The organism is Thiorhodococcus minor (assembly GCF_010820565.1).
Classification (GTDB): domain Bacteria; phylum Pseudomonadota; class Gammaproteobacteria; order Chromatiales; family Chromatiaceae; genus Thiorhodococcus; species Thiorhodococcus minor.
The window spans coordinates 1-56,417 of record NZ_JAAIJQ010000021.1; the positions used below are offsets into that span (position 1 = coordinate 1).

50 protein-coding genes, 2 tRNA genes and 1 riboswitch are annotated in these 56,417 nt (G+C 64.8%); of the genes, 23 read left to right on the forward strand and 29 right to left on the reverse strand.

Annotated features, from left to right (window positions below; translation table 11 throughout):
- The first annotated feature begins 152 nt into the window (after nt 1–152).
- From G3446_RS08965 to G3446_RS08995, 9 genes are all read left to right on the forward strand, one after another.
- The gene (locus G3446_RS08965) at nt 153–4,625 is read left to right on the forward strand and encodes an Lhr family helicase (RefSeq protein WP_164452551.1); all 4,473 of its coding nucleotides are present in this window, start codon (nt 153–155) and stop codon (nt 4,623–4,625) included.
- Nucleotides 4,626–5,209: 584 nt separating this feature from the next.
- On the forward strand, nt 5,210–6,046 hold the full coding sequence (rpoH, locus tag G3446_RS08970) for an RNA polymerase sigma factor RpoH (protein ID WP_164452495.1): 837 nt from the start codon (nt 5,210–5,212) through the stop codon (nt 6,044–6,046).
- Nucleotides 6,047–6,429: 383 nt separating this feature from the next.
- The gene (locus G3446_RS28655) at nt 6,430–6,558 is read left to right on the forward strand and encodes a hypothetical protein (protein ID WP_280818795.1); all 129 of its coding nucleotides are present in this window, start codon (nt 6,430–6,432) and stop codon (nt 6,556–6,558) included.
- A gap of 38 nt (nt 6,559–6,596) precedes the next feature.
- On the forward strand, nt 6,597–7,139 hold the full coding sequence (locus tag G3446_RS27590) for an integrase arm-type DNA-binding domain-containing protein (protein ID WP_342450075.1): 543 nt from the start codon (nt 6,597–6,599) through the stop codon (nt 7,137–7,139).
- A 27-nt stretch (nt 7,140–7,166) separates the two neighbouring features.
- Nucleotides 7,167–7,619, forward strand: coding sequence for a tyrosine-type recombinase/integrase (locus G3446_RS27595; RefSeq protein ID WP_425338386.1), 453 nt, complete (start codon nt 7,167–7,169; stop codon nt 7,617–7,619).
- A 171-nt stretch (nt 7,620–7,790) separates the two neighbouring features.
- On the forward strand, nt 7,791–8,102 hold the full coding sequence (locus tag G3446_RS08980; protein WP_164452496.1) for a type II toxin-antitoxin system RelE/ParE family toxin: 312 nt from the start codon (nt 7,791–7,793) through the stop codon (nt 8,100–8,102).
- A complete protein-coding gene (locus tag G3446_RS08985; protein ID WP_164452497.1) occupies nt 8,095–8,376 on the forward strand; it encodes a helix-turn-helix domain-containing protein in 282 nt (93 codons plus the stop codon). The genes G3446_RS08980 and G3446_RS08985 overlap by 8 nt, the downstream gene beginning before the upstream one ends.
- A gap of 179 nt (nt 8,377–8,555) precedes the next feature.
- Nucleotides 8,556–8,750 carry a hypothetical protein gene (locus tag G3446_RS08990; protein ID WP_164452498.1) on the forward strand — a complete coding sequence of 65 codons (195 nt, stop codon included), beginning with the start codon at nt 8,556–8,558 and terminating at the stop codon, nt 8,748–8,750.
- Nucleotides 8,751–8,869: 119 nt separating this feature from the next.
- Nucleotides 8,870–9,133, forward strand: a complete 264-nt coding sequence (locus G3446_RS08995) for a hypothetical protein (RefSeq protein WP_164452499.1) — start codon at nt 8,870–8,872, stop codon at nt 9,131–9,133.
- 250 nt (nt 9,134–9,383) lie between these two features.
- On the opposite strand, the gene G3446_RS09000 is transcribed toward G3446_RS08995, so the two are convergent.
- The 6 genes from G3446_RS09000 to G3446_RS09025 all read right to left on the reverse strand — a co-directional run bounded on the left by G3446_RS09000 (nt 9,384) and on the right by G3446_RS09025 (nt 13,187).
- Nucleotides 9,384–9,459: transfer RNA gene (locus G3446_RS09000), tRNA-Phe, on the reverse strand.
- A 113-nt stretch (nt 9,460–9,572) separates the two neighbouring features.
- Nucleotides 9,573–9,845 (reverse strand): oxidative damage protection protein, encoded by a 273-nt coding sequence (locus G3446_RS09005; protein ID WP_164452500.1) that lies wholly within the window; start codon nt 9,843–9,845, stop codon nt 9,573–9,575.
- Nucleotides 9,846–9,858: 13 nt separating this feature from the next.
- Nucleotides 9,859–10,920: an A/G-specific adenine glycosylase gene (gene mutY / locus G3446_RS09010; RefSeq protein ID WP_164452501.1), complete on the reverse strand. Its 1,062-nt coding sequence runs from the start codon at nt 10,918–10,920 to the stop codon at nt 9,859–9,861.
- Nucleotides 10,917–11,279, reverse strand: a complete 363-nt coding sequence (locus G3446_RS09015; protein WP_342450076.1) for a putative signal transducing protein — start codon at nt 11,277–11,279, stop codon at nt 10,917–10,919. The genes mutY and G3446_RS09015 overlap by 4 nt, the downstream gene beginning before the upstream one ends.
- Nucleotides 11,252–11,325, reverse strand: a tRNA-Gly gene (locus G3446_RS09020). The genes G3446_RS09015 and G3446_RS09020 overlap by 28 nt, the downstream gene beginning before the upstream one ends.
- Before the next feature lie 44 nt (nt 11,326–11,369).
- The gene (locus tag G3446_RS09025; protein WP_164452502.1) at nt 11,370–13,187 is read right to left on the reverse strand and encodes an AMP-binding protein; all 1,818 of its coding nucleotides are present in this window, start codon (nt 13,185–13,187) and stop codon (nt 11,370–11,372) included.
- Between the two features lie 247 nt (nt 13,188–13,434).
- Here G3446_RS09025 and G3446_RS09030 point away from each other — a divergent pair, with 247 nt between their 5' ends.
- Together G3446_RS09030 and G3446_RS09035 are read left to right on the forward strand one after the other, a co-directional pair.
- Nucleotides 13,435–14,526 (forward strand): efflux RND transporter periplasmic adaptor subunit, encoded by a 1,092-nt coding sequence (locus tag G3446_RS09030; RefSeq protein WP_164452503.1) that lies wholly within the window; start codon nt 13,435–13,437, stop codon nt 14,524–14,526.
- Nucleotides 14,519–17,791: an efflux RND transporter permease subunit gene (locus G3446_RS09035; RefSeq protein ID WP_164452504.1), complete on the forward strand. Its 3,273-nt coding sequence runs from the start codon at nt 14,519–14,521 to the stop codon at nt 17,789–17,791. Before G3446_RS09030 ends, G3446_RS09035 begins: the two co-directional genes overlap by 8 nt.
- Before the next feature lie 43 nt (nt 17,792–17,834).
- Here G3446_RS09035 and G3446_RS09040 read toward each other — a convergent pair whose 3' ends face one another.
- From G3446_RS09040 to G3446_RS09095, 12 genes are all read right to left on the reverse strand, one after another.
- A complete protein-coding gene (locus G3446_RS09040; protein WP_164452505.1) occupies nt 17,835–18,125 on the reverse strand; it encodes a type II toxin-antitoxin system RelE/ParE family toxin in 291 nt (96 codons plus the stop codon).
- Entirely contained in the window at nt 18,110–18,361 is a 252-nt protein-coding gene (locus G3446_RS09045) for a hypothetical protein (protein ID WP_245232393.1), read from the reverse strand. Before G3446_RS09045 ends, G3446_RS09040 begins: the two co-directional genes overlap by 16 nt.
- Before the next feature lie 7 nt (nt 18,362–18,368).
- Nucleotides 18,369–18,623 (reverse strand): molybdopterin converting factor subunit 1, encoded by a 255-nt coding sequence (gene moaD / locus G3446_RS09050; RefSeq protein WP_164452506.1) that lies wholly within the window; start codon nt 18,621–18,623, stop codon nt 18,369–18,371.
- 14 nt (nt 18,624–18,637) lie between these two features.
- Nucleotides 18,638–19,891 (reverse strand): molybdopterin molybdotransferase MoeA, encoded by a 1,254-nt coding sequence (locus tag G3446_RS09055; RefSeq protein WP_164452507.1) that lies wholly within the window; start codon nt 19,889–19,891, stop codon nt 18,638–18,640.
- Nucleotides 19,892–19,902: 11 nt separating this feature from the next.
- Nucleotides 19,903–20,433 (reverse strand): molybdenum cofactor biosynthesis protein B, encoded by a 531-nt coding sequence (gene moaB, locus G3446_RS09060; protein WP_164452508.1) that lies wholly within the window; start codon nt 20,431–20,433, stop codon nt 19,903–19,905.
- Nucleotides 20,434–20,525: 92 nt separating this feature from the next.
- Complete coding sequence (locus tag G3446_RS09065) at nt 20,526–20,897, reverse strand: diacylglycerol kinase (protein ID WP_164452509.1); 372 nt, start codon at nt 20,895–20,897, stop codon at nt 20,526–20,528.
- Nucleotides 20,890–22,359 carry an aminomethyl-transferring glycine dehydrogenase subunit GcvPB gene (gcvPB, locus tag G3446_RS09070; RefSeq protein WP_164452510.1) on the reverse strand — a complete coding sequence of 490 codons (1,470 nt, stop codon included), beginning with the start codon at nt 22,357–22,359 and terminating at the stop codon, nt 20,890–20,892. The genes G3446_RS09065 and gcvPB overlap by 8 nt, the downstream gene beginning before the upstream one ends.
- Nucleotides 22,360–22,432: 73 nt before the next feature.
- Entirely contained in the window at nt 22,433–22,930 is a 498-nt protein-coding gene (gene tpx / locus G3446_RS09075) for a thiol peroxidase (protein ID WP_164452511.1), read from the reverse strand.
- Between the two features lie 194 nt (nt 22,931–23,124).
- The gene (gene gcvPA / locus G3446_RS09080; RefSeq protein ID WP_164452512.1) at nt 23,125–24,495 is read right to left on the reverse strand and encodes an aminomethyl-transferring glycine dehydrogenase subunit GcvPA; all 1,371 of its coding nucleotides are present in this window, start codon (nt 24,493–24,495) and stop codon (nt 23,125–23,127) included.
- 68 nt (nt 24,496–24,563) lie between these two features.
- Nucleotides 24,564–24,959: a glycine cleavage system protein GcvH gene (gene gcvH, locus G3446_RS09085; RefSeq protein ID WP_164452513.1), complete on the reverse strand. Its 396-nt coding sequence runs from the start codon at nt 24,957–24,959 to the stop codon at nt 24,564–24,566.
- Nucleotides 24,960–25,089: 130 nt separating this feature from the next.
- The gene (gene gcvT, locus G3446_RS09090) at nt 25,090–26,181 is read right to left on the reverse strand and encodes a glycine cleavage system aminomethyltransferase GcvT (RefSeq protein ID WP_164452514.1); all 1,092 of its coding nucleotides are present in this window, start codon (nt 26,179–26,181) and stop codon (nt 25,090–25,092) included.
- A 216-nt stretch (nt 26,182–26,397) separates the two neighbouring features.
- Nucleotides 26,398–26,487: riboswitch (glycine riboswitch) on the reverse strand.
- 78 nt (nt 26,488–26,565) lie between these two features.
- Nucleotides 26,566–27,105, reverse strand: a complete 540-nt coding sequence (locus G3446_RS09095) for a zinc ribbon-containing protein (RefSeq protein WP_164452515.1) — start codon at nt 27,103–27,105, stop codon at nt 26,566–26,568.
- Between the two features lie 201 nt (nt 27,106–27,306).
- On the opposite strand from G3446_RS09095, the gene leuS reads away from it, so the two are divergent.
- The 9 genes from leuS to G3446_RS09135 all read left to right on the forward strand — a co-directional run bounded on the left by leuS (nt 27,307) and on the right by G3446_RS09135 (nt 36,924).
- Nucleotides 27,307–29,871, forward strand: coding sequence for a leucine--tRNA ligase (gene leuS / locus G3446_RS09100; protein WP_164452516.1), 2,565 nt, complete (start codon nt 27,307–27,309; stop codon nt 29,869–29,871).
- Between the two features lie 109 nt (nt 29,872–29,980).
- Complete coding sequence (locus G3446_RS09105) at nt 29,981–30,457, forward strand: LPS-assembly lipoprotein LptE (protein WP_164452517.1); 477 nt, start codon at nt 29,981–29,983, stop codon at nt 30,455–30,457.
- Between the two features lie 69 nt (nt 30,458–30,526).
- Nucleotides 30,527–31,558: a DNA polymerase III subunit delta gene (gene holA, locus G3446_RS09110; protein WP_164452518.1), complete on the forward strand. Its 1,032-nt coding sequence runs from the start codon at nt 30,527–30,529 to the stop codon at nt 31,556–31,558.
- 182 nt (nt 31,559–31,740) lie between these two features.
- The gene (locus tag G3446_RS09115; RefSeq protein ID WP_164452519.1) at nt 31,741–33,015 is read left to right on the forward strand and encodes a glutamate-5-semialdehyde dehydrogenase; all 1,275 of its coding nucleotides are present in this window, start codon (nt 31,741–31,743) and stop codon (nt 33,013–33,015) included.
- A 163-nt stretch (nt 33,016–33,178) separates the two neighbouring features.
- The gene (locus G3446_RS09120; RefSeq protein WP_164452520.1) at nt 33,179–34,636 is read left to right on the forward strand and encodes an NAD(P)/FAD-dependent oxidoreductase; all 1,458 of its coding nucleotides are present in this window, start codon (nt 33,179–33,181) and stop codon (nt 34,634–34,636) included.
- Between the two features lie 38 nt (nt 34,637–34,674).
- Nucleotides 34,675–34,833: a hypothetical protein gene (locus G3446_RS27455; RefSeq protein ID WP_167757077.1), complete on the forward strand. Its 159-nt coding sequence runs from the start codon at nt 34,675–34,677 to the stop codon at nt 34,831–34,833.
- A gap of 397 nt (nt 34,834–35,230) precedes the next feature.
- The gene (gene nadD / locus G3446_RS09125) at nt 35,231–35,878 is read left to right on the forward strand and encodes a nicotinate-nucleotide adenylyltransferase (RefSeq protein WP_164452554.1); all 648 of its coding nucleotides are present in this window, start codon (nt 35,231–35,233) and stop codon (nt 35,876–35,878) included.
- A gap of 149 nt (nt 35,879–36,027) precedes the next feature.
- Complete coding sequence (gene rsfS / locus G3446_RS09130) at nt 36,028–36,384, forward strand: ribosome silencing factor (RefSeq protein WP_164452521.1); 357 nt, start codon at nt 36,028–36,030, stop codon at nt 36,382–36,384.
- 15 nt (nt 36,385–36,399) lie between these two features.
- A complete protein-coding gene (locus tag G3446_RS09135) occupies nt 36,400–36,924 on the forward strand; it encodes a dihydrofolate reductase (protein ID WP_164452522.1) in 525 nt (174 codons plus the stop codon).
- A gap of 26 nt (nt 36,925–36,950) precedes the next feature.
- On the opposite strand, the gene G3446_RS09140 is transcribed toward G3446_RS09135, so the two are convergent.
- Both G3446_RS09140 and apaG read right to left on the reverse strand, forming a co-directional pair.
- Nucleotides 36,951–37,787 (reverse strand): symmetrical bis(5'-nucleosyl)-tetraphosphatase, encoded by an 837-nt coding sequence (locus tag G3446_RS09140; protein ID WP_164452523.1) that lies wholly within the window; start codon nt 37,785–37,787, stop codon nt 36,951–36,953.
- A 68-nt stretch (nt 37,788–37,855) separates the two neighbouring features.
- Nucleotides 37,856–38,227 carry a Co2+/Mg2+ efflux protein ApaG gene (apaG, locus tag G3446_RS09145; RefSeq protein ID WP_164452524.1) on the reverse strand — a complete coding sequence of 124 codons (372 nt, stop codon included), beginning with the start codon at nt 38,225–38,227 and terminating at the stop codon, nt 37,856–37,858.
- Between the two features lie 413 nt (nt 38,228–38,640).
- Between apaG and G3446_RS09150 the strand changes: the two genes are divergently transcribed.
- A complete protein-coding gene (locus G3446_RS09150) occupies nt 38,641–39,627 on the forward strand; it encodes a Gfo/Idh/MocA family protein (protein WP_164452525.1) in 987 nt (328 codons plus the stop codon).
- A gap of 18 nt (nt 39,628–39,645) precedes the next feature.
- On the opposite strand, the gene pdxA is transcribed toward G3446_RS09150, so the two are convergent.
- Genes pdxA through G3446_RS09165 form a run of 3 tightly spaced genes read right to left on the reverse strand, consistent with a single transcriptional unit; the run spans nt 39,646 to nt 44,528 of the window.
- Nucleotides 39,646–40,659, reverse strand: coding sequence for a 4-hydroxythreonine-4-phosphate dehydrogenase PdxA (pdxA, locus tag G3446_RS09155; RefSeq protein WP_164452526.1), 1,014 nt, complete (start codon nt 40,657–40,659; stop codon nt 39,646–39,648).
- A 52-nt stretch (nt 40,660–40,711) separates the two neighbouring features.
- A complete protein-coding gene (locus G3446_RS09160; protein WP_164452527.1) occupies nt 40,712–42,046 on the reverse strand; it encodes a peptidylprolyl isomerase in 1,335 nt (444 codons plus the stop codon).
- Complete coding sequence (locus G3446_RS09165) at nt 42,027–44,528, reverse strand: LPS-assembly protein LptD (RefSeq protein ID WP_342450077.1); 2,502 nt, start codon at nt 44,526–44,528, stop codon at nt 42,027–42,029. The genes G3446_RS09160 and G3446_RS09165 overlap by 20 nt, the downstream gene beginning before the upstream one ends.
- A gap of 185 nt (nt 44,529–44,713) precedes the next feature.
- On the opposite strand from G3446_RS09165, the gene G3446_RS09170 reads away from it, so the two are divergent.
- Both G3446_RS09170 and G3446_RS09175 read left to right on the forward strand, forming a co-directional pair.
- Nucleotides 44,714–45,718 carry an aminoglycoside phosphotransferase family protein gene (locus G3446_RS09170; RefSeq protein WP_245232394.1) on the forward strand — a complete coding sequence of 335 codons (1,005 nt, stop codon included), beginning with the start codon at nt 44,714–44,716 and terminating at the stop codon, nt 45,716–45,718.
- A gap of 199 nt (nt 45,719–45,917) precedes the next feature.
- On the forward strand, nt 45,918–47,756 hold the full coding sequence (locus G3446_RS09175) for a PhoX family protein (RefSeq protein ID WP_164452529.1): 1,839 nt from the start codon (nt 45,918–45,920) through the stop codon (nt 47,754–47,756).
- Between the two features lie 648 nt (nt 47,757–48,404).
- Here G3446_RS09175 and G3446_RS09180 read toward each other — a convergent pair.
- The 6 genes from G3446_RS09180 to lpxA all read right to left on the reverse strand — a co-directional run bounded on the left by G3446_RS09180 (nt 48,405) and on the right by lpxA (nt 56,350).
- Nucleotides 48,405–49,418, reverse strand: a complete 1,014-nt coding sequence (locus G3446_RS09180) for a hypothetical protein (RefSeq protein WP_164452530.1) — start codon at nt 49,416–49,418, stop codon at nt 48,405–48,407.
- Nucleotides 49,415–51,349: a VWA domain-containing protein gene (locus G3446_RS09185; RefSeq protein ID WP_245232395.1), complete on the reverse strand. Its 1,935-nt coding sequence runs from the start codon at nt 51,347–51,349 to the stop codon at nt 49,415–49,417. Before G3446_RS09185 ends, G3446_RS09180 begins: the two co-directional genes overlap by 4 nt.
- A gap of 12 nt (nt 51,350–51,361) precedes the next feature.
- A complete protein-coding gene (locus G3446_RS09190; RefSeq protein ID WP_164452531.1) occupies nt 51,362–52,036 on the reverse strand; it encodes a sensor histidine kinase in 675 nt (224 codons plus the stop codon).
- Between the two features lie 17 nt (nt 52,037–52,053).
- Nucleotides 52,054–53,673, reverse strand: coding sequence for a tetratricopeptide repeat-containing response regulator (locus G3446_RS09195; RefSeq protein WP_164452532.1), 1,620 nt, complete (start codon nt 53,671–53,673; stop codon nt 52,054–52,056).
- A gap of 225 nt (nt 53,674–53,898) precedes the next feature.
- Complete coding sequence (gene purD, locus G3446_RS09200) at nt 53,899–55,182, reverse strand: phosphoribosylamine--glycine ligase (protein ID WP_164452533.1); 1,284 nt, start codon at nt 55,180–55,182, stop codon at nt 53,899–53,901.
- Between the two features lie 391 nt (nt 55,183–55,573).
- A complete protein-coding gene (lpxA, locus tag G3446_RS09205; protein ID WP_164452534.1) occupies nt 55,574–56,350 on the reverse strand; it encodes an acyl-ACP--UDP-N-acetylglucosamine O-acyltransferase in 777 nt (258 codons plus the stop codon).
- Between the last annotated feature and the right edge of the window lie 67 nt (nt 56,351–56,417).

Here is a 56,417-nt window from a genome sequence, read left to right on the forward strand (position 1 = left end):
CCATGCGAAAGTAGGTCACCGCCAGGGCCTTATCCCAAAACCCCCGCCACTCAGTGACGGGGGTTTTTTCTTGCGCGTGCGAGAAAATGCCGCCCCGGTCAACGCTCCAGGCGGACTAGATGCCACGCCGCTCTGGCCCCATTTGGGCGGGAATGGAAGGGTTCGGTGCGGCAACAATCCAATGGTTCAGGCAGAGCTTCGATGAGCCGACTGAGGCTCAGCGCCGTGGCTGGCCGCTGATCGCCTCGGGTGCCCATGTTCTGATTACGGCACCTACAGGCAGCGGCAAGACGCTTGCCGCCTTTCTTTCGGCGATCGATCGTCTGATGCGTCCCGCGTCCGGGGCGTGCGAGCCTAGAGAAGGCTCGCCTGCTGGTGTCAAGGTTCTCTATATCTCTCCTCTGAAGGCGCTAGTCTACGATATTGAGCGCAACCTACGCGCTCCGCTGGCAGGCATCGCTCGCTTTCATGAAGGGCTTGAGCAAGCTCCGTCGATGCCGCATGTCGGTGTCCGAACCGGAGACACCTCTTCGAAAGAGCGCTCTCGTCAGCTGAAAGACCCACCAGACATTCTGGTGACGACGCCGGAATCGCTCTATCTCCTGCTCGGCTCCCGCGCTGCGGAGAATCTCAAGACGGTGAGCACGGTCATCGTCGATGAGGTTCATGCGCTTGCCGCGACCAAGCGAGGCGTACATCTGGCCCTGTCTCTGGAGCGTCTGACCGCGCTTTGCGATCGGGAGCCACAGCGCATCGGTCTGTCGGCGACGATTCGGCCGCTCGATGAGGCGGCCCGCTTCCTCGCAGGCCGCCGTAAGGTCGAGATCCTCGACTGTAGTGCAGCGCCCAGCCTGGACCTCCAAATCAAGGTGCCGGTCGCAGACATGGAGCGCCCCCCTGCGCCTCGGGAGTCGGAGCCGTCTAGCGGATCGATACTTGGGGAGCTCTATCGCCGCCCGCTGGACCGCGTCTCCGAGGATCGTGGAATCTGGTCTGCGATCTACCCGTCACTCCTGAAAGAGATCCAAGAGCACCGCTCGACCATCGTCTTCGTCAACAGTCGCGGACTTTGCGAGCGGCTTTGCCACCGGCTGAACGAGATGGCTCAGGGAGACGGGGGCGGCGAAGAGATCGCATTGGCGCACCACGGCAGTGTGAGTCACGAGCAACGGGTCCAGATCGAAGATGGACTGAAGCGGGGGGCCATCAAGGCGATTGTCGCGACCAGCTCGTTGGAGATGGGCATCGACATGGGGGGCGTTGACCAGGTGCTACTGGTCGAGTCGCCGGGCTCCGTCGCGCGGGGGTTGCAGCGTGTTGGGCGTGCTGGCCATGGTGTCGGTGAGATCAGCAATGCCCGCATCTACCCCAAGTTTCGCGGTGACCTGCTCGAGTCTGCTGTCATTGCGGGGCGAATGCTGATTGGCGAGCTGGAGCCGACGCGGATGCCGCGCAACGTCCTCGACGTGCTGGCCCAGCAGGTGGCCGCCTACTGCTGCGGAGCGGATCGCTCCGTTGAGGAAGTCTACGCCCTGATCACCCGTGCGGGTCCCTATCTGGACCTCTCGCGCGCAGCCTTGGAGGCTGTCCTCGATATGCTGTCGGGGCGCTTTCCCTCCACTGACTTTGCGGATATCAAGCCGCTTCTGAGCTGGGACCGCGCCAAGGATGTCTTGAGTCCTCGCAAGGCCGCGGCGATGGCGGCGCGTTTGAATGGTGGCACTATCCCTGATCGCGGTAATTACGCCGTCTACGTCGGCGCTGACGGACCCAGGATCGGGGAGCTGGATGAGGAGATGGTCTTCGAGACCAAGGCGGGCGACTGCATCTTGCTCGGATCATCCACTTGGCGCGTCGAGGAGATCACGCGTGACCGTGTTTCGGTCTCGCCGGCACCAGGCGAGCCAGGTCGATTGCCATTTTGGCGGGGAGAAGGACCAGGTCGACCGCTCGAGCTGGGCCATGCCCTTGGTGCTTTCTGTCGCCGGCTGTCGCAGCTGCGTGGCACGAAGGCCCAAGATTGGATTATGGGGCAGGCGCCGCTCGACGATATGGCCGCCGGGAATCTCGCGGCCTATATCGCCGAGCAGCGTCAGGCGACCGGCGAAGTGCCGAGCGATCGTGTGATCGTCGTGGAGCGCTTCAGGGACGAGCTCGGTGATTGGCGTCTCTGCATCCTCACGCCATTCGGCTCCCGCATTCATGCCCCCTGGGCAATGGCCATTCAATGGGGGCTTGAGCGCCGCGAAGGCTTCGAGATCCAGGTGATGTACACGGACGATGGCATCGTTCTGCGGATCGCCGACGGGGACGCGCTGCCCGAGCTGTCCGACTTGCTGCCTCCGGTCGAGGAGCTCGAGGAGCGCGTGACACAACAGCTGGCAAACAGCGCCCTGTTCGCCTCTTTGTTCCGGGAGAATGCGGCGCGTGCCCTCTTGATGCCGCGACGCTCCGCCAAGGGGCGGCGGCCTCTGTGGGCGCAGCGGCTCAAGGCGCAGAGCTTGCTCGCCGCGGTCAAGCGATACCCGTCGTTCCCTATCGTGCTCGAGACCTATCGACAGGCGCTGAGCGACATCTTCGATCTCGCTGGTCTCGAGACCATCCTGCGCGCGCTCAGCTCAAGATCGATCCGCCTCCACGAGGTCGAGACGCGCAGCGCCTCGCCCTTCGCGCGGTCTTTGGTCTTTGCCTATGTCGCCGCCTACATCTATGAGCAGGACGCCCCCATCGCCGAGCGGCGCGCACAGGCGCTCGCCTTGGACCGGAGCCTATTGGCCGAGCTCTTGGGTCAAGCCGAGCTCAGGGACCTGATCGACTCCGAGGTGCTCGATCAGGTCGAGGACGAGCTTCAGCATCGCACGCCCGGTCGGAAGGCACGCGACGCAGACGAGCTGCAAGACCTCTTGCGTCGGCTGGGCGATCTGACGGTAGAGGAGAGCAAGCGTCGCTGTGACGACGACCCGGCGCCTTGGCTGGAGGTGCTGGAGGAGCAGCGCCGCGCGGTTTCCGTCAGGATGGCCGGCGAAGCACGCTGGATCGCGGCGGAAGACGCCGGTCTCTATCGCGACGCCCTTGGCTGTGTGCCGCCACCAGGGCTTCCGGACGCCTTCTTGGCCGGGGGCGGGGATTCCTTGGAGCGGCTTCTGCTGCGCTACGCGCGGACGCATGGCCCATTTTCGACCCTGGAGGCGGCTCGGCGCTTCGGGCTGAGGGCTGGGCAGGTCGAGCCTGTGCTCCGCCTGCTCGAGCTGCGAGGTGATGTTGTACAGGGCGAGATTCGCCCCTTTGGCAGTACGCCCGAATGGTGCGATCAGGAAATCATGCGCCAGATCCGGCGGCGGACGCTCGCGAAGGCGCGCGACGCTGTCGCTCCCGTCGACGGATCGGCGCTGGGGCGCTTCCTGCCGGCCTGGCAAGGCGTCGGGGAGGAGACGCAGGGTACGGCAGATGCGCTGCTGCGGGCGCTGCTCCCGCTCGAGGGGTTGACGCTGTCCTGGGGCTTGCTCAACCAGGCCATCCTGCCTGCGAGAGTCGCGAAGCTTAGGCCCGAAGCGCTCGATATGCTTGCCGCGACTGGGCGGATCGTCTGGGTCGGCTGTGCGGCGGCCGGACCCAAGGACGGACGCATCGCTATCTATCGCCGTGCGGCAATCCCGCAGCTCCTCGAGGCGCTAGCGCTGACTCAACAGCGTGACGCAATCGACCCTGACTCGGCTCAGGCTGTGATGCTGCGCTACCTCGAAGAGCGGGGTGCCTGCTTCTTGTCCGAGCTCATACAGGCATTGGAGAAGGCTGGTTTCGAGGGGCAGGATGTCGTCACATCGGCGCTTTGGGATCTGGTTTGGGCCGGGCTCATCACCAACGACACCTTTGCGCCCTTGCGCGCCCTCGGCGCCGGGCCGTCGAAACGCCAACGGGGCAGGTCGGCGATCTTGGCGGGTGGGCGTTGGTCCTTGGTTGCCGGTCTCTTGGCTCCCTGCTCGGATACCGAGCGCGCCCTCGCACGCGCACGGATGCTGCTCGAGCGTTACGGCGTGGTCAGCCGAGAAGCTGTGCAGGCTGAAGGATTGCCTGGCGGCTTCGGCCCTTTGTATCAGGTGCTCAAGCAAATGGAGGAGTCTGGTGCCGTGCGTCGCGGCTACTTCGTAGAGGGCTTGTCGGGGGCGCAGTTCGCGCTGGCAGCCGCTGTCGAGCGGCTGCGGGCGGCCAGGGAGGATGAGCGTCCTCTCGACGGCTACGGGCAGGATGCGGTGTCCATTCTCGCGGCTGCGGATCCGGCGAGCCCCTTTGGCACCCTGCTGCCCTGGCCGGAGACTGCTGCCGGCCAGATCCCGAAGCGCAGCGTCGGGGCCTATGTCGTCCTTGTGGCGGGGAGACCGCTGCTCTACATCGCATCTGGTGGAAGGCAGGTGATGACCTTCGCCTACCTCGACGACGACCAAGGCGCCGACTTGCGGCTTGCGATCGTCAGCCTGAATCGGCTTTTCGCTCTTGGCCGCAAGCCCTTGCGGATCCGGTCGATCGATGGGGTTTCGGTGATCGAGTCGCCGTTGAGAGCATCCTTTCTGTCCGCGGGCTTCGAGGCGGACTACGACCTGCTCACGCGGAGCAGAAATCTTCCCTAGTGACGAGTCCGAGGCGCGCGCCTGTGGGCCTCTGATCGCCTGGGCCGCTCGATGGCAGACGGTATCCTTGTCGCGCCGAGGCTGGGCCGGCGATCGTACGCGCCTGTCGTTTTGGACTAGACCCTGGTGTATCGCGCGGTTGTCGTCCGTCTCATCGCCGCATCTCGCCCATTGCACAATTTCACTTTGCTTGAAAAATGTCCTAGATTCCCAGTGGAGCTTCGTTGCCACCGCTGTTCGTCGTGGGCCTTTTGTTCGCTTTTTGAACGTTTTTACTGCCTGCAACCTGGACAGTGCGTTAGCGGTACTCCTTAGGCCGCAAAGGTCGGCGTTTGTGATGTCGTGTTTTTAAAAAATTGATAATAAAGGGAATTTTTATTGTATAAGCCTTGGCTATCGCTCTCATCGGAACATACGATCTAGGTATCCGCTGAAAGAGCATTGTGCAAACCTGGTTTCTCGCCTAGAGTCGGATGAAACTTGAGACGAGAGATTCGCTCCAATACCTCGTTGAAAGTGCTGGTAAATAACACACTGCAGTGCTAGGATTTTTATCCGAACTTAACGCTCAGGTATTCACGACTATGGCCAAAGACTTCACCATGCCGACAGGCACGATCGAGGCTTACATCAGCAGCGCCTATCAGATCCCAGTGCTGACCCCTGAGGAAGAGAAGTCGCTTGCAGTCCAGCTGCGAGACCATGGCGACCAGGAGGCTGCGCGACGGCTGGTTACTTCGCATCTCAGGTTCGTCATTCGGATCGCGCGCGGCTACCTTGGCTACGGTCTTCCGCTGCCCGATCTCATTCAAGAAGGAACCGTGGGCCTGATGAAGGCGGTGCGTCGTTTCGAGCCCGATATGGGGGTGCGGCTCGTCTCCTTCGCAGTCCATTGGATCCGCGCCGAGATTCACGAGTACATCCTGCGGAATTGGCGGATCGTCAAGGTCGCAACGACGAAGGCCCAGCGTAAGCTGTTCTTCAACCTGCGCAGCTCGAAGAAGCGGCTGGGGTGGTTCACCAAGCAAGAAGTCGAAGATGTTGCGGCTGACCTCGGGGTCAAGCCAGAGACCGTGCTCCAGATGGAGTCGCGCTTAGCGAATCAAGACCTGTCCTTCGACGGCCTGGAAGACGACGATGACGACGCGCCGAGCGCGCCGTCGACCTACTTGCCGGATATCAGCATGGAGCCGGCGCGCCTGCTCGAGAGGGAGGATACGGATCGCGACCAAAAGCAGCGTCTCTATGCCGCCCTGCAAGGCCTGGATGATCGCAGCAAGACGATCCTTTACGAGCGTTGGCTGCGCGAGAAGAAACAGACGCTGCACGAGCTGGCCGAGCAGTTCGGTGTATCGGCGGAGCGCATTCGGCAGATCGAAAAGAACGCGATGAAGAAGGTTCGACTGCAGCTAGAAGTCTGATGTCGCCGCTGCTCCTTCGATTGCACAATCTCGATGAACCTACAGACCCGCGCTCAGCGGGTCTTTTTTTTGCTCGAGTGCTCAAGGGGCGTGCGGTCGGTAGGGCGTCCAGACCCCTGGATGGAGCCCCTGCAGCCACTTGTTCGGCGGAAGGCCTGCCGAGGTCCATTGAGGTGCCTAATCTTCCGCGGTCAGGGTGGGGGGTTGTGGGGCGGCGAGAGGGTGTCACGCCTTGGGTCTAAAGCCTCAAGATACACAGAGTCCGATCTGTATTTATGAATCAGCAGGTTACGCTTCCTTCCGGATCTACCGAGATTCACCGGGTTTCACGGTTGCGGTAGCACCGGGATTCAGGCTCGTCTGGGGGCGGGAGGCGTGCAGGCATGGCCGAGCGACTGGGTTTCACGAAGAAGGCCCTTGGGGATCTGCCAAAGCCGGAGGCGGGAAAGCGCGCCTACTTCCACGACACCAAGGTGAATGGGCTCCTGATCGCCGTCACTAGCGCGGAGTGAAGAGCTTCCAGGCGTACCGTAAGGTTGGCGGGAAGCCAGTGCGCGTCACGCTTGGACGGTTCCCCGACATGGCGATCGAGCAGGCTCGCAGGAATGCGCAGGCGGCGCCCTCCAAGCTGGCCGATGGGATCAATCCGAACCTCGAGAAGAAGGCCGCCAGGGCGCGTGGTTTGACGCTTGGTGAAGTGTTCGCGGATTATCTCAAGGATCGGAAGACGCTTAAGCTGCGCACCATCGCCGACTATCGCCAGCTCATGGACAAGGCGTTCCAGGATTGGCAGCGCAAGCCGGTCGCCGACATCACCCGCGACATGGTTGCCAACCGGCACTGCCAGCTTGGAAAGCACTCGGAGGCCCGCGCCAACCTCGCCATGCGCTTTCTGCGCGCCCTGCTCAACTTCGCCGCGGGCGAGTACGAGGACGAGCAGGGGGCACCCCTGTTCCCCGGTAACCCGGTGACGCGGATCTCGCACAAGCGGGCTTGGTACGCGGTCGAGCGGCGCCGGACCTTCATCAAGGAGCACCAGTTCCGACCCTGGAGTGAAGCCGTCATGGGTCTGACGAGCGAGCACCCGGGCTAGCAGGCCGAGACCGCCCGCGACTACCTGTTGCTGTTCACCGGACTGCGCCGAGGGGGCGCACGTATGGAGTTGGCGCACGTCGACCTGTACGGCCGGACCCTGACCGTCCCGGACACCAAGAACCACGCCCCTCATACCTTGCCCCTGTCCGACTTTCTGCATGACCTGCTGTCGCGGCGGCGGGAAGCCCATGCGGAGCTCATCCGCGACTGGGGCGAGCAGATCGTGCTCGCCGCGCGGTTGGTCTTCCCGAGCCAGACCAGCAAGACCGGATACTTGAGCACGGTTCACAAGCAGATGCAGAAGGTTGCAGCCTGCTCAGGCGTCGCCTTCACGCTCCACGACCTGCCCCGGACCTTCGTCGCCACGGCCGAGCGGCTGGACATCTCCGCCTACGCCATCAAGCGCCTGGTCAATCACCGGATGCGCAACGACGTGACGGCTGGCTACATCGGGTATGACGTGGAGCGACTGCGCTAGCCGATGCAGGCGGTGACCGACTTCTATCTCAGCGCCATGGGCTTGAAGCCGAGCGCGGCCCTGGTGCCCTTGCCTCTGCCATCCAAGAGCCAGGCTGGCGCCTGACACCGGGCCGCAGCGGCCAGGAGCCGGTGCGGGTCGATACTACGTCTTTGGCGTATCATTGGCCGTATGGTCTTCATCGAAACCTCCCTCTTCAGTCGCCTGGTTGCGCGGTATCTCACAGACGACCAGTACGCCGCCCTGCAAGCCGCCTTGATGCTTCATCCGGATGCTGGCGACCTGGTGCCAGGTAGCGGAGGCGTCCGCAAGCTGCGCTGGTCGGGCTCCGGCCGCGGCAAGCGGGGAGGGCTGAGGATCATCTACTACTGGCGCAATAGGTCCGGTCAAGTCTGGCTGCTGACCCTCTACGCCAAGAACGACCAATCGAACATTCCGCCCCACGTGCTACGGGCGATCGCGGAGGAAATCAGTGATGAATGATGAGCGTGACATCGGGCGCGAGATCCTCGCCGGGATCCGCGAGATCAAGGCGCACCAGCGCGGTGAGGTCGAGCTGCGCACCCATGAGGTGTCAGAGCCCGACGCCCGTGCGATCCGCGAGCGGATGGGGCTCACGCAAGACGCCTTCGCCGCCCTGCTGGGAGTGAGTCGCCGAACCCTGGAAGGTTGGGAGCAAGGCCGGCGTCAGCCCCGCGGCCCTGCCCTGGCGCTGCTGAGGGTCGCATCGCGCCACCCGGAGGCCCTGCGCCCCTGAGCCGGCTACGCCAAGCCTAGAGGTCCCGTATGGAAGTCCTGATACCGTTTCGTAGCGATGACGGGCATCCTACTCATCTGACTTGAGTTTCGCAGTTGAGCGGTTGACGCGATGCCACGTTGTGCCCCGATCCCGATTTCCCTGGCCGACTGGATACCACCATCTCGAGCACTGGCGACTTGCTCGGCGGCCTGTTCGACAACTTCACCCAGGCCGATAGCTTGCGCGATAAGTTCGCGATCGAGGACCAGATCGACCTTGAAAACAAGCGGCGCCAGGAATCGCTCGACCTGCAGAAGAAGCTCGCCGAGGCCGAGATCGAGCGCGTGCAGGCACAGGCGGAGGCGTTGCAGCGCGGTGACGCATTGATTTAGATCGACGGCGCCGGCCTCGAGCCAGAGCTTGAGGTCTTCATGTGGAAGATCCTCCAGACGATCCGAGTCAGAGCCAACGCCGAGTTCTCGGGTTTCCTCCTCGGAATGGGCGTGACGTCATGAGCGACACCGTCAAATGCATCTGGTGCGGCATCAGGCCATGCGTCGTTGAGAGGGCGTGCCAGAGCTGCCTTGATGTCTTCGTCCGGGTTGAGCGAGTGCTCGGCCACACGAAGGCCCAGCGCGCAGCGAAGGGCGACTTGGCGATCGCGGTGATCAGGAATCCAGGTGGCGCCGAAGAAAAGGCGCTCGAGGTCATGGAGGAGTACGCGGAGGCCTGTGCAACCGATCCGGCCAAAGCGACGATGATCGACGCGAAATGAATGCCTTCAGGAGGCGCCAGGGGCAAGAGGTCCCGGGGCTGCAGTGAGGTGGCCTTGGGCTGGCGTGGCTTGATGCGCTGTCGCCTGGCTCAGATTGGAGTGGAGCCAGGCCGCCGCATCACCGCTCAGCCTGCAACGGTGCGCGGGATCAGGCGGGATTAGGTGGGATATTTCGAGCCTGAGGTAGCACCCAGGTAGCACCAAGAAAAAAGGCCTATCGCAGATGCAGCGATAAGCCTTTGTTTTTATTTGGTGCCCAGGGGCGGAATCGAACCACCGACACGCGGATTTTCAGTCCGCTGCTCTACCAACTGAGCTACCTGGGCAATGCTCGACTTGATTCGGATCCGATCAAGTTGAGCTGCGTATTAAAGCGACCTTGAGCCTGCCCGTCAAGGAGTTTTCTTCGCTATCTGGTGTCGAAGTCGTGCACTTTGGTCTACTCCTTTGGGGGTACATAGCCGGTGGGCCTCTCGACCCCGTCGCCGAAAAAGAACTGCTCCATCTGACCCTCCAGGAACTTGCGGGCCTTCGGGTCCATGGGGCTCAAGCGATTCTCGTTGATGAGCATCGTCTGGTGGCGGAGCCACTCTTGCCAGGCTTGGCGGGACACTTGCTCGAAAATGCGTTTTCCTAGATCGCCGGGGTAGGGCGGGCGATCAAGTCCTTCGGCTTCCTGTCCGAGCTTGATGCACTGGACCATTCTGGACATGAGATTCTCCAAGCTAGGCTGATTTGTTCAGGATTTCCAAGAGTATCCGACTGACCGGAGCCGGAAGGCCGAGCTGCTGCGCATTGGCGATGGGCTCCCAGCGCAGATCCGATCGCTCGCCGATCGCGTTTGGCGTCGTCTCGACCCGGAGCGCGGCAACCTGGATGATGAGTCGGTAATGGCTGAATGTGTGACGCCGCTGGGGCAGCATTTCAACCTGGCTCGGCTTGGCGCCGAAGTGCGTCAGACACCATTGCTCCGGTGTCGTTTCGGCGGCGACCTCGGGCAGGCTCCAGAGTCCACCCCAGATGCCTGTCGGAGGCCGCTGCTCCATGAGGATCTCGCCGTCCGCGTTTCTAACCGCGAGCATCAATGTCGCGCGCGTGGGTAGGGCCTTGGGTGGCTTCGGGGCTGGCAGCTCGGATTGCCGGCCTTGTGCGCGGGCGAGACAGCTCTTGCCGACGGGGCAGTCTTGGCACGCTGGACGGTGTCGCGTGCAAATGGTCGCGCCCAGATCCATCATGCCCTGGTTGTAGTCCCCGACGCGCTCGGCCGGTGTGCAGCCCTCCGCAAGCCCCCACAGCCTAGCCAAGACATCGCTCTTGCCGGGCCATCCCTCGATGCCGAAGTGGCGTGTCAGCACACGCTTCACATTGCCGTCCAGGATCGGGTGGCGCTGGCCGCAGGCGAGAGAAAGAATCGCGCCCGCCGTGGAGCGGCCGATTCCCGGTAGGGCTTGAACGGCTGCGAGATCGGTCGGAAAGCATCCGCCATGCTGATCGCGGATCTCGCGGGCGGCGCGGTGAAGGTTGCGTGCGCGGGCGTAGTAGCCAAGCCCTGACCAATGGGCCAGCACCCCTTCCAAGTCGGCCTCGGCGAGTTCGATCAGGCCCGGGAAGCGGGCCATGAAGCGCTCGAAGTAGGGAATGACGACGGCGACCTGAGTCTGCTGCAGCATGATCTCGGAGACCCAGACGCGGTAAGGCGTGCGGTCTCGCTGCCACGGCAGATCGGTCCGGCCATGGCGGTCGCGCCAGTGCAGGAGGCGCTGTGCAAAGTCTCCTGGGGGGGTCATGCTGGCGCGGGTCGCTCTTGGCCGCAGCGCCAGCAGAGATCGAAGCCCTCGCTGACGGTTTCGCCGCAGCTCTCGCAGGTCCAGGAGCCCAGCTCGCCGCGATGCTCGGATCCGCGAAGGAAGCGGGCGACCAGCTCTCGCGCCCGGTCGAGATCGCCGTCGTAGATGACCCAGAGTGTGGGGTAGATATCCGCCGGCAGCTCGCCGATGGCACCTGAGAGGTAGTCCCCGAGGATGGTAGTCTCGATCAGGTGGCGATCCAGGAAGTCGTGCAGGATCTGCGCTTCGATCCGGTCTCGGGCTTGGTAGAGCTGCTGCATGTGAGGGAGCTTGGAGCGGGTGATGGGAATCGAACCCACGTCATCAGCTTGGGAAGCTGAGGTTCTACCATTGAACTACACCCGCACTAGGCGGCTAAGTGTAAGCAGAGCGATACTGGATGGCAAGCATCATCCCTCAAAGGCGTACATGGCCTCGATGTGCTCCTGGTAACGCTCTACGACCTTGTTTCGCTTCACCTTCAATGTCGGTGTCAGTAGTCCGTTCTCGATCGACCAGGGCTCGAGCGTCAGGGTGACGCGCCGAACCTTGGCGTAGCCAGGGAAATCTTTGAGCGCGAGTCGAATGCGCTTGACGATGTCCTTGTGCAGCTGAGCGTCTTCCAGGCTCTCCGGGCGGTCCGGGTCCAGGCCATACTCTCTGGCCAGTCCACTCCAAAGATCGGCGTTGAGCACCAGCAAGGCGGAGAGGTGCGACTGTCCTTCGCCGAGCACGACGACTTGCTCGAAGAGCGGGTCCATGGCGATCGCCGTCTCCAGGTCCCCAGGCGGTACCTTTTCTCCGTTGGAAAGCGCCAGAATGTCCTTGATGCGGCCGGTGATGTAGATGTGGCCGTTCTCGATGTGCGCTTGATCCCCGGTGTGCAGCCAGCCGTCATGGCTCAGGACCTTGGTCGTCGCGGCGTGATTGTTCCAGTAGCCTTGCATGACGTTGTCCCCTTTCACCAGGAGCTCGTCATCCGCCCCGATGCGTGTCTGGATGCCCCGGATGGGGACGCCGACACTCTCTGGGATGTTGTCTTCCAGCGGGTTGAAGCTCACTACGGGGCTGGTTTCCGTGAGCCCATAGCCTTGGATGAGCGGCAGCCCGAGACCGATGAAGGTGTGGGCAACGCCCGTCGGGAGCGATGCCCCGCCGCTGACGGCTGCCCTGAGGCGGCCGCCGAGCTTGTCGATCACGGGCTGGCCGACCTTGCGTTTGAGGATCGGCCAAAGCAGCAGCAGCGGATGCCAGCCGCCACGTCCTTGCGCGTGCAGGAAGGCGCGCCAGCCTGATGCGACCGCCAAGCGGAACAGCCAGCGCACCGGTGTGGGGCCAGTTTCGAGCTGGTCGGCGATCTTCTGGTAGACGCGCTCGAAGACACGAGGCACCGCAATCATGACAGTCGGCCGGATGCTCTGCATGTCTTCCGCCAATTGCCCGATGGAGCGCGCATAGGCGACAGTGGAGCCGGCCATGAGCGGCAAGTAATAGCCGCCCGTCCGCTCCAGCATGTGAGAGAGCGGCAGAAAGGAGAGGAAGAGGTCTTCGCCGTAGACGTTGATCAGGGTCAGGACGGAGTGGGCGTTGGTCAGGATGTTGCGGTGACTCAGCATCACGCCCTTGGGGCGACCTGTGGTGCCGGAGGTGTAGACGATGGTCGCCAGCGAGCGGGGGTCGTCGTTGCGCTGGGTCAGGGGCGGTGCCGTCTCGGGGAGCCAGTCCTCGGCCACCACCACCCTGGGGTCCGACTCCGCCAGGGCGCGGGCGGCCGGGCTGGCTTCCAGGATGACGACGCGCAGTGGCCAGGGGGCATCTCCAACGGCTTCGGCAAGACGCCGCCAGCGCCCGGCATCCTGAACCAAGAGCACCTTTACCGCCGCGTCCTGCAGGATATAGGCGGCGTTCTCCGCGCGGTCGTCCGTGTAGAGGGGAACGGTCACGAGACCCAGCGCATAGGCGGCTTGGTCGAACATCACCCACTCCGGGCAGTTGCGCAGCAGCATGGCGACGCGATCACCGGCATCGAGCGGCTCACCTGCCAGTGCGTGATTCCAGCGCGCCACCCATTGACCCATTTCCCGCCAAGTGAGCTGTTGCCAGCCAGTGCCTTTCTGGAAATACCGATAGGCGACCCGGTCGGGTGATCGCGAGACGCGTTGAACGAACAGACCGTCTAGGGTCTTGGCGCGGTCTACCGCGATCAAATCCTCGGACCATTGGCTCACTAGAGTCGTCCTCACGCTGTCGTTTGTCACCTTCGGGGCGCCGGTGCCTCCCCTGTGATTCCCGCCGGGCAGTGGCTCGGTCGCATTCATCGCCGTCTCCGGGAGGGATGCAAACGGTATAAAGGGAGTCATCTTTTTGCAATCCTGTCGGCGCCCTTCGTTGTTTGGCTATATTGATAATTTCACTTGCATTTTCGCCTGTGAATAGAATATTAGTAAAAGCTAATATTTAAGGACCGAGGAAGCCATGGTGAATTTCAAGATGATTGCAGCCGCACCTTTGCTGCTGCTTCTCGCGGCTCAGGCCCTAGCTGCGAGCACACTGGAAACGGCGCGCGTCCAGTCTCAGCCTCTGCCGCGTGAATACAAGCTGGACGGCGTGATCGAGGCAGTGAACCGGACGACCGTCTCTGCACAGACGCAAGGCCAGGTCGAGGCCCTCTTCTACGACGTCGACGACGTCGTCGAGAAAGGAGCGGTGCTCGCGCGTCTCAAGGATACCGAGCACCGTGCCCGCGTCGGCCAGGCCGCGGCCGATCTGAAGTCCGCGGCGGCACGGCTGCAGCAGGCCAAGGACGAATACGAGCGGGTCGCCGGCCTCTATCGCAAGCGGAACGTCTCCGAGTCCGCGATGGACAAGGCAGAGGCCGATCTGGCGAGCGCTCAGGCAGACCTGGATGCCGCAACGGCTCGCTTGGAGCAGGCGCAGGAGCAGCTCGCCTACACCAAGATTCGCGCGCCCTATTCCGGGATCGTGACCCATCGTCATGTCGAGCTCGGCGAGATCGCGAGCCCCGGCTCCCCAGTGATGAGCGGCATCTCGCTCGACGAGCTGCGCGTCATCGTCGACGTCCCGCAGAGCGTCATCCCTTCCGTGCGCACGCCGGAAGATTCGGATGCGCGCGTGCGCGTCTATCTGCCGGACGGGGAGGTCGTCGAGAGCGGGAAGATCACCGTGTTTCCCTTTGCCGATCTTGGCTCCAATACCTTCAAGGTGCGTATCGACCTTCCGCCGACCAACGGCGATCAGCGTCAGGCTCTCTTTCCCGGGATGCTGGTCAAGACGGGCTTCGTGATCGGCGAGAAGTCCGCCCTGACGGTCCCGCGCGAGGCCGTGGTGCATCGCTCCGAGGTGACGGGGGTCTATGTCGTCGGTCCCGACGGCCGCATTGCGTTCCGGCTGGTTCGCCTCGGCAAGCTGCTGCCGGATGCCTACGTCGTCCTCGCCGGGCTGAGTGCGGGCGAGCAGATCGCGCTCGACCCCATCGCCGCGGGCGTCGCGCTCAAGTCGCAGCTCGAGGAGCTGCGTCAGGACAGGGCGGAGCAGACGCATGGCTGAGCGATTGGGCATTTCAGGCCGGATCGCTCAGCGGTTCCAGGCCACTGAGATCACGCCGCTGCTCGCCCTCGTCGGGCTGCTGGCGGGCCTCTTCGCCGTCATGGTGACGCCACGCGAGGAAGAGCCCCAGATCGACGTGACCTTTGCCGATGTCTTCATCCCCTATCCGGGGGCCTCGGCCACCGAGATCGAGCACCTGGTGGCGGGACCGGCCGAGCAGGTGCTCTCGGAGATCAAGGGCATCAAGCACGTCTACTCCGTCTCGCGCCCTGGCATGGCCGTGGTGACGGTCCAATACAAGGTCGGCGAGGACAACACCGACGCCGTCGTTCGCCTCTTCAGCAAGGTGCAGTCGAATCAGGACTGGCTGCCGCCGAATCTCGGCGTGGGCACGCCCATCGTCAAGCCCAAGGGTATCGATGACGTCCCCATTCTCACGGCGACGCTGTGGTCGAGAGATCCCGCGCTCGGAGCCTATGGACTGGGGAAGGTGGCGCACGCCATCGAGCAGGAGCTCAAGCGGGTGCCAGGTACGCGGGACGTCTACACGGTCGGCGTGCCGGATCAGGTTGTGCGCGTGCTCCTGAAGCCCGAGACGCTCGCCGGCTACAACATCGACCTGTCGAATCTCCGCAACGCCCTGCAGGCGGCGAACCTCTCGCGCGACAATCTGCCCGTGACGGCCGACAACGCGGAGATCCTGGTGCAGGCCGGCACCTTCCTCGCCTCCCCCGAGGAGATCGGGGATCTGGTCGTCGGGCTGCATGGCGGCCGGCCGGTCTACCTGCGCGACGTCGCCACCATCGAGCGCGGCCCTCAGCAGCCGGAGACCTATGTGCGCATGGGGGCCGGCGCAGGCGCCGAGCAGGTGGGTGTCGACCTGATCGGCACGACCCCGGCGGTGACCATCGCGGTCGCCAAGCAGGCGGGCGTCAACGCGGTCGAGGTCGCCCAGGATGTCATCGATCGTTTCGATCAGCTCCAGGGCATCTTCATTCCGGAGAACGTCGAGGTCACGGTGACGCGCAACTATGGCGCGACGGCGGACGCCAAGGCCAAGAAGCTGATCAGCAAGCTCGCCTTCGCGACCGCCTCCGTGGTGCTGCTGGTGCTCTTTGCGATCGGCTGGCGCGAGGCCGTGATCGTGGGCGCGGCGGTCATCGTGACCCTGGCCCTGACGCTCTTCGCCTCCTGGGCCTATGGCTTCACACTCAATCGGGTGTCGCTGTTCGCGCTGATATTCTCCATCGGTATCCTGGTGGACGACGCCATCGTGGTCGTCGAGAACATCCACAGGCACATGGCGATGTCACGCGCCAAGGCGGGCCAGAGCCGCGCCGCTTGGCTGCTCGAGCTGATGCCGCGTGCCGTGGACGAGGTTGGCGGACCGACCATCCTCGCGACCTTCACCGTCATCGCGGCCCTGCTGCCGATGGCCTTCGTGAGCGGTCTCATGGGGCCTTACATGAGCCCCATCCCCATCAATGCCTCCATGGGGATGCTGATCTCGCTCATGGTGGCCTTCGTCTTCACACCCTGGATGACGCGCTTCATGCTGGGGGGCGCCAATGCGGCGGGTCATGGTGGGCATGAGCATGCGGACGAGGGGCAGGGGCCTGCGCCCAAGGCCGGTCCGCTCGACGCCCTCTTTCGCCGGCTCATCGGGCCTTTCCTGGCCGGACGCAAGGGCATCCTGAATCGCTGGCTTTTGCTCGCTAGCGTCTTGTTGCTGATCGGCGGCTCCGTCTTCCTGGCGGTCAACCGCACCGTGGTGCTCAAGATGCTGCCGTTCGACAACAAGAGCGAATTCCAGGTCGTCCTGGACATGCCGGAAGGGGCCAGTTTGGAGCAGACGGCGCGCGTCCTCGCCGAGATGGGCGACTACCTCGCGACTGTGCCCGAGGTTACGGATTTTCAGTCCTACGCCGGTGTCGCGGCGCCAATCAATTTCAACGGCCTGGTACGTCAATACTACCTGCGCGAGGGTGCCCACCTCGGCGATCTCCAAGTGAATCTGGTCGACAAGCATCATCGCGACAAGAAGAGCCATCGCATCGCCCTCGACCTGCGCGGGCCCTTGCAGGAGATCGCGCGCGCCCATGACGGCAATGCCAAGATCGTCGAGATCCCGCCCGGTCCGCCGGTGCTGTCGCCCTTGGTGGCCGAGGTCTACGGGCTGGATTACGCCGGGCAGATCCGCATCGCCAAGGCGGTCCGGGAGGTGCTCGAGGGCACGCCGGACATCGTCGACGTCGACGATTCGGTGGAGCACCCGGCCAAGAAGCTGACCCTGTTGGTGGATCGTGCTAAGGCGGCACGTCTGGGTGTGCAGCAGTCGAGTATCGCGACCGCCCTAGCTACTGTGCTGGACGGCGAGGACGTGAGCTTCCTGCACGGCGCCAATGTGAAGTACGCCGTGCCGATCCGGGTCGAGTACAGCGAGGCGGACAAGGCCGACCTTGAGCAGGTGCTCGCGCTGCGGGTGCGATCGGCCTCCGGCGATCTGGTGCCCATCTCGGAAATCGTGCAGGTGGTCGACGGGAGCCGTGAGCACAGCATCTACCACAAAGATTTGCTGCCGGTCGTCTACGTGACTGGGGACATGGCGGGCGACCTGGACAGTCCACTCTACGGCCTCTTCGAGATCGCCGGGACGCTGAGCGACGAAAAGGGATTGGAGCAATGGTATCGGCAGGCGCCGACCAACCCCTACGAGTACAGCCTCAAGTGGGACGGCGAGTGGCAGGTGACCTATGACACCTTCCGTGACATGGGTATCGCCTATGGGGTCGGGCTCGTCCTGATCTACCTGCTGGTGGTCGCACAGTTTCGCAGCTATTTGGTGCCGCTGGTCATCATGGCGCCGATCCCGCTGACGCTCATCGGCATCCTGCCCGGGCACGCCATCCTCGGCGCCCAGTTCACCGCGACCTCGATGATCGGCATGATTGCCCTGGCAGGCATCATCGTCCGCAACTCCATCCTGCTCGTGGACTTCATCAATCAGCAGGTGCGCGAGGGCGCCGAATTCGCGGAGGCCGTCATCCGTTCCGCTATCGTGCGCGCCAAGCCCATTGCCTTGACCGCTGTCGCGGCCATGGCCGGTGCCGTGTTCATCCTCGACGACCCTATATTCTCGGGTCTCGCGGTCTCCCTCCTCTTCGGCCTCTTCGTGTCGACCGTGCTGACACTGGTCGTGATCCCCGTGGTCTACTATGGTGTGATGCGCAAGCGGGTGGAGTGGATTCGGAGCGCAACGGGCTGATGGGCATGGTCGGTCGAGCGGCGCGCGCGGGAGGCGCAATGGACTAGCGGCTCTGCTCGACCGGGTCTCCATGGATGATCGCCAGGACATGGAAGTCCTCTCCCTGGCGCTCGTAGATGAGGTGAAAGGCGCCGGCCGGCTGGGCGAAGATCCGAGTGCCGTCCAGCTCGAGCAGCAGCCTGGCCGTGCTCGGCGTTTGGAGCAGGGCCTCGCCGCTTTCCAGCATGCGCTCGACCAGTGCGCACGCGTGAATGTTGGAATCGCGGGCGATCCAGGCGGCGATCGCCTCGATGTCGTCCAGTGCGGTGCGCGACCAGATCAGCTCTCCAGCCATCGATCCAGCCGCTGCTTGGCTTCGGTATTGAGATAGGCGCGTCCGCGGGCGGTGTCCTCGCGTCCTTTTCGCGTCTTCGAGATCAGATAGATCCGATGCTGAATCTCTTCCAGTGTCGCGTCGTCAGGGAGCTGACGGAGCACTTCCATGACCGCCTGCTTGGCATTCTGCATGAGATTGGAGCCCAGTCGATTGGCCGTGTCGAGAACACTATGCCGGCGGCTGTGCCAGATCAAGCTGGCCTCAACCGCCTGTCACCGGCGGGAAGAAGGCGACCTCGTCGCCATCGCTGAGCGGGGTATCCAGGCGGGCTATCGATTGGTTGACGGCCGCCATCACGGTTGCGGTCTCGTCCAAGGTCGTGGACCAGAGGTCCCCTCTGCACCTCAGCTCTGCGAGCAGGTCTCCGACCGTCTGCATGCCGACTGGGAGGATGAAATCCTCGGCGTCGGTGCCGAGTGCCTCGCGAAGCCTGGCGAAGTAGAGGATTCGGATCATGGTGCCTTCTTGGGTTAGTGGAACAGTTCTGCGAAGGGGATGAAATCGATCGGGTCGCCGCGCGCGATGACCTCGCCGGGATGGAGCTGGGCGAAGCCGTCGGCCCAAGCCACGGATGAGAGCGCGGCGGAGGAGCGGCTCGGGTAGACCGCGACGGCGAGCGTGCCGGCGTCGCCGGGCTCGAGCCGCGCGCGATGAAATTCCATGCGCTTGTCCGGGCGCGGCCAGTCGAAGCCGGCGGGCAGGCGCAGGCTGTGCGGCTCCCGGTCCTGCTCGATGCCTTGCATGCGCCTCACCAAGGGGCGGGCGAAGAGGCAGAGGGTGACGAAGAGAGACACGGGATTGCCCGGACTGCCGAAGAAGGGGGTGCCCTCCACCCAGCCGAAGGCGACGGGCTTGCCTGGTCGAATCGCGACCTGACAGAGATCCAGTGTCCCCAATCGCTCGACCGCCGGCTTGATGTGGTCTTCCTCGCCGACGGAGACCCCGCCGCTCGCGATGATGAGGTCAGCCTGCGCCGCGCCGCGACTCAATGCTTCGACCGTGGCCTCCAGGCTGTCCTCGACGATGCCCAGGTCGATCACTTCGCAGCCCCAGCCCCGGAGCAGGCCCATTAGGCTGAAGCGGTTGGAGTTGTAGATCTGGCCGTCCGCGAGCGGCTGGCCTGGCATCACCAGCTCGTCGCCGCTGGAGAAGATGGCGACCTTCAGGCGTTGGTAGACCCTCAGCGCGTCGACACCGACGGACGCGGCCAGCCCGAGGTGCTGAGGCCTGAGCTTGACGCCCGAGGCGATGACCGTGGCACCGGTCTGGATGTCCTCGCCAGCGCGTCGGATGTTTGCGCCAGGCTTGCAGTCCAAGGGAATGGCAACCTCGCCCGCGCTGGGCTCGCAAATCTCTTGAATGACGACGGTATCGGCGCCTTGCGGAACAGGCGCGCCGGTGAAGATACGCGCGGCGGTTTTCGGCTCGAGTGGTTGGCCCGTCGAGCCGGCCGGGATACGCTGGGCAACCCTTAGTCTCCCCTTGCAGGCAGCCAGATCCGCGTGCCGGACGGCATAACCGTCCATGGCGCTGTTGTCCCAGCCGGGCACCTGGATGCGGCTGGTGACGGGCTCCGCCAGCACGCGCCCCAGGGCCTGCTCGGTCGCCACCTGCTGCGTGTCCCTGAGCGGCTCGACACGCGACCTGAGAAAGGCGATGGCCTCGTCCTTCGAGAAGGATTTGCGATGCTGTGGCGGTGGGGCGCAGTCGTGGGCGTCTTTCATGCGGTCTGGTCTCAGCGCTCGAGCAGGCGCGGGATGAGCTGGGCGAAATTACAGGGTCGGGTGCGACTGTCGAGCTGTGGCAGCAGGATCCGCTCCCAAGCGGTTCGGCACGCGCCGGTCGAGCCGGGCAGGCAGAAGATGAAGGTCCCGTTGGCTAGGCCGGCGAAGGCGCGGGATTGCAGGGTCGAGGCGCCGATCTCATCGAAGGAGACCTGACGAAACAGCTCTCCGAAACCTTCAATCCGCTTGTCCAGCAAGGGGGTCACGGCCTCTGGCGTGCTGTCGCGACCCGTGACGCCGGTTCCCCCCGTGCTCAGGACGACGTTGATGTCAGGGTCCGCGATCCAGCGCGAGAACAGGGCGCGCAGCTGGTAGACATCGTCGCGGACGATCTCCTTCGCCACGACCTGATGTCCGGCTGTTTCCGCGCTCTCCTTCAAATACTTGCCGGAGGTGTCCTGGTCTTCGGTCCGGCTGTCCGAGACGGTCGAGACGGCGATTCGAAGCGGAAGAAAGGCCTGCTTTTTGAAGTGATCGCTCATTGTAAAAACTCTGGCATTGCTCGGAAACCGCGTGGCCTTCGGCGCTGAAGCGCACCGCTCGGCGTGATTGAGCCTTGGGACGCCTCTGAGGCTCAGAAGGCTTTGGGCAGCAATATCAGGGCCCAGATCACCAGACAAAAGACGATGCTGGACAGGACGGCGGCGGAGGCGATGTCCTTCGCCCTGCCCGAAAGCTCGTGCCGCTCGAGGCCGACGCGGTCGACATTGGCCTCGATCGCCGAGTTGAGCAGCTCCACGATCGGCACGATCAGGAGACTGCCAATGAGAATCGCCCGCTCGACCGGTGTCTCACCCAGCCAGAGGGCAAGCGGAATCAAAGGTACCAGCAGGAAGACCTCCTGTCGGAAGGCCTCTTCGAGCTCGAAGCAAGCCTTCAGGCCGCGCATGGAATAACCGAAGGCGTGAACGACGCGGCGCCATCCCTTGACGTTGTGATTAGCCATGCGGACCCTCTTCCGTGCCTGGCCGCCAGGCGAGGTCGAGATGTCGGGCCGCGCGGACGTCGTCGAGCCGTCGCACCGGCATGGTGTGCGGTGCGGACTGGACCTTCTCGGGGTCTTCCTGAGCCTCTCGCCTGATGGCGATCATGGCCTCGACGAAGCCGTCGAGCGCTTCCTTGGTCTCGGACTCGGTGGGCTCGATCAGCAGACACTCGGGGACCAGGAGCGGGAAGTAGGTCGTGGGAGCGTGGTAGCCATAGTCCAGGAGGCGTTTCGCGAAGTCCATGGCGTTGACGCCGAGCTCCTTGGCCTCGCGCTTGAGGGTGATGATGAACTCGTGGCTCGCGCGCCGCTCTGGGTAGGCTGCCTCGAACCCGGCCTCGCGCAGTCTCGTCATCAGGTAGTTGGCGTTGAGGGTGGCGAACTCGGAGACGCGGCCCATGCCCTCGCGCCCGAGCATGCGGGCGTAGACATAGGCGCGCAGCAGGATGCCCATGTTGCCGCCGAAGGCGGTGAGCCGGCCGATGCTCTCCGGGCGCTCCGGCTCCGCTAGCCAGTGGTAGTCCTCGCCATTGCGTGCCACCAAGGGCACGGGCAAATAGGGCTCGAGACGCTTGGACACCCCAACCGGACCCGCGCCAGGACCGCCGCCGCCATGCGGGGTGGAGAAGGTCTTGTGCAGGTTCATGTGGATGACGTCGAAGCCCATGTCGCCAGGGCGCACCTTGCCGAGGATGGCGTTGAGGTTGGCGCCGTCGTAGTAGAGCAGGCCGCCGGCCTGGTGGACGCTGCGCGCGATCGCCTCGATATTGCGGTCGAAGACGCCGACGGTGCTCGGGTTGGTCAGCATGATGCCGGCGGTCTGGGGGCCGACTGCGGCTTGCAGGGCTTGGATGTCGACATCGCCGTCCGGCCCGGTCGGGATCTCGCGCACCTTGAAGCCGCACATCACCGCGGACGCCGGATTGGTGCCGTGAGCCGCGTCGGGCACCAGGATCTCGGTGCGTGCGTCGTCCCCGCGCGCCTGGTGATAGGCACGGATCATGGCCACGCCGGCGAGCTCGCCCTGGGCGCCCGCGGCTGGGGCTAGAGAGACCGCGTGCATGCCTGTGACCTGCTTGAGGATCTCTTGCAGGTCGAAGAGACAGGCCATGAGCCCCTGGCTGTGGGTGTCAGGGGCCATGGGATGGCGTGCCAGGAAGCCGGGCAGCATCGCCAGGCTGTTACAGGCCCTTGGGTTGTACTTCATGGTGCAGGAGCCCAAGGGATAGAAATGGGTGTCGATGGAGAAGTTCTTCTGCGACAGCCGCGTGTAGTGGCGGACCGCCTGCATTTCGGAGACTTCCGGCAGCGCCGGGCGTGTGCGGCGGCGCAGGGCCTCGGGGATGTCGCTCACCTCGGGCTGGCTGAGCGGGGCTTGGGCAGTCGCCCGGCGACCGGTTCGGGATTGATCGTGAATCAGCATGGCGGAGCTACGCGGGGTCGGAATGGGCGGCCCGTCCTGGCAGCGGCCTCGGACGGGCGTGGGCGGTAGGGGCTCAGAGGGCGGCGAGGGCGGCCTCATAGTTGGGCTCTTCGGTGATCTCTGGGACCAGCTGGGTGTAGATCACCTTGTTGTCGGCATCCAGAACGACGACTGCGCGCGCCGTGATGCCGGCGAGCGGGCCGTCCTCGATCAGCACCCCATAGTCTTTGGCGAAGTTGCGCGAGCGCATCATCGACAGACTGACGACATTGTCGATGCCCTCGGCGCCGCAGAAGCGCCCCATGGCGAAGGGGAGGTCGGCCGAAATGACCAGGGCGACCGCGTCGCTCTTGCCGGCCATGGCCTCATTGAACTTCTTGGTGGAGGTCGCGCAGACCGGCGTGTCCAGGCTGGGAACGATGTTGAGCAGCTTCTTCTTGCCGGCGAAATCGGCCAGCGTCTTGTCACCCAGATCCTTGTCGACGAGCTTGAAGTCGGGGGCAGTGCTGCCGACGGCGGGTAGGTCGCCGCTGAGGGCGACGGGATTGCCTTGGAGTGCGGTTGTGGCCATGGGTGGTCTCCGGTCGTTTAGTCAAGGGGACTGCATCTGCCGCGTTCTGCCGCGCGTCCGATAGGCGCCGCCGGCGCGCAGTCGGGCGCGTCCTTCGAGGGCAGAGCGGCTAGATTCTGGCTCGGGTCATGGTGCAGGGCAATCGCCGTCTTCGCGCACCGGCTCCAAGCCTTGGGGAGCTCCGTGCTGGGGGCTCAAGCCTCGCTCCTGACGATGCGGGCGAGCGCATCCCGGTAGCCCCGCATCTCGTCTTCGCAGCGCATTTCCGTCGCGCAGACCAGGATGGCGGATCCGAGCTCGGGATAGTCCGCGGCCAGGTCGAAGCCGCCGAGGATGTCCTGCGTCGCGAGTGCACGCAGCAGCTCGGCCGCTGGCGCTGGCAGTCGCAGGACCTGCTCGTGGAAGATCGGGCTCGAAAAGACCGGCTCGACGCCTGGAATCTCGCACAGCATGTCGCTGAGTGCGCGCGTGTTTGCATGGCAGGCGGCCGCGACGCGCTCCAGTCCCTCCGAGCCCAGCAGCGCCATATGGATGGTGGCGGCGGTCACCAGCAATCCCTGGTTGGTGCAAATGTTGGATGTCGCCTTGCCGCGCCGAATGTGCTGCTCCCGCGCCTGCAGGGTGAGCGTGAGCCCGGGCTTGCCGTCGAGATCCACGGTGCGGCCGGCGATGCGCCCGGGAAGCTGGCGCACGAAGTCCATCTTGCAGCAGAGGAATCCGGCATAGGGCCCGCCCGAGGAGAGGGGCATTCCCAGTGGCTGGGCTTCGCCGCAGGCGATGTCCGCGCCCGCCTTGCCCCAGTCGCCCGGCGGCGATAGGAGCGCGAGCGCGATCGGGTTGACCACGGCCAGGGCGAGCGCCTTGCGCTCATGGGCCCAATCGGTCAGCGCATCGACGTCTTCCAAGACGCCAAAGAAATTCGGCTGGCCGATGACGACCGCGGCGAGCTCCGCGTCGCCCGCTGCGGCCTCGAGCTGCGTGGGCTGGGTCTGTCCGGTCTCGGGATCGAAGGGTACGTCGATCAGCTCGATCCCCTGTGGCTCGACGATGCTCCGGACCGTGCGGCGGTAGGAAGGATGCAAGCTGCGTGGCAGGAGGACCTTGGTCGACTTGGTCTTGCGGTTCGCCCGCACGGCCATGAGGATCGCCTCGGCCAGCCCGGATGCCCCGTCGTAAAGCGAGGCGTTCGAGGCGTCGAGTCCGGTCAGCGCCGTCATCATGGACTGGAACTCGTAGAGCACCTGCAGGGTGCCCTGGCTGGCCTCCGCCTGATAGGGGGTATAGGCGCTGTAGAACTCGCCCCGCGTCGCGATCTGCCAGACGGCGGCGGGGACGTGGTGATCATAGGCGCCGGCGCCGATGAAGCAGGTCGGCTGCCCGTCGGCACGGGCGCGCCCCTGCATCAAGCGGGTGATCTCCATCTCCGACATGCCGGTCGGAATGGCGTCCAGCTCGCCGATGCGCAGCGCCTCGGGGATCTCGTCGAAGAGCGTGTCGATGGATGACGCGCCGATCGCGGCGAGCATCGCGGCGATGTCGTCTTGGGTGTGGGGTACGAAAGGCATAGATCGATATCCAGGGTCCGCGGGGCGCGGACCCTCGCGTTGTGCTCAGACCGGTCTGCGGCGCGAGGTCAGTCTTCCTCGTCCTCGACGGCCTGCTCGTAGGTGGCGGCGTCCAGCAGCGCGCCGAAGGCGGCTGGGTCGGCCGGGGAGATGCGGAAGATCCAGCCGTCCTCGTAGGGGCTGGTGTTGATGGTCTCTGGCGTGTCCGCCAGGACCGCGTTCGCCTCGACGACCTCGCCTGCCAGCGGGGCATAGATGTCCGAGGCCGCCTTGACGGACTCGACAACGGCGCAGGCCTCGTCGGCCTCGAGCGTGCGGCCGGCCTCTGGGGTCTCGACGAAGACGATGTCGCCGAGGGCTTCCTGGGCATGGTCGGTGACGCCGACGGTCAGGGTGCCGTCGCCGTTGTCCTTCACCCACTCGTGCGTTTTGGTGTATCTCAGATCAGCGGGTACTTCGCTCATGATGATTCCTCCATCTCGATCCGCGTGGATCTTTGGCTGTCTTGATACGACTCGGCCGGGCTCAGTCGCACTCGGTCCGCGCCGCTGGGCTCTAAGGGTACCGATCTCCGGGCGGCTTGGCAGCCTGCGCTCAGAGTGCGATACGCGCCTTGCCGTGCCGCACGAAGGGCGGCTGTACGATGCGTGCCGGCACGGCCTTGCCGCGGATCTCCACCTCGCAGTGGTCCGCGATGCCCGCCTGGACGCGCGCCAGGGCGATCGACCGCTCGAGGGTGGGGGAGAACCCGCCGGAGGTGATCTCGCCGGCTGCTTGCCCCTCGAAGAGCACCTTCTGGTGGCTGCGGATGACGCCACGGCCGGTTAGGACCAGGCCGACGAAGCTGCGTAGGGCTCCCGAGTCGCGCAGGCGCCTCAGGGCGTCGCGCCCGATGAAATCGCGATCGGCCGGCTCCCAGGCGACGGTCCAGCCGAGACCGGATTCGAGCGGGCCCGTCTCTTCGTCCATGTCCTGGCCGTAGAGGTTCATGCCGGCCTCGAGGCGCAAGGTGTCGCGCGCGCCAAGGCCGCAGGGCTGCACCCCGGCCTCGTGCAGCGCGCTCCAGACGCCGGGCGCGTCCTCGGCGGGCAGCATGATCTCGAAGCCGTCCTCGCCGGTATAGCCGGTGCGGCCGACAAACCAGGCGGTGCTCTCGGCGGCGAAGAAGGGCTTGAGCTGTCCGGCTTGGTCGTGGATATCGGCGGGCAGGAGGGGCAGGGCCTTGTCACGCGCCTGCGGACCCTGCACGGCGATCATCGCCAGATCCGAGCGGCGGTCGATCTGGACCTCGAAGTCGGCGGCGTGGCGCTGCATCCAGTCGAGGTCCTTGTCCGCGGTCGCGGCATTGACGACGGCGCGATAGCGGCCCGGGGCGCGGGCGTAAACGATGAGGTCGTCCACCACGCCACCGGCCGCGTTGAGCATGCAGGTGTAGAGCGCCTTGCCGGGCGCTTTCAGCTTGGCGACGTCGTTGGCGAGCAGATGACGCAGGTAGGCCTCGGCCCCCGCGCCATGGATGTCGACCGGCTGCATGTGGGAGACGTCGAACATACCGGCCGCGCGCCGAACGGCGTGATGCTCTTCGAGCTGCGAGCCGTAGTGAAGCGGCATGTCCCAGCCGCCGAAGGCGACGATGCGGGCGCCGAGACGCTCGTGCTCAGAAAACAAGGGGGTTCGCAATCCCATCCGACTCTCCGTTGGATCCGGTCTTGGTGGACCTGAGCGAGCTGCACCGGGCGGTTGGCCCAGGCAGCGCGACAACAGCCGAAGCCGATGGCTTCATGCTGTCGCCCCTCTGTCCTAGACCTGAGAGTTTGTAGCGAAGCCGCTTGGCTGGACGCTACTGCCCCGTCGGTGGGTAGCCGCCACGTGGTGCGAGGCCACCGCTCTCCAGAGTCGGTCGATATTCCCACGGTCCGTTTGCCTGAGCGATTCCGGGCGGTGTTGCGCCTTCGGCGCCGGCCGATGGCCGGTCTCTCCCGTGGGACGTGACGCGAATCCTGAACTATAAGGGGCGCGCGGGGCGATTGCCAGCCGGATCTCGCCCCGCGGCGCTCGGGGTCCGCGCCGTTAGCTCGTTTTGGCGTCCTCGTCGCGGCGGCGTCGGAAGCTGGTCCCTCCGCAATCCGCGCAAGGCGGGATGCGGCCGGCCTTGACGAAGTGCGTCTCGGCGCCGCAGCGGTCGCAGACGAGGCTTCCGGGGCCCGTCACCTCACCGGCCTGATAGAGGCTCATCTGGCGGGCCGTCTCGGCCCACTGGGCCAGTTGAAGGCTGGTCTGGTCGGCGACGCGGGTGAAGGCGTCCATCATGCGCTGCTCGACCAGCTGAAGGTCGAACCGCCACCAGTCGCGCAGCTCCTGGCCGGTCTCGGCGATGTAGCTGGCGGCGTCCTCGATGTCGCGCTTGATGAAATCCGAGACCTTGTCGGCCTCCTCGCGCGACAGCTCGCCCAGCTCCACCATGTTGTCCCGGGCCTTCTCCAGCATCTCGCGGAACTTGGGCACGGATTCCTTTTGTGCCGTCTCGATGGTCTCATGCGTCTGCTTGAGCATCTGCTCGTAGGCGTGCACGAGCTTGTCGGTCGTGTCTTTTTTGCTCTCATCGCTCATTTGTCACCTCGGGACCCATCCCTTCAACTGATTGAGCCAGGCTGCAGCAGCGCGGATTAGGCCTAGCTGACGCGTTGGCCGGCGCCTCGCCGGATAGTGCCACCACCCCGGGAGCTCTGGCTAGCAGTCGCGGACGCTCGGCGCTCTGCGCTATTCTAGAAAGGATAGCTTTCAACCCCTTTCGAGCACACACGTATCTCCATGCAGACCGACTACGACCCGCGCGCCGTCGAGGCGGCGGCCCAGCGCTATTGGGAAGACAACCAATCCTTCAAGGCCGTCGAGGATCCCTCGCGAGAGAAGTTCTACTGCCTGTCCATGTTCCCCTACCCATCCGGGCGGCTGCACATGGGGCATGTGCGCAATTACACCATCGGGGACGTGATCGCGCGCTATCAGCGGATGCTCGGCAAGAATGTCCTGCAGCCCATGGGCTGGGACGCCTTCGGCCTACCGGCGGAGAACGCGGCCATCCAGCACGGCATTCCGCCGTCGCAATGGACCACGTCCAACATCCAGTACATGAAGGGTCAGCTCAAGCACTTGGGCTTCGGCTACGACTGGGACCGCGAGCTGGCGACCTGCGATCCGGACTACTACCGCTGGGAGCAGTGGCTCTTCACGCGCCTGATCGAGAAGGGCCTGGCCTACCGCTCGCGCGCCACGGTCAACTGGGATCCCGTCGACCAGACGGTGCTCGCCAACGAGCAGGTCATCGACGGACGCGGCTGGCGCTCGGGCGCGCCGGTCGAGAAGCGCGAGATCGAGCAGTGGTTCGTGCGCATCACCGACTATGCCCAAGAGCTGCTGGACGCGCTCGACGGACTGGAAGGCTGGCCGGAGCGCGTGCGCACCATGCAGCGCAACTGGATCGGGCGCTCCGAGGGTGTCCACATGGACTTCGGCATCGAGGGCTCGGACGAGGTCCTGGGGATCTACACCACCCGCCCCGACACCGTCATGGGCGTGACCTATGTCGCCGTCGCCGCCGAGCACCCGCTCGCCCATGGTGCCGCGAAGGACGATCCCGAGCTGGCGGCCTTCATCGAGGAGTGCCGCCAGGGCGGGACCTCGGAGGCCGAGATCGAGACCATGGAGAAGAAGGGGCATCGGCTCGGCATCAACGCCATCCACCCCATCACGGGCGAGCCCGTGCCCATCTTCGCCGCCAATTTCGTGCTCATGGGCTATGGCACCGGGGCGGTCATGGCGGTGCCGGCCCACGATCAGCGCGACTGGGAGTTCGCCGAGCGCTACGGTATCCCCAAGAAGGCGGTGGTCCGCTCGGCCGATGGCAGCCCATGCGGGATCGAGGAGGGTGCCTACACGGAAAAGGGCATCTGCTTCGACTCGGGTCCTTTCGACGGCATGGACTTCGACCAGGCGCTCGACGCCATCGCCAACTGGCTGTCTGAGCGCGGCAAGGGCTCTAGGACCGTCAACTTCCGGCTGCGCGACTGGGGTGTCTCCCGTCAACGCTACTGGGGCTGTCCGCTGCCCGTGGTGCAGACCGCAGACGGCGGCGTCCGCGCCGAGACCGATCTGCCGGTGCGCCTGCCGGACGACGTCGTCGTGGACGGCTCGGGCTCGCCGCTGAAACGCATGCCCGAGTTCTCCAAGCTGCCGAGTGGCGAGACGCGCGAGACCGACACCTTCGACACCTTTTTCGAGTCGAGCTGGTACTACGCCCGCTACTGCTCGGCCGACTGCGACACGGCCATGCTCGACGAGCGGGCCAAGTATTGGCTGCCGGTCGATCAGTATGTCGGCGGCATCGAGCACGCCGTGCTGCACCTGCTTTACGCGCGCTTCTTCCACAAGCTGATGCGCGACGAGGGGCTGGTCGACTGCGACGAGCCCTTCGCCAGGCTGCTGACACAGGGCATGGTGGTTGCCGAGACCTGGTATCGCGAGGGCGCGGATGGCCGCAAGCAGTGGTTCAACCCGGCGGATGTCGAGGTCGAGCGCGACGACAAAGGTAAGGTCGTCGGCGCCAAGCTCGCGAGCGACGGCCAGCCGGTGCACTTCGGCGGCATCGAGAAAATGTCCAAGTCGAAGAACAATGGTGTGGATCCCCAGGCGCTGACCGAGCGCTATGGCGCCGATACGGTGCGCCTCTACACCATGTTTACCTCGCCGCCGGATCAGTCGCTGGAATGGAACGACGAGGGCGTCGAGGGCGCCTTCCGCTTCATCAAGCGGCTCTGGGCGCTGGCCGTTGGCGAGGCCGAGCTGATTCGGTCCGCAGGCGCGCCAGCAGATCTCGACGATTCCGCTCAAGAGGCCCGCCGCGAGATCCATGGCGCGCTCAAGAAGGCGTTGTTCGACTATGAGCGTCAGCAGTTCAATACCGTGGTGTCCGCCTGCATGAGCATGGTGAACGTGCTCTACAAGCTCGACGACACCCCCGCGCGCGCGCAACTGCTGCGCGAGGGCGTCAGCATCGTGCTGCGCCTGCTCGCGCCCATCGCGCCGCACGTGACGCACCATCTGTGGGTCGAGCTGGGGCTGGGCGAAGACATCCTGAGGTCCGCCTGGCCGCAGGTCGACGCCTCCGCGCTCCAGCAGGACAGCATCGAGTACGTGGTGCAGGTCAACGGCAAGGTGCGTGGCAGCGTCAAGGTGGCGGTCGATGCCGATAAGGACGCCGTGCAGGCTGCGGCGCTCGCCAATGATCAGATCCGCAAATTCGTCGGCGACGGCACCATCCGGAAGGTGATCCTGGTGCCGAAGAAGCTGCTGAACATCGTGGTTTCGCCGGCTTGAGCGAAACGAGGCAATCGCCAGGGGGATGCGGGTGAGCTGCGATCTGTCCAAGGCCGCGCAACTGGGATCGAGCTGTCCCCGCCATGCCGCCCGCCGCAGGGCTTGGCCGATGGGCTTTGTCGTCGCTGCGATCCTATTCGCGGCCGGCTGCGGTTTTCAGCTGCGCGGAAGCGTGGAGGTCCCGCCCGAGTACAATCCGATCTTCGTGCAGAGTGTCGGTGGCTCGACCGTGCGCTCGGCGATCGAGGATCTGCTCGTCGGCAGCAAGGTGCGGCTGACCGAGGATCGCGGCGAGGCCAAGCTGGTCTTGCGCATCCTCTCCGAGCAGCGCTCCTCGCGCGTCGCGGCGGTGGATGCCAACGGCAAGACCCTTGCCTACGAGCTGCACTATGTCGTTCGCTTCGATGCCCTGGATGCGAGCGGGCAGCAGCGCGTGCCGCCCCAGACGCTCGATCTCCAGCGCAATTTCGACAATCCGGACGTCGAGGTTCTGGGTAAGCAGCTCGAGGAGGAGCTGATCTACGAGGACTTCGCCACGGATGCCGCAGACCGCATTCTCATGCGCCTGCGGGCGGTCTTGGTCTAGCCTGGTGCGCGTGATGTCGGGCGAGACGAGGTCCTCTTCGATGACAGGGGCTGGCTGAGGCTGCCTCAGATGCAAGTGCGTTTCAATCGGCTGGCAGGCCACCTCAAGTCCGGGCTTGCGCCGCTCTATCTGGTCTGCGGAGACGAGCCTTATCAGCTCGGCGAGGCCGCTCGTCTGGTTCGGGAGAAGGCCAAGCGCGAGGGCTTCGACGAGCGCGAGCTCCTCGACGCCGAGGCGGGCTTCGATTGGGGGCAGCTGACGGCGGCGGCCGAGTCGATGTCGCTGTTCTCCGAGCGCAAGCTGATCGAGCTGCGCATCGGCAATGGCAAGATCGGCAAGGAGGGCAGCGAGGCCATCTGCGAGTATTGCGAGCGTCCCTGCCCGGACAATCTGCTGCTGATCCTCGCGCCAGGGCTCGATCGCAAGGATCTCAAGACCAAGTGGTCCAAGCGGGTCGAGGAGGTCGGGGCGCTCATCCAGGTCTGGCCGCTCAAGGTGCAGGAGCTGGAGGACTGGCTGGAGCAGCGGCTGAAGGCGGCCGGTTTTACCCCCGCGCAGGGTGTCGCGGCCATGCTCGCCGAGCGCGCGGAGGGCAATCTGCTGGCCGGCGTGCAGGAGGTCGAGAAGCTTCGGCTGCTGCATGAGCCCGGCGCGCTGCGGCTCGACGATCTTCTGGGCAATCTTGCCGACAGCGCGCGTTTCGATCTCTTCGCCCTGACCGACGCGGCCGTCTCCGGCGACCGCATCCGCGCTCAGCGCGTTCTGACCGTGCTGCGGGCCGAAGGCACGGCAGATGCCTTGGTGCTTTGGGTGCTCGCCCGCGAGATTCGCATGCTTGCCGACGCCGCAGGCACCATGGCGCGCAGGGGCTCTTTGAGCCAGGTCTTCGCCACGCATCGGGTGCCCAAAATGCGCCAGCCAGGCATCGAAAAGGCATTGCGCCGGCTGCCATCGAGCGTCCTGAGCACTCTGCTTCAGCAGTGCGCGGCGGTCGACCTCATGATCAAGGGGCTGTCGGGCGAAGACCAATGGCACCGGCTGGCCGTGATCGCCGATTGCCTCTGCACGGGCGTGGGACCGCCGGATGCCGTCGCCGGCTGAGGGCCGCGCGGGCCCTGGTCAGTCCGGTGCCGTGCTCGGTTGAGCGGCCGCTTCGGCTGGGATCTTCATCCATCGGCTTGTGCCGGAGAGATACCCTCGACTGCGTTCTCCGGGGCGGGTCTCCATCGCGTGGGCCTTGTCTCCGGGGCTTGAGCACTTTTCCAAACGGATAGGTTATTCAGATGCGTGACGACGAGATCACTGATGTCGCCGCCTATATGGCGGACCTTGGGCGCCAGGCCCGTGCTGCCTCGCGTCAGCTAACGCGCGCAAGCACGGCGGAGAAGAATGCCGCCCTGCTGAAGATCGCCGAGCTCTTGGACGCCGGGCGGTCGCAGCTCGCCGAGGCCAACGCCCGAGACCTGCAGGCGGGCGCGGCCAAGGGGCTGGACGCGGCGCTCCTCGATCGGCTGGAGCTGACGCCTGGGCGTATCGACGCCATGATCGAAGGGGTGCTTCAGATTGCCGCGCTGCCCGATCCAGTGGGCGCCATCTTCGACCTCAATGCCCGACCATCGGGGATCCAGGTCGGCCGCATGCGCGTGCCCTTGGGCGTGGTCGGCATCATCTACGAGTCGCGTCCCAACGTGACGGCCGACGCCGCCGCGCTCTGCCTGAAATCGGGCAATGCGACCATGCTCCGCGGAGGCTCTGAGGCCTACGCCTCGAACCAGGCGATCGCCTCCTGCATCCAGCGCGGACTGGTCGAGGCGGGGCTGCCGGCCGAGGCCGTTCAGGTGGTTGCGACCACGGACCGGGCCGCGGTCGGCGCCATGATCGCCATGCCGGAATCGATCGACGTCATCATCCCGCGCGGCGGCAAGGGGCTGATCGAGCGGATCAGCCGCGATGCGCGCGTGCCGGTGATCAAGCACCTGGATGGGATCTGTCATGTCTACATCGATGCCGACGCGGACCCAGAAAAGGCCTTTCAGGTGGCGCTCAATGCCAAGACGCAGCGCTATGGGACTTGCAATACCATGGAAACGCTGCTGGTCGACGCAGCGGTCGCCGAGACGATCTTGCCCAAGCTCGGGGCGGCCTATTCGGAGATGGGCGTCGAGCTGCGCGGCTGCCCGCGTACCTGCGACATCCTAGCCGCGGCTCTGCCGGCGACCGAGGAGGACTGGGATACCGAGTATCTGGCGCCGATTCTCTCGATTCGTGTCGTCGCGGGGCTGGACGAGGCCATGGATCACATCGCCGCTCACAGCTCGGGCCACACCGAGTCCATCGTGACCGAGAGCTACACCCGTGCCCGGCGTTTTCTGCGAGAGGTGGATTCCAGCTCGGTCATGGTCAACGCCTCCACACGTTTCGCCGACGGATTCGAGTATGGGCTGGGCGCGGAGATCGGCATCAGCACCGATAAATTCCATGCGCGCGGACCGGTTGGGCTGGAGGGCTTGACCTCTGTCAAGTTCATCGTGCTGGGGGATGGCGAGATTCGAACCTGAGCTGGCGCGCCGGCTCTAATTGCCTTGCACACTCACCGGGATCTCGTCCTCGACAAGCGTCAGTTCGGCTGTTAAGTATGAACGACTGGGTGGATTCGATCCGAGGTCGGACTGAATTTTCGTGGGTGTGTACCCAAAACTCAATCGCAGACGGAGTTTTTGTATGGCACGAGTCGTCATCCTTGGCGCAGGTATCTCCGGCCACACAGTGGCCAGGTACCTCGGTAAATGGATTGGCAAGAAGCACGAGGTGATCGTCGTCTCTCCCAACGCCAAATGGAATTGGGTCCCGTCGAACATTTGGGTCGGCGTGGGCGAAATGGAGGAGTCTCAAGTCACGTTCGAGCTGGCGCCCATCTATAAGAAAATCAATGTCGCCTTCCATCAGGCGCGGGCGATCTCCATCAACCCGGAAGGCGGCGCGAACAGCGACAAGCCTTTCGTCACCATCGAATATACGGATCCCGCGCGCGCCGGTCAGAGCGCAAATCTGGAGTACGATTTCCTCGTCAATGCCACTGGGCCGAAGCTCAACTTCGGTGCTACCCCGGGTCTCGGTCCCGAGGGCGGCTACAGCCAGTCGGTCTGTACGCCGGGGCACGCGCTCCAAGCCAACGAAAAGCTCCAGGAGTGCATCGAGGCGATGAAGCGCGGCGAGCGCAAGACCTTCGTCGTCGGCACCGGGCATGGCATGTGCACCTGTCAGGGTGCGGCCTTCGAGTACATCTACAACGTCGATCACGCGGTGCGCGAGGCCGGTGTGCGCGATCTCGCGCGGATCGTCTGGATCAGCAACGAGTACGAGCTTGGCGACTTCGGCATGGGCGGCGTGCACATCACGCGCGGCGGCTACCTGACCAACGGCAAGGTGTTCGCGGAATCCCTGATGGTCGAGCGTGGCATCGAATGGATCACCCGCGCCCATGTGAGCAAGGTCGAGCCCAACAAGATCCACTATGAGCTGCTGGACGGGACGCAGGACGAGCTGGAGTTCGACTTCTCCATGCTGATCCCGCCGTTCGCGGGCGTTGGGCTGAAGGCCTACAACAAGGCCGGCGACGACATCACCAGCGAGGTGTTCGCGCCGAACGGCTTCATGAAGGTCGATGCCGACTACAATCCGCGGCCTTTCGAGGAGTGGAGCAAGGCGGATTGGCCCAAGACCTACCAGACGCCCAAGTACAAGAACGTCTTCGCCGTCGGGATCGCCTTTGCGCCGCCGCATCCCATCAGCAAGGTGATGAAGAGTCCCGGCGGGACACAGATCAGTCCGACCCCGCCACGCACCGGCATGCCCTCGGCGACCATCGGCAAGGCCGTCGCCGGCAGTATCCGCGATATGCTGGCGGGGGCCTCGGGCCCGACGCATACCGCGTCCATGGCTGAGATGGGCGCGGCCTGCGTGGCCTCCACGGGCTCCGACATCTTCAAGGGTACGGCGGCGACCATGACGGTCTTTCCCGTGGTGCCGGACTATGAGACCTATCCGGAGTATGGTCGCGACATGGATCTCACCTTCGGCGAGATCGGGCTTGCGGGCCACTGGATGAAGTACATCCTCCATCATGTCTTCATTTATCAGGCGAAGCTGCGGCCGGGCTGGTCGATCCTCCCCGACTGATTCCCTTTCAGATTCGAAACGAAAAGAGGAAGAGGACGATGGCAGTCAAGAACAAAGAGCCCTATCAGCAGGCGTACTACCCGCCGGTTCCGACCGGTTTCACCAGGTACATGCGCCGATCCATCATCTGGCAGTTCATCCGCTTCTGGATCATCAATCTCAAGATCTTGAAGCTCTTGATGAAATCTCATAACTGACGAGACGAGGGCCTTGGGGTCTATCTCGAGCCCAGGGTAGGCAGTTCCGCACGAGGCCGGATGGGAGCCACCCTGAGGCCTCGTGCTTTTTGCGTCATAAAGAGCGGTCGAGCTGCGTGGCGGCGATTCGGCAGTGCCGGCGCCAAAGCCCGGGGGACAATCGCGGCGAATTCTGCTACGGTGTTGACTACCGAAGATAAATGCAGCCCGGGCCGGACAAGGAGATTTTGCTTCCAGCACGAGACCTGACGCCCTGTTGGGGGCGGCCGATGACTCCGACGGCTGTGCCGCGCCGCCGTCTGCACGGGGGCTCGCGCCTCGATCGATCGCCTGTTCTGACGCTCTCGCTGCCATGGGGGCGCGCCTGGAGTACGCGGGTGATGTGTCGGTCGGCCCGATGATCGGCATCTACGGCGGTACCTTCGACCCCATCCATTTCGGACACCTCCGCCCGGCGCTGGATATTCTCGAAGGACTCGGACTGGAGCAGGTCAGGCTCGTCCCGCTCAATGTCGCGGTTCACCGGCCGCAGCCAATCGCTCCCGCAGTCGCGCGTTTGACCATGCTCGAGCTGGCGATACAGGCGCAGCCGGGCTTTGTCGTGGATTCGCGCGAGCTGGACCGGGAGGGCAGATCCTATTCCTATGATACGTTGGTCTCATTGCGCCGGGATCTCGGCGCAGAGCGGCCGCTATGCTTGATGATCGGCGCCGATGCCTACCGCGGCTTTCTCGATTGGCATCGGCCCCTAGACATCCTCGGGCTCGCCCACCTGGTGGTGATGCGCCGTCCCGGACATGAGGTGGTCGCGGGCGCCAGGCTGCGTCATCTCTATCTGGAGCGCGGCAGCGACAGTCCGGCCGAGCTTGCGAGCGCGCCCGGCGGGCGGATCCTGATTCAGGAGGTGACGCAGCTCGAGATCTCGTCCACCCGGATACGCGATCTCGTGGCGCGTGGGCTCAGCCCGCGTTACCTCTTGCCCGATGCGGTATTGAAGCTCATCACCGATGAAAGCCTCTATCGGTCGTCGGCGACCGATGCCTGAGGCGTGGCCAGGGCTTGGCTCGTGATTGCGGTTCGACGGATTGCGGTTCGACGGATTGTGGCTCGACGCGCGGGATCTCGCGCGTTGCCAGGAGACTGATACGGCTGGCTGCCGTGTGGGTCCGTTTTTTCGATTCTAGAGGAGAGCGCATGCAGCTTGAGAAGCTTCGCCAGTTGATCTTGGATACGCTAGACGACATGAAGGCGCGCGATGTTGAGGTCATGGACGTTCGCGGTAAGACCGCCGTGACGGACTTCATGATCGTCGCGTCCGGCACCTCGGATCGGCATGTGAAGGCGATCGCCGAGACCGTTGCCTTCCGCGCGAAGGAGGCCGGAGAGGCCCCGCTCGGCAGCGAGGGTGTCGCAGAGGGCGAGTGGGCGCTCGTGGATTTGAATGGCGTCGTCCTTCACGTCATGCTTCCGAAGGTGCGGGATTTCTACAATCTCGAGCGCCTCTGGTCGGCGCCATCCATCGTCCCGAAGCTCGCTTCGCAGTCGGCCTGAGGGAGCCTTGGGGAGATGCAGCAGGCGCGCGCGCGGGGGGGAGAATCCCGGCCGAGCTTGGCGGTCGTCGCGGCCGTTGCCGACAATGGTGTCATCGGCCGGGACAATACGCTGCCCTGGCGGCTGCCCGCGGACCTTGCGCACTTCCGTCAGTTGACCTTGGGCAAGTCGATCGTCATGGGCCGCAGGACCTGGGAATCACTGCCCGGACTCCTGCCGCGGCGGCGGCACATCGTCCTGACGCGCGACCCCCAATTTCGCGCCGAGGGCTGTGTGGTGCTGACTTCGCTCGACGCCGCAATCGCGGAGACTGCGGGCGAGGCGGAGCTGATGGTCGTCGGCGGGGCGTCGCTCTATGCCGAGGCCATACCCCTTGCGTCCCGCCTTCATCTAACCCTCGTGCATACCCAGGCCGAGGGCGATACCTATTTCCCCGAGTGGGACAGCTCGGCATGGCGGGAGGTCAGCCGCGTTGCGCGGCCACGCGATGCCCGCAATGCCTTCGAGATGAGCTTCCTGGAGCTCGAGCGCATGACCTAGCCTGGGCTGTCGAAGAATCGGGGTGCTCAGGCGTCGCTGGGCTCGAGCTCTCCGGGACAGTCGAGCTGAACGGCGCGCAGCGGAGTTTCATCCAGTCGCAACGCGGTCAGTGCGCCCCCCCAGAGGCAGCCGCTGTCGATCGCCCAGACATTCTCCCCGGCCCAGAAGCCGAGGGTCGACCAGTGTCCGAAGATGATGCGGTCGTCTCTGCTCAAGCGTCCTGGCATCTGAAACCAGGGTAACCGCCCTGGCCGCTGGCTTCCGAGCTGGCCCTTCTCTTTCAGCGCCAGGCTGCCATCCTGCTCGCAATACCTGAGTCGAGTCAGGCAGTTGGTGATGAAGCGCAGTCTCTCCACGCCGCGCAGATGGGGTGACCAGAGGCTCGGCTGGTTGCCGTACATTTCCTGCAGGAAGGCGCGATAATCCGCGCCTCTCAGCGCGCTCTCGAGCTCCCTGGCGCATTCGCGGGCTTGCGCCAGGTCCCACTGGGGCGGAAGACCCGCGTGGATCATGGTGAGTGCCAGTGTGTCGTCGTGGTGCAGCACGGGGCGATGGCGCAGCCAATCCAGGAGCTCGTCGCGGTCTGGTGCCTCGAGAACGGCCTCGAGGGTGCTTTTCTTGGCGTGCTTATTGTTCCCGGCGGCAACCGCAAGGAGGTGAAGGTCGTGGTTGCCGAGGACGACCGTCGCGGCGTCCCCGAGATCGCGCACCAGCCTGAGGACCTCTAGGGAGTGTGGGCCGCGGTTCACCAAGTCTCCGACGAGCCAGAGCCGGTCGCGCTTCGGGTCGAACGCGAGCTGGTCGAGCAGTCGTCTGAGCTCGGTGTGGCAGCCTTGGATGTCACCGATCGCGTAGCTTGGCATGATCTCCGTGCTGTCTGTGAGGCTGGCGAGCCAGCCGTGCTCGCGCTATTTCGATGGTCTTGGTGCCTTCAGTGAATGCGCGTGGACGCGAGGGAGAATACCGGAATCTCAACGCTGAAGCGGGCTCCGTCCTCCGCGACCATGCCATAGGACCCTTCCATGCTGCCGAGCGGTGTCGCAAGGATGGTCCCGCTCGTGTACTGAAAGGATTCTCCGGGGCTCAGGTGTGGCTGCTCGCCGACCACGCCCTGTCCCCTGACTTCCTGGACCTTGCCGTCCGCGTCCGTGATGATCCAGTGGCGATCCAGGAGCTGCGCCGCCTTCGCTCCCTGGTTCTCGATGGTGATCCTGTAGGCGAAGACGTAGCGGCCTTCGTCCGGTGATGAGCTGTCCGGTTGATACTGGCTTTCTGCGCTAACCTTGATTGCATAGTCGCTCACATGTCTCTCCGATGCGTCCGGTCGATCAGGGCGTGCTCATCTCCCGACTTTGGGAGGGATTTCATTGATATTGGGGCAAATATCGGCAGATTGCTTGTAATATTTTTAGAGAGTTGTACGATATTCGTGAAAGTCTACGCGAGCCAGTGGCAAGAGTCGTGATTACATCAAAGCGCAGGAATCGGAGTCCGGATCCACTCATGGTGTTGTTGCTTTTCGTCATGATTGGTATGTCTGCAACAGTGGGCTATCAGCTCTATCTCTACTCAGATTCCGACCATGCGGAAATCGCGCGCCAAACACTTCCTGGCCCGCCTGTCGGCGGCTGAGCACAGCGCTTTGAGCCGGGCTACTTCGAGCCGAGCCGCTAGGTCCGCGCCCCCCCTTCTCCTCCAAAGGTCAGTGGGTCTGGCATGACAGCAGCCGAGGTCGATAAGAAGCTGAGGGTCGGGGTCGTCGGTGTCGGCTATCTCGGGCGCTTTCATGCCCTCATCTACTCGCGGATCCCGGATGTCGCTCTGATCGGCGTCGTGGATACCGATGCCGTGCGCGCCCGAGCCGTGGCGGACGAGGCCGGCTGTCGAGACTTCCCCTCCATGGATGCCCTCGCGTCCGAGGTCGATGCCGTCAGCGTCGTCGTTCCCACTACGGCCCACCTCGAGGCATCCGCACCCTTTCTCAAGCGCGGAATTCACGTCCTTCTCGAAAAGCCGATCGCGCCGACGCGAGAGGAGGGGGGCGAGATCGTTCGTCTGGCGGATGCCCATGGCGCCATCCTTCAGGTCGGTCATGTGGAGCGCTTCAACGCCGGCGTGATGGCGCTGGCCGAGCGCATCCGTTCACCTCTCTACCTGGAAGCTCAACGCATGGGGGGCTTCGTCGAGCGGGCGACCGACGTCGATGTGGTCTCGGATCTCATGATCCATGACATCGACATCATTCTGTCGCTCGTCGCGTCGGACATCAGCAACATCTCCGCAGTCGGCGCCTCCGTGCTGACGGAGCATGTGGACATTGCCAATGCCAGGCTGGAGTTCGCCAATGGCGCCGTTGCGAACGTGGTCGCCAGTCGGGTGTCGGACAAGCCCACTCGGCGGATACGCGTCTTTCAAACCGGCGCCTATCTCGCCCTGGACTTCGTCGAGCAGACCATCGATGTCGCGGCCCCGCGCGCAGTCGAGGGCTCAGAGCGGCCTGAGATCGTGCGCGAGCAGGTCAAGGTCGAGCCCGTAAAGCCCCTGGATCAGGAGATCGCGGCCTTCGTGCGCTGTGCTCGGGAGCGTCGGTCGCCTCTCGTCGACGGCCGGACTGGACTCGAGGCGCTGGAAGTCGCCCTCGAGGTACAGGCCTGCATCCAGCGATCCACCGACCTTCAACGGCGCCACCTGTCTGGCGTCTAGAGCCGTTTGGCTCGCCCCTCAGGTGGCCGCGCGCCTTGACTGCCGTGCTGCAGACCCGGCCATCTCAGTCGCCATCTCCACGGCGGCAATGAGGCTTCCCAAGTCGGCCTCCATGGTCCCTGCCAGGTCCAGCGCCGTCCCATGATCGACGGATGTCCGGATGATCGGCAGTCCCAAAGTTATGTTGACGGCCCGCCCGAATCCCAGGTGTTTGAGCACGGGCAGGCCTTGGTCGTGATACATGGCCAGGACGGCATCCGCCTGAGCGAGCTTGTCCGGCACGAAGGCCGTGTCCGCGGGCAGCGGGCCAACGAGGTCCAGCCCGCGACTCCTGAGCTCGGCCAGCACGGGCTGGATGACCTCGACCTCCTCGCGCCCAAGGTGTCCGCCTTCTCCGGCGTGAGGATTGAGTCCGCAGACCAGGATGCGCGGTTTGTGGATCCCGAGCTTGCTGCGCAGGTCATGGTCGAGCGTGAGGATGACGCGTCTCAGGCGCTCGGGCGTGATCGCGCGCGGGACCTCGCAGAGCGGCAAATGGGTCGTGGCGAGTGCCACACGCAGCTCCGGGACCGCAAGCATCATCACGGGCTCCGCGCCACAGCGCTCAGCGAGCAGCTCCGTGTGTCCGGTGAAGGGGATACCAGCATCATTGATCACGCCCTTGTGCACCGGGGCCGTCACCATGGCGTCGAAGGTGCCGTCGAGACAGCCGTCGCATGCCTGGATGAGGGCTCGGGTCACATAGTGCCCATTTGCCGGGTCCAGGCGTCCAGGGGTGCAAGGCTGGGCGAGTGCGATCGGCGCGACGCTCAAGTGACCTGGCTGGGTGGGGCGCGGCGGGGCTTGCGGGTCGAAGTCCTCGATGCTCAGCCGGATGCCGAGGCGCTGCGCCCGCGCGATCAGGAGCGCCGGGTCGGCCAAGGCGATCAGCTCGGCGGGGCTTCCTTCGCGTGCGAGCCGAACGACCAGGTCAGGCCCGATGCCGGCTGGCTCTCCAGGTGTCAGCGCGAGGCGCGGGGGCTGGCGGCTCATGTGTAGACCGGATCCCGGCGAGCGGGGCAGGTGAGATGCTTGAGGTCCATGACTAGAAATTTCTGTCCAAGCGGATCTCGATGTAGGCCTCGTCCCGGAGCTGTCGTAGCCACTCCTCTGTGGTCTCTTCCGCCTTGCGTCTCTGCAGGGCTTCGCGTGCCTTGATGCGCATGATCTCGTCGCTGGTGTCCTGGCTGCGTCGCTCGAGGACCTGAACAATGTGCCAGCCGAACGGGGACTCGAAGGGCTCGCTCACCCCGTTGACGGGTAGGGCGTTCATCCGCTCTTCGAAATCCGGCACCGTGTCCCCCGGATTCACCCACCCGAGGTCTCCGCCCTTGAGCGCCGAGCCGGTGTCGTCCGAGTGCGCGCGGGCGAGCGTTGCGAAGTCGTCGCCGCCGATGACGCGCTGCCGCAGCTGATTCAGGCGTCGCTTGGCGTCATCATCCGATACGATCTCATTGGTGCGAATCAGGATGTGGCGTGCTTGCGTCTGGGTGACGTTCTCTGGCGTCGCGGCCTTGATCTCGCGCATCTTGATGATGTGAAAGCCGCTCGGGCTGCGCAGGGGGTCGCTGACCTCGCCTTCGGCCAGGCTGTAGGCGAGGTCGGAGACCAGGCTGGGCACGGCGCCCATTTCGAACCAGCCGAGATTGCCGCCGTCGAGCGCGTTGCGCCCGTCCGATTCACGGACCGCGACCTCCGCGAAATTCGCGCCGGCGCGCAGCTTAGCGACCAGGCGCTTCGCCTTGTCCTCGGCGGCCTTGACCTGCTGCGCTGAGGCATCCTCCGGCAGTGCGATGAGGATGTGCTGGAGCCTGACCTGCTCACGCTCGACCAGGCGGCTGCTCTCCTTCTCCAAGAAGATATCGACCTCGCGGTCCGTCACCTGGATCTTCTTCACCACCTCCTGGCTCTGCAGGCGGCTGGTGAGGATCTGCGAGCGGGTGTCCTCGCGGAAGTCCTCGAAACGGATCCCGCCGGCCTCCAGGGTCGCCTCGAGCTCCTCGAGGGAGAGGCCGTTACGGCTGGCGATGTTGGCCATGGCCTCCACCAAGGCCGCGTCGTCGACACTGATGCCAAGATCCTTGGCGCGCTGCTGCTGCAGGCGCTTGAGGATGAGGCGATCGAGCACCTGCTTCTCCAGCTGCGGCCTTGGCGGGATGGCCGTGCCTTGGCGCTGCAGCTGCGGGATCACCAGGTCGATCTCGCGATCCAGCTCGCTCTGGACGATCACATCGTCGTTCACCACGGCGACGATGGCATCCAGCTCCTGGGTCGCGGCCAGGGCGCAGCCGACGCTGAGCGCCAGGAGCAGCAGCGCCGCCGTGCTAGACCAGAGACCATGCCGCCGCGCGCGGCTGCGGCTAATTGGACTGATATCCATAGATTCCTCTTTCCAGGAGCTTGTCGATCTGATTGCCGAAGGAGCCGAGTCCGGCAAGCTCCAGTTGTAGCATGACGCTGGTGCTGGCCGGCTCGCCGGCGCTGCGCTTGACCTGCTGCCCGAGCAGGCGTAAGCGCCAACAGCAGCGTCCGACCTCGATGCCGGCGAAGGCCTCGACCGTCTCGTCGTTGAGCATCGAATAGAGCCAGCGGCCGACCAGCTTGACGTTGGAGCCGAGCGGCATCTTGAAGGAGAGGTCGGTGTCCTCGTACTCCTCCGACTCCTGAGTGCCCAGATTGTAGCGGTAGGCGAGGTTGATGAGGTGGTCGCTGTCCGGTGCGTATCTCAGCTGCAGCACCTGCTTCTCCCAGGGCTGCTCGGTCTCGTTGGGATTCCACTGCAGGCTGGCCGTCGCCCGCCAGTCCTGGTGCAGGCGCGCGGAGAGCTCACCCGCCAGGGAGGAGCTGACGTCGTTCTCCACCGCGTCGCTCTCGCTGTCGAGCTGGACCCGGCGTTTGTCGAAATAGTAGACCTGGCCGATGCTGGTGCGCAGCAGCTCGTCCCCGCTGCGGTTGGCGATGGTGCGGGATGTCAGGCCGACGGTCAGGCGGTTCGCGTCACTGATCCGGTCGTAGCCGGTGAAGCGGTTGGGCCGAAAGAGACTCGAGAAGCTGAAATCCAGAGCCGTGGTGTCGAAGAGGGGGTTGTCGGCCTGGTCTTCATAGGCGGTCAGGACGTAGTAGAGGCGCGGCTCGAGGGTTTGCAGCGCCTGGGTGCCGAGCCAGTCGACCTCGCGCTCGAAGATGAGCTTGCCGTCGATGTCGAGGCTGGGGATGAGATGCGAGAGCTGGTCGGGCGCGCCCTCGTCCTGGTCCGTCAGGTCGTAGCCTGTGTAGTAGAGCCGGGCGCGCGGGATGAGGTGGCCGAAGCTGCGGCGCAGCGGCGCCCGCAGCGCCGGAATGGCCACCAGGCGGCTGCCGTGAACGGCGTTATTGTGGTCGAAGTAGTCGTACTGGGCATCGAAGTCGAGCTCGACGAGCTTGCCCCAGGTGCCGGGGTCGACATCCAGCTCGATATGGGGCAGCTGTCCGTAGGGGCGGTTCTCGGGGTCGATGCTCGCGTCCACCGTCTGGAACTGCTGGATTCGGCCGAGCATGCGCCAGCCGTCCCCCTTGTAGCTTACGTCGGCGCGCTGGCTCAGGTTGCGCACGCTAGTCACATCCAGGCGGTTGCCGAAGTCCTGCAGGTACTCGTCGTCCGACACCGCGGCATAGTCCACGGATGACGACCAGCGGGAGCCGAGCCAGCCGGCCTGCTTGATCCGGTAGGCGCCGCGAACCCCCTCGTCTTCCGCCTTCTGGTCGTTGGGCAGGATTTCGCCGTCGATCTCGAAGCGCTGAAAGCTGGAGAGGTGGCGGAATTGAGCGCCAAGCATCAGGCCGCGGGCGCTCATGTAGCGCGGGGTGATGGTGGCGTCCATGTTGGGCGCGATGTTCCAGTAGTAGGGCAGGCTGAGGTCTGTCCCTGTCTCCTCCGCGGAGCCGAGGGTTGGGATGAGGAAGCCGCTGCGGCGGCGGCTGTCGATCGGGAAGCTTAGATAGGGCGTGTAGAGCAGGGGCACGTCGGCGAAGCGGATGCGGGCATGGCGCGCAGTGCCAATCCCGCTCTGCTGATCCAGCTCCAGCTCGCGTGCGGCGATCGACCAGTCGGAATTCCCCGGCGGGCAGGTCGTGTAGATGATGTCTTGGTAGCGGCTTTGCTGCTCGCTCAGTATCCAGGCCTGCTCGGCCTGGCCGCGCAGATTCGCGTTGCCGGACATGCGGTAGCCCGGCTTGGTGACACTGCCCATCTCCGTCTCGAGGTTGTAGTCCGCCGCGTCGCCGACCAGTCGGATGCTTGGTAGCTCTAGGTAGATGTTGCCGCTCGCCTTGACGTCGCCATTGCTGCGGTCATAGCTCGAGCGATCCGACTCGAAGCGCCGCCCCTCCTGGAGGATCTCAACGTCCCCCAGCAAGCGGATGAGGTCCGCGTCTTGGTCGTAGTCCACCAGGTCCGCCGTGATGTCGATCGGCGTTTGGCGCTCGCCGTCGAGCGGCGAGCTCGGGGCGATCCGGGTCACGCCAGGCTTGGGGCCGCAGTAGTCCCAGCGCAGCCCTTGGTGCAGGCGCTCGTCCTCGGATCTGGGGCCCAAATGGCGGGCGGGTGCGGGCCGCGGTGCGACCGAGCTGCTGTCAGGGAGGGCTTCGGCGGGCTCGGCTGGCTTGGCCTCCAGCCCTTTCAGGCTGGCCGATTGGGGCGCGGGCTGGGCTGGCGTCAGGGCGGGCAGCGCCGGCCGGTCAGCCGTCGGCGAGGTCGGCCGAAAGGCGTCGGACGGATAGGTCTCGGCGGCTGTGCTCGCTAGCGCTTGAGCAGAGGTCGGACCCGACAGGGCGATGAGGACGAGCAGCGCGGAAACGGCGGCGCTGCGTTTTTGATCGACCATGGTCGGCATCCGGCGGGCGGACTCGCTTCACGAGAGTGGACGGTTGAGGTTGAACCTGCAACCATGGCATATCCCGTCTCGGGCGGCAATCGGAAAGCGCCGAGCGTCATCCAAGCCGCTTACGGAGACCTTTCCCCAATGATTTCGAGCGTGGGGCCGCAACAAGCGCAGCGGCTCCGAGGTGGATGCGAGTGTCAGAGCGAAATGATGCCATGCGAGCCTGGCTCGCCAGGGTCACTGGGTCGACGTGCTTCGAGCTGACGCCCGCCTCGTCGGATGCGAGCTTTCGGCGCTATTGGCGGCTGAGCGAGGGCGGGGAGACCTGCATCCTGATGGACGCCCCCCCGGCTCAGGAAGACTGCGGACGCTATGCGGACCTGGCACGCCGCTTCCGGGCCATCGGCATCAATACGCCGGAGATCCTGGCCGAGGATCGCGCACAGGGGTTCATGCTGATCTCGGATCTCGGTGATCGCGTTTATTTGGATCATCTGAGTGACGCCAGCGCTGACGGGCTCTACGGCGATGCCCTCGGCGCCCTGCTGAGGATTCAGGCCGATGGGCCGACCCAAGGGCTACCCGCTTACGACGCGCCCTTCCTGAAGCGCGAGCTCGGTCTCTTCCGCACCTGGTTTCTCGACCAGCATCTGAGACTGCGGCTGTCGCCGGCCGAGGAGGCGATGCTCGATGCCTTGGATGGCGTCCTGATCGAGAGTGCGCTCGAGCAGCCGCAAGTCTGTGTCCATCGCGACTACCACTCGCGCAATCTCATGATCACGGAGATCGGCAGCCCGGGCGTCCTGGACTTTCAGGACGCCGTGGTCGGGCCAGTGACCTATGATCTGGTCTCTCTGCTGCGCGACTGCTACATCGCCTGGCCCGCCGAAAAGGTCGTCGGCTGGGCGCTCGGCTATCGGCAGATGGCCTATCGATCGGGCTTCATCCCCGATGTCGCGCCGGAGCGGTTTCTGCGCTGGCTCGACCTCATGGGGCTCCAGCGACATCTCAAGGTGTGCGGCATCTTCGCACGCCTGCACATCCGCGATGGCAAATCGCACTACCTGGCCGACCTGCCGCGCACGCTCGGCTATGTGACCCATGTGGCCGGGCGTCATCCCGAGCTGAAGGGGCTCGCCCGCCTGCTGAGTGACCGGGTCCTTCCAGCCATGGCTGCTTCCTCGCCGTCTTAGACATCCGCAGGCTGCTCGGGGAGGCGGCTGGCCGGCTGCTTTGTCCGGGCCGGCTCGTCACCCGGCCGTCATGGAAGCTTCATCTTTCCATGATCCGAGCGCCGCAGTTTTTCCTTAGTCTTTGCTGCTCAAAGCTCATGCCGAGGCCGGGGCCCGCTCCTGGTCTCATGTCATCAAGCCATTTGTAGGAAAGCAGCCCATGACTCCGGTCAGCAAGACGCTCGTCAGTTTGCCAGCTTTGATGTTGGCGCTTGGATGTACTCAAACCCAGGCCGATCTCAACAGGCTCGAGCTCAGCGAAGTCACAGTCCCGCTCACGCTAGCCGAGAAGAGCCAGATCCGCGCCTCGGACACCGTGATCATCGATGGGCAGGCGTATGCCATCGGCTACCATGATCTGGTTCGGACGAATCAGGTTCTGCCCAAGCTCCACGGACGTTTCAGTGAGACCGAGATCTTCGGTCTGCTCAAGGACAAGAACGGCGATCCCATGCTGCTCGAGGACGGCAGCCCCTGGGTGTGCACCAACGGCTCCGGCCCGGATTACACCTCCCTGCTGCGCTATGGCAACGCGCTGTTCGCGGTGACTCAGCTCGAGTGCAGCCTGGGCGGTGCCTATATCACCAAGCTCGAGCAGGACAATGAGGGCAACCTGGAGGCCGTTGCCACGAGATCCGTCGACTTCTCCGAGGTGTTCGGCACCTACGTCAACTGCGCCGGCATGACGACCCCATGGGGCTCGCACCTCGGCTCCGAAGAATACGAGCCGCCGATGGCGCTCTTCAATCCGGATGCCGAGGATCGGGCCTGGTTCGACGATCCGACCTGGCACGATGCGCACATGCAGTCCATCGCCGACTACAACCACATCGAGAATACGGCTGAGAACGCGGCCTATTTCGGTTACATGTACGGTTGGACGCCTGAGATCAAGATCACCTCGGCCGAGGGACGCCACCGTGTCACCAAGCACTTCGCGATGGGGCGCTTCGCGCATGAGCTGGCCTACGTCATGCCCGACAACCGCACGGTCTATCTGTCCGATGATGGCACCAATGTCGGGCTCTTCATGTTCGTCGCGGATCGTCCCAAGGTCCTCAGCGCAGGGACGCTCTATGCGGCGCGCTGGAATCAGACCTCGGGCGAAGGCGCCGGGGCCGCGGATCTCGAATGGATCAACCTTGGGCATGCCACGAACGATGAGATCCGCGCCGCGATCGAGGCGAAGACGACCTTCGCCGACATGTTCGAGAAGGTCGATCCGATCGATGCCGACGCAGGTACTTGCCCGGATGGCTACACCAGCACCAACACCTACGATGAGGGACTGCTCTGCACCCGTCTGAAGCAGGGTATGGAGAAGATCGCTTCGCGCCTCGAGACGCGACTCTATGCCGCGCATCTGGGCGCGACCACGGAGCTCCGAAAGGAAGAGGGAATCACCTTCAACCCGGACGACTACGTCCTCTACATCGCGATGAGCGAAGTGGCCAAAGGGATGGAGGACGGCTCCTCGAACGACGTGGGCGGACCTAACCACATTCGGCTCGAGAAGAACAAATGCGGTGCCGTTTACGGGCTCAATCTGAAAGGCGAGATCAGCGATACGGACGCTTCTCCGATCGACAGCCGCTATGTCGCCTACAATATGTGGGGCCTCATCGCCGGCACTCCGGTCGATTACAGCGGAACCGAGCTGTCCGAGAACAGCTGTGACGTCGACGGCATCGCATCGCCGGACAACATCACCTACCTGCCCAAGTACAAGTCGCTCGTGATCGGCGAGGACACAAGCGCCCACCAGAACGACTATGTCTGGAGCTTCGACCTCAACACCCGGGAGCTGACCCGCATCGCCACCACGCCCTATGGCGCCGAGACGACCTCGCCCTTCTGGCATGCCAATATCGGCGGCTACGGCTATCTGACCCTGGTGACTCAGCACCCCTACGGCGAGTCGGACGAGGACAAGGCCCAGAGCCCCGATGACAAGGAGTCGCACGTCGGCTACATCGGACCCTTCCCTGCGCTCGACTGAGCCTGCCGCCGTGGGCTGGCGCAGGGACGCGCCACCGCGGGCCCTGCCTGGGCAGGCTTCCCTCGGTCTCTCTTCAGTCCCCTCTGGACTCGATCAATGAAGTCGTCATTACAACCTAGATCCGGCAGTTGACCGCTTCGTGCTTCATGCAAGGCCTTGATCACTTTCAAGATCGGGGTTTCCTGCTGGCTCACCCGCCGGGTGAAGCCCGCTACGGCCTCCAGTGCACGCCCCGCGCGGCGCCTGGCTGCGTTGCAACGGATTCTCTCTTGAGAAAGATTCCGTCGTAGCACCACTACGACGCCTCGTTGCGCCTTGCCAGACACCCCGCTGGACGCACCCTGGAGGCCGCCCAACCGCCGGATCTAGGTAGAAAGAGCTGCCAGCCACCAGCAGCCAGCTTAGAGCTTTGTTTTGGAGCTGCTTTCAGGTCTTGTCCGAGTCACCCAACGGGTGAGCGGCTGGCCGGCCATAAAGTCTGCTAAGTATCTGATTATGATGTGCTGGAGGCTGGAGGCTGGAGGCTGGAGGCTGGAGGCTGGAGGCTGGAGGCTGGAGGCTGGAGGCTGGAGGCTGTCTTGAGGGCGAGAGACGCGTCATTCATGCGCATAATGCCTCTTCGTGTCCTTGGGGCCTTTGCGGTTTAGCCTACCGCGACTTCTTATCGTCCGGCTCGCCGAAGAGGTCGGCGAGGCCTTCTAGCTCCTCGCGCGCCCGCGCTTCTTCGTCCTCTGGCGATTCGGGCTCGGTGGACGGGCTTTCGGGCTGTGCTTCCGCTTCTTGCTCCGTCTCCTGCTCCGTCTCCTGCTCCGGCTCAGGCTCAGGCTGCTGGGGCGGTGACTGGTCGCTCGCGCCGAAGGCGTCGAGCATGGCGTCGAGCGCGGCTTGATCGATTGGCTCCTCGTTGAGCGATAGCGGGTCCGGCGTCTCGCCAGCCTCCGCGACGGCAGGCTCAGGCGCTGGCTTGGGTGTTGGCATCTCCTTTGGCTCGATTTCGGCCGGCTGTGAGGCCTGCGCTTCGGCTTGCTCGGGCTGGACGTCGAGCTCGAAGTCTTCCGCCACGCTTTCGGCTTGCTCGGGCGCCTGGGGCGCCGGTGCCTCTGGCTCTGGCGTTTGCACGGGCTCAGGCGCGGGCGCTTCCGCGGCTGCCGCCTCTTCTTGATCCTTCTTGAAGGCGGCCATGTACTCGTCCATCAGCTGCTCGAGCGTGTCCTTGGTGCTGGCGAGCTCGGTCGCCAGTGCGGCCTTCTCGTTCTCCAGGTCGTTGACCTCGCTGGCCTCGATCATACCGGTCGGCGTCATCTCCACCCAGGGGGTCAGCACCTTCGTCAGCTCTTCCGGGATCTGCTTGAGCTTGGCGCCGTCGCGGCTGAGGTAGAGGCTGAGCATGGCGTTGTAAAAGGCCTTCTCGCGCGCGACATACTCGTCCACCTTGGCCGCCAGATCGTCTCCCTCGAGATGGTAAGTGGTCTCGAAGAGGTTGGTCAGGGCGTCGCGCCGTGAGAATTCGTCCGTTTCCAGGCGTCGCATCACGGCGCCCGCGTGGGCGTGGTCTTCGTGGATGCGCTTATGCTGATGGCGCATCGTGATGAAGAGGATCACCCAGGCGACGATGGCGAACTCGCCGGCTAGGACCAAAGCGCTGATCTCGAGCGTCGTCATGACCGCTTCCTCGTCTTGCCTTTCTTGTCCTGCTTCGCTCCACCCTTCTTGGGTGCGGGCGTCTCGCCCTCGACCACGGGAGTCGGTGCGGAGCGTTTGAGCAGCCACCAGGTGAGGCCCAGAATGAGCCCCACGAGCAAATTGCCGCCGAGCACATAGCTGCTGAGCGCTAGCCATTGGATGGGGGGCTTGGGCGCCTCCTCTGCGGCCTCCTGCGTCTCAGGGGCGGGGAAATCCAGATTGAGCCTTTGCGGCTCGGGCCGGAAGACGATGCTGTCGTCCCTGAGCGTCGTTGCGATGAGCTGGCCCTTGATCTGGTATCGACCGGGCGCCTGGACCGGGATCTTGATGCCCAGTGGGAGCCGTGCCGACTCTGGGATCTCGACCACGGAGCGCTCGCCGCTCGGCGCCTCGATCAGCAGGTAGCCGAGCAAGCTGTCGGGCTTGATCAGGTCCGCCTCGCCGGTGATCCGGATCTTGATACGTGCGACCGGGTCGTCCGGCGAGGGCAATTGCTCTGCATAGTCGACCTCGATCGGCGCGCCCGCGACCTTGAAGCGCTTGACGGTTTGGCGCTGGAAGGTGCCACCGTCGATGACCAGCGTCAGCCTGTAGCTGCCTGTCCCGAGGGATTGCGTGTCCAGCCTGGCCGCAAAACGGCTGCTGTTCGGGTCCAGGGTCAGCTCCAGGGCGACGGGCAGCTTGGGAGCCGTGTCGAGGGGCTCTGTCGCTTCCGCTGGGCTGGAGTCGGCGCCGATCTCCCGTTCTGGAGCCTGCCCCTCGGGCCCGGCGGGCGTCTCGCCCGCCTGTGGCCCGAGCGGCGCGATCTCCGCGCGGGCGCTCAGCACCTCGAGCAGATCCGCGCGGGTGACGGTGCGCCTGTGATCGGTCAGCCAAGCCTCGATCTCCGGCTGCTCCCCGGCACTGAGGGTATTGGGCAGGCGCGTCGATTCGATCTGCAGATCCGTCACCACGACGACCCTGTTGTCCGGGTCCTCGACGCCCTTGAGGCGCCAGGTGCCGGCCTCGGGATCCTTGACGGTGACGAGGTCGTAGCCAGGCTCGGTGCGCCAGGTGATGCCGTCCGGGTGTCGCTGCGCGGAGAGGCGGTCGCGGCTCGGCGAGATCAGGGCGGTCTTGCCGCCTTCGGCGTGAAAGGCGAGGACTGTCAGCTCGGAGACCTGATCGTCGATCTCGAAACCGTTGCCCTTGATCGGCACCGTCGTCGGCTCGGCGGTCTGTTCGAGCATGTGGAGAAAGACGCGTTGGAGGGCGTCGGCATCCCTGGCGGTCTCCAGCCAGCCACCGGTCTCGCTCGTCAGTAGCCGCATCAGCGGCATGTCGACATTGTCCGAGAGCGTGACCGCGTGCACCTTGACGCCGAGTCGCTTGAGCCGCTCGAGCTGCTCGCTCAGGATGCGCTGCCTAGATGCGTCGTCGGCCGCGTCATCCTTGGAGACGTCGACCAGCCCGTCGGTCAGCAGCACCAAATGCCGCTCGTCGTCTCCCGCGGCCGCGTCCCAGCCGGTGACTGCGGTCGTGATCGCCTGCTCGATGTCGGTGAGCAGACCGCGCGAGTGGATGCGGTCGAGACGTGCCCCTGTCTTGCGCTTCCAGCCTTTGTCGACGTCTCCGGGGGGCGCCAGTACCTCCGTCTTCTCGGCGAAGAGCCAGACGCCAGCGCGCGCACCCTCGGGGAGCAGCTCGTTGACGAGGCGCAGTGCCGGGACGCGCAGGTTCTCCGGATCGTTCTTGCGCATGCTCCCCGAGACGTCGATGAGCATGCGCACCTCGGTCGCGGCCAGCAGGTCGCCTCCGCCGAGCGCCGTGAGGATCAGCGCCAGGACGAGCACCCGTTTCACGAGGGTCGACACATGGATGAAGTCCGTCATGGCCTGTGTGACGGCAGCGCGCGCCGGATCTTGAGTCATGGTCGGCCGGCGTTAGGGCAGCCAGAGCTCGAAGCAGCCGCCGGGCAGGCTGTGTCCGTTCCTCAGCTGTATGCGGCCTCGCTTGCCGTTGTTCTCGTGCAGCTCGGCGATGCTGGTGGCGAAGAAGAGACCGAGCTGAGTACGCCCCGCGGCGCGCGATCCTTGAGGCTTCTTCGCCATCCGTTCCAGGAGCCCGGAGAGCGAGTCCGGAAAACCGCCGCCGTCATCCTCGACGCGGATCACCAGATAGCCGTCTTCCTCGGCCGCGCTGACCAGGATCTGGGTCTTGGCGTAGCGGTGTGCGTTGCCGATGGTGCTGTCGAGGACGCTGCGGATGAGGTCGGCGTCGAAATAGCCATTGAGGTCAGGCTCGCAGCCGTAGCTCAGCTGAACGTCTAAAGATGCGCAGAGGGCGGAGTTGCTGGCGACGATCTCTTCGAGGAAGTCGTCCAGATTGTGCTCGGCGATCCTCACGGCGAGCTGCTGGTTGCCGATCTTGTAGAGGGTGAGCAGCTGAATGAGATTGTTGTTGGCGCGCTGTGCCTCATGCTGGAGCAGACTGGCCTGGCGGACATCCGCGATCTTGTTGTCCGGATTGCCGACCAGCTCGTCCACGCTGCTCAGGATGAGTCCGAGCGAATTCTTGATGTCGTGGATCGAGGAAGCGAGGATATCGGAGAAGTCCATGCGGCTTGCCCTCGTGGTCAGGAGCTCGGTGATGCGAGCTGGCGCAGGCGGGAGACGACATCGCCGAGACGCCAATCGTTTGGATCCAATCCTTTGACGCGCTCGACCAGGTGCCTGACCGCATTGATGTCGTCGGCGGTCGCGCCGAGCTTCTCCATCTTCATGATGATGGCCTTGGCGGCATTGAGGTTGATCGTCTTGTTGCCCGGCATGTCGTCGGCGGCACCGCTGAGCAGCTGGATGGCGGCGTCGAACTCGCCCTGCTTGATGAGACGCACGCCCTCGTTGTTGGTCTTGATCACCGCCTGCTGGATCTCGCGGATGGCGGTCTCCGCATCATAGTCCAGGTCCGCATGATGGCAGACTTGGACCACTTCCATCAGCAGTTCGTCTTCGTCGTGGTTGTTGGCGATCGCCTCTTGGATGAGCTTGCTGGCCTTCTCCTGCTCGCCAAGCTGCGCGTAGGTCTTGGCCATCTCCAGCGTCACCCTGGCCGAGTGGCCCGCGGCGCTCAGCTGACTCAGGGTTTCCTCGGCCGTCTTCAAGGCCGCGGCGGCGCCTTCCGCGTCGCCTTGCCCCTTCTTGACGGCGGCGGTCGCGGTCGCGGCGTAGAGCTCTGCCTCCTTTTCGGCAGCGAATGTCTTGCCGATGTCCGCAACCACCTTGAGGGCCTCGGCATGTTTGCCGTTGGCGGACTTGGACTTGGCCAGGTCGGCGAAGAGGGACGGGTGATTGAGCACGGAGTGCTTGGCCAGGCTGACGGCGCGGCCGAAGGCCAGCTCGGCGTCGTGCGTATTGCCGTTGGTCAGCGCAAGCTCCCCGAGCAGCTGCTGACGGGGCAGGCTTCTTGGGGAGAGCCGGGCCGCGCTCTGCAAGGTCTTCTCGGCCTCGGCGAACTGTTTGAGCGCGGTCTGTGTCTTGGCCAGCCAGTCGTAGGCCGCGGTCATGTTGGTGTCCAGGCCGACGAGATGCTCGAAGATCTCTTGGGCGAGCGGGTACTTCTTCTGCCAGAAATAGACCTTGCCGAGGCCCAGCCTGGCCCAGGGCAGATCGCGTGCGTCGAGCACTTCCTCGAAGATCTTCTTGGCCTCTTCATAGCGTTTGGCGGTGAGCAGGATGTCGGTCTTGGTCCGGATCAGCTCGGAGAGGTTCTTGGGCTTGGCCGCGATGAGGCGGTCCAGCTCGGCGATGGCGGCCGCGTAATCCTTGGCGACCAGGGCCTTGTTGACCTTGGAGAGATTCGCCTTCGCGGCGAAGAGCTTGGTCAGCCGGGTGCGCAGCAGCTCTTTGGTGAAGGGCTTCGCAAGATAGCTGTCGGGCGAGTACTCGATGGCGCTCATCACCATCTCACGTGCGTTCTCCGCGGTGATCATGATGAAGATGGTGTTCACGCCGATCAGCTGGCGGTGGCGCGCCTCCTCGAGCACCTGTTGTCCGTCCTTGCCAGGCCCCAGGTTGTAGTCGCAGAGGACGACGTCGAAGCTTTTGCGGGCGAGGTGCGAGATGGCGTCCTGGCCGTCGCGCGCCTGCTCGAGCTTGCTCACGCCGAGCGAGCGCAGCAGGTGGCGGATCGCCGAGCGCATGTCGGCGAAGTCGTCCACGATCAGGACGGATTTGTCTGAAAAATCGTTCGTCATAGGGCTGGGCTCCAGGTGCTCGGCACCGGTTGGTGCGCCAAGCCGCTTGCCTTCCGGTGGCTGCCGAATCGCGACGCCTTGCCGTCGATACTTGGCCGGCTAGCTGCCGGCCTGCGCAGGTCGCGACGGGATAGTTGGCTGCGCTCCGCGCCTGGCTCGGCCTGGCGCTTGGCCCGGCCTAGCTCTGGCTGTGCCGGCGCGATGGGCTGGCAGCCGCTTGGTCGGCTATGATCCGCGCGCGATGGCGCGATGACCGATGTCGCCTCGGAAGTAGCATCGCTCCCAGTGAATCCGGTCGACGGCCTGGTAGGCTAGTTTGTGCGCGGTCGCGATGTCATTTCCGAGAGCTGTCACACAAAGTACGCGACCGCCGCTGGTCAGAACAGTCTCGTCCTCCAGTTTGGTGCCGGCATGGAAGACCTTGGCCTCGCTCGCGGGGACCTCCTCCAGCCCCGAGATGGGCTTTCCGCTCTCGTAGGCGTCGGGATAGCCGCCGGCCGCCATGACGACCCCAAGGGCTGGGCGCGGATCCCAGTCTGCAGTCACTGCGTCGAGTTGCCCCTCCAGTGCCGCTTGGCAGAGGGTGACGAGATCCGACTTCAGACGGATCAGCAGCGGCTGGGTCTCCGGGTCGCCCATGCGGCAGTTGAACTCCAGCACCTTGGGTGTGCCGTCCGGCGCGATCATGAGGCCCGCATAGAGGAAGCCGAGATAGGGCAGCCCCTCGCTCGCCAGCCCGCGGACCGTCGGCTCCATCACCTCGCGCATGATGCGCTCGTGAATCTCGGGAGTAACCACGGGCGCTGGCGAATAGGCCCCCATGCCGCCGGTGTTGGGGCCGCGGTCGCCGTCGTCGCGCGCCTTGTGGTCCTGGGAGGAGGCCATGGGCAGGATGTTCTTGCCATCGACCATGGCGATGAAGCTCGCCTCCTCGCCGGTCAGGAATTCCTCGATCACGACCCGTGCCCCAGCCTCGCCGAAACGGCCGGCACCGAGCATGTCGCGGACCGCCGCCTCGGCGGTTGCCAGGTCTTCGGCGAGGATGACCCCCTTGCCGGCGGCGAGGCCATCGGCCTTGACGACGATGGGGGCGCCGACCTGGCGAAGGTAGGCGAGTGCGGGCTCGATCTCGGTGAAGACGCCATAGGCCGCGGTCGGGATCTGATGGCGGGCTAGGAAGTCCTTGGTGAAGGACTTGGAGCCCTCCAGCTGAGCGGCCGCCTGGGTCGGGCCGAAGCAGGGCAGCCCGGCGTCCTGGAACGCATCGACCACGCCGGCGACCAAGGGTGCCTCCGGGCCGACGATGGTCAGTCCGATCGACTCCCGCTGCGCGAAGCCGAGCAGGCCGAAGATGTCGTCTGCGGCGATGGGGACGTTCTCCAGGTCTGGCTCACGGGCGGTACCGCCGTTTCCGGGCGCGACAAAGACCGTCTCGGCCAGTGGCGATTGAGCGGCCTTCCAGGCGAGTGCGTGCTCGCGTCCGCCGCCGCCGATGATCAAAACCTTCATGCAATTCTCCGCAAGACGTGTCCCGAGTCCTTCGTGTGATTGGACGGGATTGACAGGATGAAAGGGGATCGCTGGTCGCGAATTATCCTAGATCCGGCAGTTGACCGCTTCGTGCTTCAAGCAACGCCTTGACCACTTTCAAGATCGGGGCTTTCTGCTGGCTCACCCGCTGGGTGAAGCCCGCTACGGCCTCCAGTGCACGTCCCGCGCGGCGCCTGGCTGCGTTGCAACTCGTTGTCGTAGAACCACTACGACGCCTCGTTGCGCCTTGCCAGACACCCCGCTGGACGCACCCTGGAGGCCGTCCAACCGCCGGATCTAGGATTATAGTTGGCACTGGCCGACGTGACGCGTTGCCGCTGTCGCCCTGGCGATGCCGTGGGACGGCGCGCTAGCCGAACGAGATCAAGCCGCGCTGGCTCGCCCGGACGAACGCCAGGATCTCGTCCGTCTCGGCCCCCGGGTGGTCGCGCTGAGCGGCCGCCAGCGCTTCCTCGCGTGGCAGGCCGGATTTGAAGAGGAGGCGGTAGACGGCCTTGATGCGGCTGCGCTGTGCCTGCGAGAAGCCGTTGCGTCTCAGCCCCACGACGTTGAGCCCCAGCATGCGGGCGCGATGGCCGTCGGCCAGCGCGAAGGGCGGCACGTCCCGGGGGACGCCGGTCACTCCCGCGATCATGGCGTAGGCACCGATGCGGCAGAATTGATGGACCGCCACCTGGCCGGAGACGAAACAGTGGTGTGCCACCTCGACATGGCCGGCGAGGGTCGCGGTATTGGCGAAGATATTGTGGTCGCCAACGACGCAGTCGTGTCCGGCGTGCGAAAAGGCCATCCAGTAATTGTGGCTGCCGATGCGTGTACCGCCCTCGGACTTGACGCCACAGCTGATGTTGACGCCTTCCTTGAACTGGTTGTGGTCGCCAATGACCAGGGGCATGGCCTTCTCGGGCGTGAAGGTCAGATCCTGAGGCTCTGAGCCCAGGGTGACCCCATGACAGACCCTGTTGTGCCCCCCCATCCGGGTATTTCCGTAGATGCGCGCACAGCTTTCGATGCGGCAGTCCGCGCCGATGATCGCCCCCGACTCGATGATGGAGTAGGGACCGACGCTCACGGATGGGTGTAGCTGAGCGCCGTCCTCGACGATGGCGGTCGGGTGGATGCTCAAGAGCCCAGCCTCCGGCCACCAGCTTCCAGCCCCCAGCGCGACGGTGAATGAGGCTGTAGGGTGGACA

Excerpts from the sequence above, each read along its gene's own strand:
- mutY (WP_164452501.1), bottom strand. The coding sequence starts at position 10,920 with ATGACCCCCCCAGGAGACTTTGCACAGCGCCTCCTGCACTGGCGCGAC.
- gcvT (WP_164452514.1), bottom strand. The coding sequence starts at position 26,181 with ATGGGATTGCGAACCCCCTTGTTTTCTGAGCACGAGCGTCTCGGCGCC.
- G3446_RS09095 (WP_164452515.1), bottom strand. The coding sequence starts at position 27,105 with ATGAGCGATGAGAGCAAAAAAGACACGACCGACAAGCTCGTGCACGCC.
- G3446_RS09190 (WP_164452531.1), bottom strand. The coding sequence starts at position 52,036 with ATGGACTTCTCCGATATCCTCGCTTCCTCGATCCACGACATCAAGAAT.
- rsfS (WP_164452521.1), top strand. The coding sequence starts at position 36,028 with ATGCAGCTTGAGAAGCTTCGCCAGTTGATCTTGGATACGCTAGACGAC.
- G3446_RS08995 (WP_164452499.1), top strand. The coding sequence starts at position 8,870 with ATGAGCGACACCGTCAAATGCATCTGGTGCGGCATCAGGCCATGCGTC.
- G3446_RS09065 (WP_164452509.1), bottom strand. The coding sequence starts at position 20,897 with ATGGCTAATCACAACGTCAAGGGATGGCGCCGCGTCGTTCACGCCTTC.
- G3446_RS09195 (WP_164452532.1), bottom strand. The coding sequence starts at position 53,673 with ATGACGAACGATTTTTCAGACAAATCCGTCCTGATCGTGGACGACTTC.
- G3446_RS28655 (WP_280818795.1), top strand. The coding sequence starts at position 6,430 with ATGGCCGAGCGACTGGGTTTCACGAAGAAGGCCCTTGGGGATCTGCCA.
- leuS (WP_164452516.1), top strand. The coding sequence starts at position 27,307 with ATGCAGACCGACTACGACCCGCGCGCCGTCGAGGCGGCGGCCCAGCGC.
- tpx (WP_164452511.1), bottom strand. The coding sequence starts at position 22,930 with ATGGCCACAACCGCACTCCAAGGCAATCCCGTCGCCCTCAGCGGCGAC.
- G3446_RS08980 (WP_164452496.1), top strand. The coding sequence starts at position 7,791 with ATGGTCTTCATCGAAACCTCCCTCTTCAGTCGCCTGGTTGCGCGGTAT.
- G3446_RS09160 (WP_164452527.1), bottom strand. The coding sequence starts at position 42,046 with ATGGATATCAGTCCAATTAGCCGCAGCCGCGCGCGGCGGCATGGTCTC.
- G3446_RS09175 (WP_164452529.1), top strand. The coding sequence starts at position 45,918 with ATGACTCCGGTCAGCAAGACGCTCGTCAGTTTGCCAGCTTTGATGTTG.
- G3446_RS09105 (WP_164452517.1), top strand. The coding sequence starts at position 29,981 with ATGGGCTTTGTCGTCGCTGCGATCCTATTCGCGGCCGGCTGCGGTTTT.
- moaB (WP_164452508.1), bottom strand. The coding sequence starts at position 20,433 with ATGAGCGATCACTTCAAAAAGCAGGCCTTTCTTCCGCTTCGAATCGCC.
- nadD (WP_164452554.1), top strand. The coding sequence starts at position 35,231 with ATGATCGGCATCTACGGCGGTACCTTCGACCCCATCCATTTCGGACAC.
- G3446_RS09035 (WP_164452504.1), top strand. The coding sequence starts at position 14,519 with ATGGCTGAGCGATTGGGCATTTCAGGCCGGATCGCTCAGCGGTTCCAG.
- G3446_RS09055 (WP_164452507.1), bottom strand. The coding sequence starts at position 19,891 with ATGAAAGACGCCCACGACTGCGCCCCACCGCCACAGCATCGCAAATCC.
- G3446_RS08985 (WP_164452497.1), top strand. The coding sequence starts at position 8,095 with ATGAATGATGAGCGTGACATCGGGCGCGAGATCCTCGCCGGGATCCGC.
- G3446_RS09030 (WP_164452503.1), top strand. The coding sequence starts at position 13,435 with ATGGTGAATTTCAAGATGATTGCAGCCGCACCTTTGCTGCTGCTTCTC.
- G3446_RS09005 (WP_164452500.1), bottom strand. The coding sequence starts at position 9,845 with ATGTCCAGAATGGTCCAGTGCATCAAGCTCGGACAGGAAGCCGAAGGA.
- G3446_RS27455 (WP_167757077.1), top strand. The coding sequence starts at position 34,675 with ATGGCAGTCAAGAACAAAGAGCCCTATCAGCAGGCGTACTACCCGCCG.
- G3446_RS09180 (WP_164452530.1), bottom strand. The coding sequence starts at position 49,418 with ATGACGACGCTCGAGATCAGCGCTTTGGTCCTAGCCGGCGAGTTCGCC.
- G3446_RS09140 (WP_164452523.1), bottom strand. The coding sequence starts at position 37,787 with ATGCCAAGCTACGCGATCGGTGACATCCAAGGCTGCCACACCGAGCTC.
- rpoH (WP_164452495.1), top strand. The coding sequence starts at position 5,210 with ATGGCCAAAGACTTCACCATGCCGACAGGCACGATCGAGGCTTACATC.
- G3446_RS09135 (WP_164452522.1), top strand. The coding sequence starts at position 36,400 with ATGCAGCAGGCGCGCGCGCGGGGGGGAGAATCCCGGCCGAGCTTGGCG.
- G3446_RS09115 (WP_164452519.1), top strand. The coding sequence starts at position 31,741 with ATGCGTGACGACGAGATCACTGATGTCGCCGCCTATATGGCGGACCTT.
- G3446_RS09150 (WP_164452525.1), top strand. The coding sequence starts at position 38,641 with ATGACAGCAGCCGAGGTCGATAAGAAGCTGAGGGTCGGGGTCGTCGGT.
- pdxA (WP_164452526.1), bottom strand. The coding sequence starts at position 40,659 with ATGAGCCGCCAGCCCCCGCGCCTCGCGCTGACACCTGGAGAGCCAGCC.
- purD (WP_164452533.1), bottom strand. The coding sequence starts at position 55,182 with ATGAAGGTTTTGATCATCGGCGGCGGCGGACGCGAGCACGCACTCGCC.
- gcvPB (WP_164452510.1), bottom strand. The coding sequence starts at position 22,359 with ATGCTGATTCACGATCAATCCCGAACCGGTCGCCGGGCGACTGCCCAA.
- gcvH (WP_164452513.1), bottom strand. The coding sequence starts at position 24,959 with ATGAGCGAAGTACCCGCTGATCTGAGATACACCAAAACGCACGAGTGG.
- holA (WP_164452518.1), top strand. The coding sequence starts at position 30,527 with ATGCAAGTGCGTTTCAATCGGCTGGCAGGCCACCTCAAGTCCGGGCTT.
- G3446_RS09185 (WP_245232395.1), bottom strand. The coding sequence starts at position 51,349 with ATGACTCAAGATCCGGCGCGCGCTGCCGTCACACAGGCCATGACGGAC.
- G3446_RS09120 (WP_164452520.1), top strand. The coding sequence starts at position 33,179 with ATGGCACGAGTCGTCATCCTTGGCGCAGGTATCTCCGGCCACACAGTG.
- G3446_RS09040 (WP_164452505.1), bottom strand. The coding sequence starts at position 18,125 with ATGGCTGGAGAGCTGATCTGGTCGCGCACCGCACTGGACGACATCGAG.
- G3446_RS08965 (WP_164452551.1), top strand. The coding sequence starts at position 153 with ATGGAAGGGTTCGGTGCGGCAACAATCCAATGGTTCAGGCAGAGCTTC.
- G3446_RS09165 (WP_342450077.1), bottom strand. The coding sequence starts at position 44,528 with ATGGTCGATCAAAAACGCAGCGCCGCCGTTTCCGCGCTGCTCGTCCTC.
- gcvPA (WP_164452512.1), bottom strand. The coding sequence starts at position 24,495 with ATGCCTTTCGTACCCCACACCCAAGACGACATCGCCGCGATGCTCGCC.
- moaD (WP_164452506.1), bottom strand. The coding sequence starts at position 18,623 with ATGATCCGAATCCTCTACTTCGCCAGGCTTCGCGAGGCACTCGGCACC.
- G3446_RS09170 (WP_245232394.1), top strand. The coding sequence starts at position 44,714 with ATGCGAGTGTCAGAGCGAAATGATGCCATGCGAGCCTGGCTCGCCAGG.